We start from the raw sequence: 57671 nt of genomic DNA, 5'->3' as shown, positions 1-57671 counted from the left end.
CTGCTCCGCGGCCGCCTCCGCTGCGCCGCGCAAGGTAGCCCCGGGAGCCAGCAGTCCGTGCACCGTGGAGGCAAAGACCGCCGCGGCATGTCGGGACGCCGGGTGCCCGTGGGTCAGCGACGCTGCATCCAAGCTCAGCTTGTAGACCGTTTCCGCACCCACGTAGGGCAGCAGTCCGAACGGAGCTGAGCGGACCAGGGGTGCAGCGGAACTGTTTTCGGTGTTGACCGGACGCTGCCGGGTTGCCATTTCCCCCGTGGACAGGGCCGCGAGCACTTCAGGATCCGCGCCGGCAGCATCGGCAGCGCCGTCGGCAGAGCGAAGCAGCGGTTCGGCGTCTATGGCGCGCGGCTGAGGCACCAGGCCCGCTTCGGGCAGCGGCAGTCCCCGGCTGCGGAGCCAGCGCAGGTACGCCAGCCAGATGCAGGCTGTCTCGTCGGCTCCCAACCCCTGATTGGCCCACTCGATGGCTTCCTGCAGGCCATCCAGCGAGTAGAGGGCCAATTGCGTATCCGCTGTAATCCCCAGTCCGGCTGCATCCCGCGGCGGCACCGGATTCGCGAAGGCGTCGCCGAGGGCACCGCCTAACAGGCATCCCCGGATCTTGCCGGACAAAGATGCGAAGGAATCGGACACGGGAACGGAATGCGGTTCGGAACTCACCACTCCAGCATAGGTGCTGGGCGCTTCCTGGCCCGGAGCCGGAAGGCTGGATGCACAGGGGATATTCAGGGAGTTAACAGACTGCACTGAAACGGTGGGGTAGTTTGTTGTGAGTTCGAAAACATGTCTCTGTACCGGCGGCTGCATGCCGGCGGCACCAACCACACGTTAGGAAATCTTCTTCCATGTCATCTGAGTCCTTACCCCTGAGCGGTGCGCGGGCAGTGTCCGCCCGCGAAGCAGCGCCCGCAGACCGCGGCTACGACTACGGGTTTGTGGGACGCTCCGTGGCAGAGGCCATCGGATCGTTCCTGCTCGTTTTCGTTGGTGTGGCGGTCGCCATCTTCGCCACCGGCACGGGCATCACGTCCCCGCTGGCTTTCGGACTGGCGTTGGCCGCTGCCATGGTGGCCTTCGGCTACATCTCCGGCGGGCACTTCAACCCGGCCATCACCCTCGGCAGTGCCGTGGCCGGGCGCACGGCATGGAAGTATGTCCTTCCCTACATCCTGGCCCAGCTTGTGGGTGCCATTCTCGGCGTCGCCATCCTGTGGGTGGCCATCAACGGCCATGACCAGTTCGGTGCACAGACGAAGGAATTCTTCCTCAGCGCCTCCAATGGCTACGCGGAGAACTCGCCCACCGAATTCCCGCTGCCCAGCGCGCTGCTGCTGGAAGTTATTTCCGGCGCCCTGCTGACTGCCGTCTTCCTTGGAGCGACCGCCCGCCGTTACGGTGCGGTGGCAGCGGCCTTCGCCGTCGGCGTGACCTATGCAGTGCTGCTGACCATGCTGGCTCCGGTCACCGGCGGCGGCATCAACCCCGCCCGTTCCACCGCCACCGCCATCTTTGCCGGCGGCAGCGCGCTGGAGCAGCTCTGGCTCTTCTGGGCTGCACCCCTGCTGGGCGCAGTTATCGCAGGACTGATCTTCCTCAGCGTTGATATGACGGTCGAATCCCGCCGCGGCACCCACGACCACGACCGCGCGGAAACAGCAGAGCGTGTCGAGCCCGCCACGCCGGCCGCCGCCCATTCCACCACGGCGAACCCGGCAGCAGCCAAGCCCGTCACCGGTACGTCGCCGGTGGTGGACGAGGAAACCCGCGGTTTCTTCGACAAGCCCTCCGCCCGTTCCACGGATGAGGACCGTCCGCAGGACGGAACGCCGGGCGGCCGCGCCTAGCACCTAAAAACCGGAGAGTATCGACGGGGGCAGTGGCGAACGCCGCTGCCCCCGATCCGTTAACTGTCGGACCCGGCAGGTAGCTTTGAAGACATGCGCATACTGCACACTTCAGACTGGCACCTGGGCAGGTCCTTCCACGGCGTGGGAATGCTGCATGCCCAGGCGGACTTCATCGATGCACTGGTGGACACTGTCCGCGAACGCGGCGTGGACGCCGTGCTTATTGCCGGAGATGTTTACGACCGTGCGCTGCCTGCGGTGGACACGGTCCGCCTGCTGGATTCCGCACTGGAGCGCATCACGGGTGCAGGCGCCGCAGTGGTGCTGTCCAGCGGCAACCACGACTCCGCCGCCCGGCTGGGATTCGGCAGCGCCTTGTTCGAGCGTGCCGGGGTGCACCTGCGTACCCGCTACCAGGACATTGCCCGTCCGGTGCTGCTGCCCGCCGCCGGCGGCACGCTGGCGGTCTACGGCATTCCCTATCTGGAACCGCGGCTGGCGGCGCCGGAGCTCGGCGTCCAGGAGCCGAACCACTTCTCCGTCACCGCTGCTGCTGTAGAACGCATCCGGCAGGACATCCGCACCCGGCAAGAGGCCGGCGCCCCCGTGGCCTCCGTGGTCATGGCGCATACCTTCGCGAGCGGCGGCATCAGCAGCGACAGTGAGCGCGACCTCGCCGTGGGCGGGCTGGGAGCTGTTCCGCTGGATCTTTTCGACGGGTTTTCCTACACCGCGCTCGGGCACCTGCATGGAAGGCAGCAGCTCAGCCCCACCGTCCGTTACAGCGGTTCGCCACTGCCCTACTCCTTCTCCGAGGCGCGCCAGGCCAAGGGCGGCTGGCTCCTGGAGTTCGACGGCGACGGGTTGGTTACCGCCGAGGCCGTCACCTGGCCTGCGCCCCGCCGGCTCGCGGTGCTGCGCGGCAAGCTCGCCGATCTCCTGGCGGACCCGGCACTTGCCGATGCCGAAGACGCCTACTGCCAGGTGACGCTGACGGACAGCCAGCGGCCGGCCAAAGCCATGGAACTGCTGCGCACCAGGTTCCCGGACACGCTGGTGCTCACCTTCGACCCCGAAGGCGGGGTTCGCGGGCCGGCCCAGACTTACAGCCAGCGGCTGGCGAAAGCCACGGATGACCTGGACATCTGCTGCGGCTTCCTGGAGCACGTGCGCTCCCGCAGCGCCGCAGAGGAAGAGAAGGACCTCTTTAGGGAAATCCTGGACAAGGTCCGCGAATCGGAGGCAGCACAGTGAGGATCCACCGCCTGGAAATCCAGGCCTTCGGCCCGTTTGCCGAACGCCAGGTCATCGACTTCGACGAGCTGGGCGCACACGGCCTGTTCCTCCTCAACGGTCCCACCGGTGCCGGAAAGACCAGTGTGCTGGACGCTGTTTGCTATGCCCTGTACGGTGCCGTCCCCGGCGCCAGGCAGCAGGCCCGCCGGCTGCGCAGCGACCACGCGGACCCGGCAACCGCTCCGGAAGTGGTCTGCGAGTTCAGCTCCGGAACCCGCCGCTTCGAGGTGGTCCGCAACCCCCAGTGGGAGCGTCCGGCCAAGCGGGCCGGCGGCCGGAGCACTGTTACCGAGCAGGCAAAAACGCTGCTGCGCGAATACACCGGCGGAGCCTGGGTGGAAAAGTCTTCCCGCAATGATGAAGCCTCCACCGAGATCACCGAACTGCTCGGAATGAACCGGGAACAGTTCACCCGGGTGGTGATGCTGCCGCAGGGAGACTTTGCTGCGTTCCTGCGGGCTGACGCCGCCTCCAGGGAAGCGCTGCTGCAGCAGCTCTTCGGTACCTCACGGTTCGAGGACATCGAGCGCCAGTTGAAGGCCGAGCTGACCGAGGCGGAACAGCGCTTCGAAGCAGCCCGGGCACAGTCCGAGCACGTCCTGCGCCGGGCACGGGATGAAATCAGCCGTTACCGTGACGAGTTCGGCGCCCTGGCCGGGGAGGCGGACGACAATACGGCGGTGCCGGCCGAATCCGCGGCAGCCAGCGCGGGGATTGAACAGCCCGAACAGGAAATCGCCGCCTTCCGTGCCGAGCTGGGCACACGGACCGCTGCTGCCCGGGACGAGCTGGCGCAGCTGCGGGCAGTCCGGGAACGTGCCGAGAAGCACCTGCAGGACCTGGTTCACCTGCGGGCACGCGGCCTGGCCCTGGCGCAACTGGTCCGGGACGAAGCCGACCACGAAAAAACCGGAGCCGGGCTCCGGGAGCAGCGAAACGCCCTGGCAACCCATACCGCCGCTTCCGCGGTGGCCGGCTACGTCCGGACGGTGGACGCAGCGCAGGAACGCGCCTCGTCCCGGATTGCCGCATGGGAGGCCGCGTGGACGGAGCTCACCGCCCACCCGTTGACGGCCGCCTACCAGATGCCGTCCGCGGACCCGGTCCCCGATCCTGCTGCTGCGCTGCCCGAAGGACTTGTTGCCCGGACCGGGGCGGACCTGGCCGCAGCGAACGCCGCGCTGGAAGACGAAGAGCGCATCCATGCGCTCCTGGCCCGCGCAGCGACGGAGGCAGCCACTGCTGAAACCCGGCGCTCGCAGGCAGCCAAGGCAGGGGACACGGCGGCGTCCCTGCGCGAAGAGGAAACCCGCCTGTCATCCGAAGCAGCGGACCTGGACCGGCTGGCTGAGGGGGAGTCCCGGGCAGCCTCAGCTGTGACCCGGGCCGAAGAACTGGTCGCCACCATCCGCAGCTACGCCGACTCCCGCGAAAAGGCAGGGTCCGCTGAACAGGCCGCCGCTGATGCCCGGCAGCAGTACCAGGACCTTCGGCAGGCTTGGCAGGACCTGCTGCAGGCCCGGCTTGAGCAGGCAGCAGCGGAACTGGCACAGGAACTGGCGGACGGGGCTGCCTGCCCGGTGTGCGGTGGTCTGGAGCATCCGGACCCTGCAGCTCTGCCCCCGGGCCAGACCGCAGTCACCCGGGAAGCTGAACAGGACGCCAAGGCCCGTGCCGAGGCAGCCGAGGCAGCCTTCGACGCCGCGGCGCGCGTTGCGGGCACTGCCGCCGAAGCGGCAGCTGCCCTGCGGGCACGCGGCGGCGACGGAGATCCAGCCTCCGCGCAGGAACAGCTGGACGCTTCCCTGGCAGCCTTGGAAGAGGCCCGCGCCGCCGGCCGGAAGCAGGCAGAGGCTGCTGGCAGGCTGGAGCGGATCACTGCGGATCTGGCAGCGCTGGATACGGAGCGTTCGGGGAGTCTCCTCGAGGCGGCACAGGCACAGTCCCGGGCCGAAGCTGCCCGGGAACAGGCCGCCGAGCTGACCGCCCGGGTGGCGGCGGCATTGCACGGCTTTGAGAGCATAGCCGAGCGGGTGCAGTCGCTGACGCTCCTTGGCGGTCTCGTCCGCGCCGCGCGGGAAACCTTGGCTGCAGCCGAGGCCTCCCGTGAGGAACTTGTCCGCGTCAGCGCTGAACTCCGGGATGCTCTGGCCGGGACCGCTTTCAGCTCGGGCACGGAAGTCAGCGGAGCCCTGCTTGATGCCGCTACGGCCGATGCCTACCGTTCCGCACTGCAGGAATGGGAAGAGGAAGGCCGCCGTCTGCTGCTGCGGCGGGAAGGGCAAGAGGCTGCCGCGCCGGAAGACAACACCGGAGAGCCGCTGCCCGTACCCGATGAGGAAGACGTCGAGGAAGCCTCCGAGGCGGCGGCACTTGCCCGCAAGGAGCAGGAGGAAGCTGCCCTGCTGGTCCGGCTGCTGGAAGGATCGGCGGTCCGGCTCGCGGAGTACTCGACGGAGCTGATCCAGGCACTGGAACGGACAGCACCTCTGCGGGCGCGCAGGGACCTGCTGCAGTCTGTGGCCGACACGGCCCGCGGCGGCGGCGAAAACGAGTACAAGATGACCCTCAGCACCTACGTCCTGGCTGCCCGCCTGGAACAGGTGGCCGCAGCGGCCACCGAACGGCTTGCCGCGATGACCGGCGGGCGGTATGCACTGGTGCACAGCGACTCCAAGTCCGGCAACCGCAAGGCCGGGCTGGGCCTGCACGTGACGGATGAATGGACCGGCCAGCACCGGGACACGTCAACGCTCTCCGGGGGCGAAAGCTTTATGGCCTCCCTGTCCCTTGCCCTGGGGCTGGCAGATGTTGTGCAGCAGGAAGCCGGGGGAGTGAACATTGAGACGTTGTTTGTGGACGAGGGCTTCGGCAGCCTCGATGAACAATCACTCGAGCAGGTGATGGACGCACTCGAGGGCCTCCGCGACGGCGGCCGGGTGGTGGGCCTGGTCAGCCACGTCGCCGAGATGAAGCTGCGGATACCGGCCCAGCTGCAAATCCTCAAGGGACGCAACGGCTCTACCGTGCACTACACCGCGGGAGAGGCAGCCATAGCCTGATCCGCCCGGGCGGCATTCGTTGTGCTGGCCGCCGGTTAGGCAGCACGGCCCGGCGTGGGTAAAATCGCGCTAGTAACAAGGGTTGTGCGCACCGGGAGGGGGGACGGTGTGCGGTTCGACGTACTTGGATACCGCACCATGACCCACAACAGTTCCTCTTCCGACCCCTCACACCCCGGCGCAGCCAAGCCGGTGCCCGCCCCGGAAACGGGCCGCTACCAGGCGATTTTTGCCCTGGCCGGACGTTCCTTCTTCACCATCGGTTTCCTGGCCCGCCTGCCACTGGCCATGCTGACCGTGGGCGCGCTGACCCTGATCACCGAAGTATCCGGTTCCTATGCGCTGGGCGGGTTCGCCGCCGGCGGCGTCGGAATTGGTTCTGCAATCGGAGCCCCGCTGCTGGGGTACCTGGCCGACCGGATCGGCCAGCGTCCCGTCCTGTTGTCTACTGCGGTGCTGAACCCGGTGGCCATCGGGCTGTTCCTGCTCTCTGCCGCCCTGCTCGAACCGTCCGGTGCAGCGTTCTGGATGCTGGCTGCTGCGTTCTTTATGGGTGCCTCCTGCCCGCAGGTCGGGCCCATGGCCCGGGTCCGCTGGATGGCCATGACCGCCGGCCGCCCGCAGGGACGCGAGATGGACACTGCGCTCTCCTACGAAGGGACCGCCGATGAGCTCACCTTCGTCCTTGGACCGGCGCTGGTGGGCCTGCTCGCGGCAGCCGTCGCCCCGTGGCTGCCGCTGGCGCTGGCAGCCGTGCTCACAGCCGGGATGGTCTCGGCCTTCGCCGTCCACCGGACGGTGGAATCCGTGGTCCCGGCCTCCCGCCGCCCGGCGTCCCGCAAGGGCAACGCCCCCGCAGCCCCCGCCGGTGCCGCAGCTTCCGCAGCACCGGGGGTCACCCGCCCGAAGACGCAGTGGCTGGTCATTATGCTGCCCGTCCTGGGCATGGTCGCCATGGGGACCTTCTTCGGATCGACCCAGACCAGCCTGACGGCCTTTGCCGGAAGCTTCGGCGTAGCGTCCTCCGCCGGATTGCTGTACGCCGTGATGGGACTCAGTTCCGCCGTGGCAGCCCTGTCCGTAGCCTTCTGGCCGGAGCGTTTCGGACCGGCGGCCCGCTGGATGCTGTGCGCGGCAGCTATGACCGCCTTCTCCCTGTTGCTGTTCCTGCCCGCCGACATCGCCACCATGCTGGTGGTCCTGCTGGTCCTGGGCATCCCGGTGGGGCCCACCATGGTGAGTATTTTCGGTATCGGCGCCATTGTGGCCCCGCGCGAACTGATGGGCACTGTCATGACCATGCTGGCCAGCGGGGTGGTAACCGGAACGGCGCTGGGCTCGGCGGTTTCCGGCCGGCTGGCCGATTCCTTCGGTTACGGCCACGCGTTCATTGTTCCGACGGCCGCGGCCGCAACACTGCTGCTGCTCAGCTTGGTTGCCTCGCGGGCAGCAGCGGCCCGCCGCAAAGCCGCAGCCTGAACCACCCGCAGGTGTCGGGTGCGCCACGGTTGGCCTAGTATCGGATAAGTAGTCCCGCGAGCACCACTAAGGAGAAATACGATGGGAAATACCGAAAAGGACGCCGGCCGGGGGGATCAGCAGGAGACAGGATCACAGGGACCCGAAGGCACCATCCCGCAGAGCGAGGACGGTATTGCCGCTGGGAGCACCAACGAAGCCTCCAACTTTGAGCCCGAAGAAGACGAAGCAGCCGACGACGGCAAATAAGCGAGTCTCTTGGACAAACGGACCGGCCCCGAAGGGCCGGTCCGTTTTGCTGTGGTGTGGTGTGCTTTCCTACCCGAGGCTGGGAGCGTGGGCCGGAGGGGCGGGAATGTAGATGTTGCCGGTGGTGATCCCGCCTGTGCTTCCGGATTCACCGGTGACCGGTTCACGCAAAGCTGTCTCGCCTGCGGCAGGCGAGGGAAGATCTGGTCCGTCCAACAGGAAGGCTTCGGATGCCAGGTTCCGCAGCGTCAGGGCCACCTCGTGGGCTTCGGGACGGGCATCGACCAGCCGGGAGGTCATGGCCCGCAGGATTTCCGTCCACTCGGGCCCTACCGACTCGGGAATCGCGGGGTCACGAAGGAGGCGGGCCACGGCGGCCTCCACGATGGGGCCCGGGAAGGCCTTTTCTCCGGTCAGGCATTCCAGCAGCACCAGGCCAAGGGAGTAGATGTCCGTGCGGGGGTCCACAGCGGCGCCCTGTGCCTGTTCCGGGCTGAGGTAGTTGGCCGTGCCGATGGTCGCGCCGTGCGCGGTGGCCACGGTGGCCTCGACCATCCTTGCAATCCCGAAGTCGGTCAGCCGGGGGTATAGCCGGGTGTCCTGGTCCTCCTGCGGGAAAAGCAGGATGTTGGCGGGCTTCACGTCGCGGTGGATAACGCCGTTGCTGTGCACATAGTTCAGGGCATCGGCCAGGTCGGCGCCGAGGGCAGCCGTAGCCGAAGAGGAGAGCGGGCCCTCCTTGAGCTTTCCGCGCAGGTCGGGGCCGTCCACCAGTTCCATCACCAGATAGCTTGCTGCCCGGCCCTCGCCGTCCACGCTGATACCGGCGTCGAGGAGCGTCACCAGTCCGGGATGGTTCAGGGTGGCAAGCAGCTGCATCTCGGTTTGCTGGCGGCGGGTTTCATCATCCGCGTTGACCGAGGCTGCAAAGAGTTTGACGGCCACTTCGCGGCCCAGGTTCTCATCCACGGCACGGTACACCGAGGCGGCACCGCCGGAGCCGATGAGTTCGGTGGTGCGGTATCGGTGCCCTAGGAGTACATCCATGGGTGTCCTCCCTTGAGCGTGAAATTGAAAGCGGGAACAAGCCTCAAACCATCAGTAGGCTGATTAATCTCAGGCTAGCCCACTAGCCGTTCCATCGTAGACCGCGACAGGCCGGAATCCCGGCATATTCGAATGGACGTGACCAACTCGTAATATGGCCGCGCCGTGACAGCGGCAGGCTGCCGCGGGCTACCCTTTGAGGAAGTCCAGCGCTGCGCTCTTGAAAGCGCGCGAGGTGACCGCATTCGCATGGGTGCGCGCCGGCAGTGCCAGCAGTTCGGCCCGGCCGCTCAGCGCCGCCAGTTCCGGTGCCGTGGCAGCAAGGTCGTCACGGTCTCCGGCGACCAGCAGCAGCGGCATGCCCGGCACAGCCGCCTCGGGGGTGAACGGTTCCTCCTTGATGGCCTCGACCATCCGGAACAGTGCGGCGAGGTTGTTTCCGGGCACCAGCTGCGCCATCCGGAGCAGTTCCGCGGTACGGGGATCCGCTACCGGCGCGCCCCCTGCTGCCGCTTCCCGCGCAGCGTCCAGGTCGAATTCCGCCAGCGGGTCTGCACTGCCCGGACCGCCCAGCACCATCCGGTGCACCAGTTCGGGTTGGGTTGCCCCGAATTCCCAGGCCAGCCGGGATCCGAGCGAATAGCCCACCACGTCCAGCCCGCTGGCCGGGTCGCCGCCGGCGAGGGGGCGGACGCCGGCGTCCTGGGCCACCTGGAGCAGGTCAGCACGGATGCGGCTGGGCCGGTAGGAATCCAGGTCGGCCGGGGCGGCGCTGGCTCCGTGGCCGGGCAAGTCAACGGTGATGACCCGCCGTCCGGCCGCAACCAGGGCGCTGACCCACCCCGCGTCGTGCCAATTCAGCTGGGAGCTGGAGGCGAAGCCGTGCAGCAGCAGCACCGGGCGCAGGCCGGCGCCGGCAGCGCTGCCGCCGCCGTCGGTGCCCGGGAACTCCCGGACGTCCAGCCGGGGGTCGGTGCCTTCCACCAGGGAACCGTAGCCGGACACGGGCCTAGTCCTCGTCCAGGGCGGCGGTGAGCCGTACCCGGCGGCGCGCGGGCGCTTCCTGCGGCACGGTGCCGACAATGCCGGCGGTGTTGTCGGGCACCTCGAACACAATGAGCGGCTCGCCAACGTTGATCTTCTCGCCGGGCCCACCGTAGATCCGGGCAACCCTGCCGGCCTGGGGGGAGGGCAGTTCCACCGCGGACTTGGTGGTTTCCACCTCCACCAGCGGCTGGTTGCGCTCCACCTGGTCGCCTTCAGCCACCAGCCATTCCAGCACGGTGGCCTCAATCAGCCCCTCGCCGAGGTCGGGAAGGGGAAAGGAAATTTCAGCCACGCCGGTACTCCAATACTCGCTGGATCCCGAACAGGATGCGGTCAATGTTCGGGATGTATTCGTCTTCAAGGTCTCCTGACGGATACGGTACGTCGAATCCGGTGACCCGCCCAACCGGGGCGCGCAGGGTGTCGAAGCAATGTTCGGTGATCAGTGCGGCCACCTCGGCGCCCAGCCCGGAGGTCAGGGGTGCCTCATGCACGACGACGGCGCGCCGGGTCCGGCCCACGGATTCGGCCAGGGCGGCGGCGTCGATCGGCTTGAGCCAGCGCAGGTCCAGGACCTCCACCTCGATGCCGTCCTCCGCTGCCAGTTCCGCGACCTGCAGGCACCGGGCCACCATGGCTCCCCATGCCACCAGGGTGACGTGCTTGCCCGGGCGGACCACCTTCGCACCTTCGACGGCGCCGGCGTCATCCAGGTACACGTCGCCCTTCTGCCAGTATCGGGACTTGGGTTCCATGAAGATCACCGGATCCGGCACTGCTACCGAGTGCTTGAGCAGGTGATAGGCCTCGTGCGGGCTGGAGGGGGAGACCACCTTGAGCCCGGGAACGTGCGCGAACAGCGCTTCCAGGGATTCGCCGTGGTGTTCGGGCGCACGGATGCCGCCGAAGCTGGGCACCCGGAGTGTCACCGGCATGGGCATGGTGCCGCGGCTGCGGTAATTCATTCGGGCCAGCTGGGTGATGATCTGGTTCACCGCCGGGTACGCGAAGCCGTCGAACTGCACCTCGGGGATCGGGTGGAAGCCGGCCATGGCCAGGCCCACGGACATGCCCAGGATGCCGGATTCGGCCAGCGGGGTGTCGAAGACCCGCTCGGCGCCGAAGCGCTGCTGCAGGCCGTCGGTGATGCGGAAAACTCCGCCCAGCCGGCCCACGTCCTCACCGAGGACCAGTGCCTTGGGGTCGCCGGCGAGGATTTCGGCCAGCGCCCGGTTCAGCGCCTGCTGCATGGACAGGTGCTGGACCGGACCGTCGGCGGCGGGCACGGGTACTGCCCGCGCGGACTGCTTCGTGGCGGCGGCGGTTTCGGCGTTGGCTGCCGCAGCGTCCAGATCGGAGGAAGCGGTCGCCTCGGTGAGCTGCTCAGACATGTTCGGATTCCTCCCGCCAGGCACGGGCCTGGGCCTTCAGTGCTTCAGTGGGCTCGGCGTAAACGAAGTCGAACATTTCCCGGCCCGGCCGGACGCCGAGTGCTTCAACGCCCTCCCGGACGCGTTCGGCATTGGCCTTCGCGTCGGCAAGCGCGGTGTCCAGAAAGTCGGAGTCCGCGATGCCCTCTGCCAGGAGGCGGTCCGCCAGCAACTGGACGGGGTCCGTGCCGGCGTCGCGCCGTTCTTCCTCCAGGCTCCGGTAGCGGCCGGGGTCATCGCTGGTGGAGTGCGGGCCGCGGCGGTAGGTCATTGCTTCGATGAGGACGGGGCCGTGTCCGGCGCGGGCATGGGCGGCGGCCTCACGGGTGGCCAGGACGACGGCGGCGGCATCGTTGCCGTCCACCGTGATGGCGCGCATGCCGTACCCGGCGGCGCGGGCGGCGACGGTTCCGCCGGCCACCTGTGCTTCGGTAGGCAGCGAAATGGCCCAGCCGTTGTTCTGGACGAAGAAGATCACCGGCGCCTTCAGGACACCGGCAAAGTTCATGGCCTCGTGGACATCGCCCTGGGAGCTGGCACCGTCGCCGAAGTAGGTCAGGGCGACGCCGCGGGTATCCCCGCCCGAGAGGGTCTGGCCGTGGGCCCAGCCGACGGCGTGCAGCACGGATCCGCCCACCACTGCCTGGATGGGCGCAAGCCTGGTCTTCACCGGGTCATACAGTCCGCCGTGCCAGCTTGCTTTGTGGGTGGACATATAGGCGGTCATATCTACGCCCAGGGTCAGGGCCACGCCCATTTCCCGGTAGGTGGGGAAGATGAAGTCCCGCTGCGGGTCCATGGCGAAGGCGCTGCCCACCTGTGCCGCTTCCTGTCCCAGTTCGGGTGCGTAACCGGGAATGATGCCCTGGCGCTGCCAGGCGATGGCAGCGAGGTCCAGCTGCCGGACGGCGGTGACGAGCCGGTAGAGCTCGCGCAGTTCGTCCGAGGGCAGCGCTGCCGGTTGCTGAGTAGTGTCCATAACCGCAACCTAGTGTGTCCCGACACCTTGAGCAAACTTACCGCCAAACGTTGCACACTCTGTACAAATGTGTGACGTGCGCCGCGTTTACCCTAGGCAGTTTGCGCAGGAAGCGTCCCGCCGTGCTCCCGCCGTGCCCGTACAGCACATTCATTGGGAAGGGGGTGGAATCGGGCGGCATTGGGCGTAACGTTCGACGGACCTATCCCATGGTGAGTTAGGAGCCGGACATGTCAGGAAAGTCCCCGCAGGGATCCACTTCCAAGAAGCACGGCAAGGCACTCAAGGAGAAGCGGGCCGAAAAACGCGCGAAGAGCGCCGTCGAGTCCGAATTCCTGCCCAAGCGCCGCAAGGGCCGCTAGGCAGTTCCGACCGAACGCAGCCGGCCCGGCATCCTAGGCTGCCGGGCCGGCTGCCGGCCGGCGCCGGGCACTGCGCCGTTCGAACCGCCACGCCAGCAGGACCAGCACGGCGCTCAGTCCCGCCGTTGCGAGCAGCTGGACGCGCACGGCGTCGTCGAAGAAACCAAGGACCACAATGCCTGCCAGCAGAGCCAGGGCAAAGTAGGACAGCCACGGGAACGCCCACATTTTGAAGGTCAGTTCGGTGCCGGCCGCGTCGGCCCGGCGCCTCAGGATGATCTGGGAAACAATTGAGATGCCCCAAACCACCAGGCAGCTGGAGCCCACCAGGTTGAGCAGGATCATCAGCACGGTGTCCGGGTAGAGATAGTTCAGCACCACGCCAATAAACCCGAACGCCACGGAGGCCAGGACGGCCCGGCGCGGAACGCCGCCGGAGCTCAGGCGGCCAAGGGCTGCCGGAGCCCGTCCGCGCTCGCCCAGCGAGTAGGCCATCCGCGAGGCACCGTAGAGGTTGGCGTTCATCGCCGAGAGCAGGGCGATCACGATCACCACCGCCATCACGGTATCGGCGCCGGGAACCTTGGCAGCGTGGAGCACGGCCACGAACGGCCCGGTGCTCAGTGCTTCACTGTCCCAGGGCAGGACGGTGACCATCACCAGCACGGAGCCGATGTAGAAGACCAGGATCCGCCAGATCACGGAGCTGATGGCGGCGGCGATGTTTTTGGACGGTTCTTCCGTGTCTGCGGCGGCGATGGTGATGATTTCGGTGCCGCCGAAAGCGAACACCACCAGCAGCAGCCCGGAGGCGACGCCGGTCATCCCGTTGGGCATGAACCCGCCGTTGTTGAAGAGGTTGTCCACTCCCGGGGACGCCACGCCGGGCAGCCAGCCCGCAATGAACGCTACTCCGACGCCCAGGAAAATGATGATGGCGGCTACCTTGAGGATCGCGAACCAATACTCGAATTCACCCAGGCTTGCCGCCCCGGCCAGATTGACCGCGGTAAAGGCAATGATGAAGGCCAGTGCCAGGACCCACTGTTCGACGCCGGGGACCAGTGACGCCGTAATGGCCGCCGCCGCCGTCGCTTCCGCGGCAATCACGATCACGATCTGGAACCACCACAGCCAGCCGACGGTGGTGCCCGCGGTCCGCCCGAGCGCCTTTTCGGCGTAGACCGAGAAGGCCCCGCTGCTGGGGTCTGCGGCGGCCATTTCCCCCATCATCCGCATGATGAGGATGACCATGGTGCCGGCGATCAGGAAGGAAATCAGCACGGCCGGTCCGGCAGCGGCAATACCGGCGCCGGAACCCACAAATAATCCGGTGCCGATGGCGCTGCCCAGGCTCATCAGCACCAGGTGGCGCGGCTGCATCTTCCGCGGCGCAGAGGAATCCGCAGCCCCGGCGGGCGCTTGGGTGCTGGACGGGAGGGCGGATTGTGGCATGGAAAACAGGGCCTTAGAACGTTGGACTGGCTGCCGGTGCCGCCCGCCGGCCCCGTTCCGGCGGACGTGGCAGGTCTGTACACCGCATTCCATCTTAGAGCCGGTCTGTGTACCAGCTGGTCCGGGCCCGTGCCCGAGTGGCTCTACAATTTGTACACTGCCGCCTTTCTGTTAGCCCTCTAACTGCCTCGTAACTGCCCCGAAAGGACCCCATGCCAACCGACGCGCTGGACGCCCGCATCGTGACCCTTTTCACCGACAACCCCCGGATGTCGGTGCTGGAGGCCTCCCGCCGGTTGTCCGTTGCCCGTGCCACTGTGCAGGCCCGCTTGGACCGGATGCAGCAGACCGGGGTGATCGCCGGCTGGGGTCCGCGGATCGACGCCGAGGCCCTGGGCTATGACGTGGTGGCGTACTGTTCGCTGACCATCCGCCAGGACACCGGCCATGATGCGGTGGTAGCCGCCCTGTCCCGCATCCCCGAGATCCAGGAAGTGCACACCGTATCGGGGGAGAGCGACCTGCTGGCGCGGGTGGCAGCACGCTCCAACTCGGACCTGCAGCGGGTGATCGACGCCATTGTGGCTACCAATACCGTGCTGCGGACCTCTTCGGTGATTGTGCTCAACACGCACTTTGAGGGCCGGATGCTGCCGCTGCTGAATGCGGCCGCCGTTCCCGAGAGCTGATCCGCCGTGCCGCAACGGTAGGGGACCGGGTCCGCCTGCTGAAGTGGCCTGCGCCACAGTGCGGTTACACTCGGCCCATGCTTAGCGACACCACCCCACGCACAGCCCCTGCCACAGCACTGCGCACCGGCCTCGAGGCTGCTCCCAAACTGGCCCGTCTCCTGACCTTCCGAACGGTCTCTTCGCGCGTTCCCGAAGAGATGGAACCGGACCAGTTTGTTGGTTTCATCGCCGCCCTGCCCGAGCTGTTTCCCCGCGTCCACAAGGAGCTGGAAGTGGAGCGGATCAACGGCCTGGGCCTGCTGTACCGCTGGCCGGGCAGCGACACGTCGGGGAACGACACGGCAGGCCCCGCAACTGCAGACCCGGCGACCGGCGGCTCCCGAGGCCCGGTGGTCCTGATGGCGCACTACGACGTCGTCCCGGTTGAAGATCCGCAGCGGTGGGACCATCCGCCGTTCGCGGGCACCGTCACGGAGACGTCCATCTGCGGCCGCGGCGCCCTGGACGACAAGGGCGCCCTTGCCGCCGTCCTGGAAGCGGCCGAACAGCTTCTCGCCGAGGGCTTTGCCCCGCAGCAGGACCTCTACTTCTCCTTCGGCAACAACGAGGAAACCGCAGGCGACACCGCTGCCGCCGCCGCGGATCTGCTGGCCCGGCGCGGCATCCGTCCCTGGTTGGTGCTGGATGAGGGCGGCGCAGTGGCATCCGGAGCGTTTCCGTTCGTGTCCGCACCCCTGGCCGTGGTGGGCGTGGCCGAAAAGGGGATCCTCGACGTCGAACTGGCCACCGAGGACCAGGGCGGGCACGCCTCCACACCCAACCGGATGGGCGCGACGGCGAGGCTGGCCCGGGCGGTTGTCCGGCTGGACCGCCGTCCGTTCCCGGCGGCCCTGCCGGACGTCACCGTGGAAATGATCGAGCGGCTCTCCGGGTCCGCACCGTTGCTTCCCCGGCTGGTGCTGGGCAAGGTGCGGCGCCTGCGACCGGTGCTGACCCGGGTGTTCGGGCTGCTCGGCGGCGAACCCAATGCCATGACCCGCACCACCGTGGCCGTCACCCAGCTGCGCGGCAGCAAGGGCTCCAACGTCCTGGCCACCCGGGCCACGGCCAACGCGAACATCCGGGTAGCCGTGGGCTCCAGCGTGGAGTCCACACTGGTACACCTGCGCAAAATCATCAGCGACCCGAAGGTGTCCCTGCGGGTGGTGGAAGGCAATGAGCCCTCCCCGGTATCCGCTACGGACAATGCCCAGTTCGCGCTGCTGGAGGCCAGCATCCGCAGCAGCTTTCCCGACGCCGTTCCGGTGCCCTACATCATGCTCGGCGGCACCGATGCCCGCCGGTTCACGAACATCTGCGACGCGGTGTACCGGTTCGCGCCGTTCCGGATGAGCGCCGCGGACCGGGCAAGCATCCACGCCGACAACGAAAAAATAGGCATCGAAACCTTCGGTGAGGGCATCCTGTTCTACCGCACCCTGATGGGCGCGCTCTGATGCCGGCGGTGCCAGCCGCGCCGCCCGCCGGGCTGCGGATGATAGGCAGCGTCGTCGGTTTCCTGGTGCTGGTGGAACTGACCAGCGGCATCCTGCAGGGCTATTACACCCCCATGCTCACCGACATTGCCCGGCACCTGGGGATCGACGACGGCGATGTCAACTGGTTTGAATCCGCCCAGTTGATGCTCAGTGCCCTGGCTGTTCCCATCCTTGCGAAGCTGGGGGACATCTACGGCCACAAACGCATCCTGCTGGCCTCCACGGTGCTGACGGCCATCGCTTCCTGGGGCGTCGCATTTGCCCCGGATTTCTGGACCTTCCTGGCTGCCTGGTCGCTGCAGGGTTTCTACGTGGTCTGGCTGCCGATGGAAATCGCCCTGATCTTCAGCCGGCTGCGGCAGCAACCCAACCGCGCCGTGCTGACCCGCAAGGCGGCGGGGATCCTGGTGGGCGCGCTGGAACTGGGGGTCATCGGCGGCGCACTCGTGGGCGGGATGCTGGTGGAACAGTTCGCCGGCATGCTCTGGCTGACGCTTTCCATCCCGGCACTCGCTGTCACACTGTGCATTTTCGCCGTGCAGTTCGGGGTCCCTGAGTCCACCGCCCTGGACGGCGGCACCGTGGACCGGACGGGTTTTGCACTGCTCGCCTTCGGACTGCTGACGCTGACCTCGGGACTGACCTTCCTGCGGATCAACGGTCCGGAAACCTGGTGGGCCTGGGCTGTGCTGGCAGCCGGCGCGGCGGTTTTCATCCCGTTCGTCCGCTACGAGTCGGGGCGGAAGGATCCGCTGGTGGACTTCGCGATGCTGCGCAGTCCTGCCATGTGGCCGGTGCAGCTGACCGCCGGCCTGTTCGGCATCTCGGTGCTGGGAGCGCAGGCGCCCATGTCCACCTTCGCCCGCACCGACCCCGGCCAGCACGGCTACGGGCTAGGCCTGGAGGCCTCCCAGGTGTCCATCATTATCGGAAGCTATGTTCTGGCCCTGCTGGCCGGGGCGCTGCTCTTCCCGGCGGCGGCACGGCGGACCACCCCGCGCAATACCCTGGTGGGCGCGGCTGTGCTGGTCGGCGTCGGCTACGCCCTGTTCCTGCCCTTCCACGACACCCTGCCGCAGACGCTGGCGAACATGGTGGTGGCCGGGCTGGGATCCGGTGCCCTGGTGGCGGCGCTTCCGTCAGCTGCCGCGGCGGCAGCTCCGCTGAACCGGACCGGCATGGCCACCGGCCTGACCAACACCACCAAGGCCATCGGCGGGTCCTTCGCCTCAGCAGCATTCGGCATTGCCCTGGCCAGCGCGGCCGTGGATGCTCTGTCTCCGGCCGGTGCAACCGCCACTGCGGCACCGCTGGAGGGGTACCTGACGGTCTGGACGGTGTGCTCCGTGACGGCGTTCGTGGCGGCCGCGGTCCTGCTGATGGTGCCGCGGCTAGCATTTGCCGACCCGCCGTTGACGGCGGAGGAAGCGGCCGCCTGATCCCGCTAGTCCTCCAGGCTCGCCAGCACCTTATCCGTGAGTTCCTTGAGCCGGACCAGCTCCTCACCGTCCAATGCGGGGGTGAGGAGCTCGTGGATGCCGCGCACATGGATCCGTCCCAGGCGGCGCTGCACCGCCCGGCCTTCATCCGTTAGCGACAGTTCGACGCCGCGCTGGTCCTGTTCCGCCGGCCGTCGCTGCACCAGGCCCCGGGCCTCGAGCCGGTCCACCATCCGGCTGAGGCTGGGCTGGCTGATCAGCAGGTGCTCGTTGAGCTCATTTAGCCGGCTCCAGCCTCCGGGGCACCGGGTGAGGTTGAACAGGACGTCGTACTCGCGCATGGTGAGGTCCCGAAACTCAGGATCGCGCTGGAGGCGACGCATCACCCCCACCTGGACGCGGAAGAGGGATTCCCAGGTTTCGGCTGCCTGCTTCACGCTGGCGTCGTTGGAGGAGTGCATGCTCCCAGCCTACTGAACGCCGGCAGCGGCCGCCGACGGTGACGGTGCGGATGCCGGGACTGCACCGGCTGCATCGTTGCGGGCGGCCACGCGTGCGGCGTGCGTGGGGCCGTCCGGAACGCCCGCGGGGCGCCGGCTGTCGAGTTCCTTCCGCAGCTCCGGCAGGACGTATTCGCCGAAGAGGTCCAGCTGTTCCAGGACCGTCTTGAGCGGCAGTCCGGCGTGGTCAATCAGGAAAAGCTGGCGCTGGTAGTCGCCGAAGTACTCCTGGAACGTCAGCGTCTTCTCCAGCACCTCCTGCGGGCTGCCGACGGTCAGCGGGGTCTGGGCGGTGAAATCCTCCATGGTCGGGCCGTGCCCGTACACCGGGGCGTTGTCGAAGTAGGGCCGGAACTCGTTGATTGCGTCCTGGGAGTTCTTCCGCATGAAGAACTGCCCGCCCAGTCCCACAATGGCCTGGTCTGCGCGGCCGTGGCCGTAGTGCTCGTACCGTTCGCGGTACAGTCCGATGAGCTGCATGTAGTGCTCCTTCGGCCAGAAAATGTTGTTGGCGAAGAAGCCGTCACCGAAGTAGGCGGCAATTTCGGCTATCTGCGGCGTGCGGATGGAGCCGTGCCACACAAAGGGCGCGACGCCGTCGAGCGGAGGCGGCGTGGCGGTGAAGTTGCGCAGCGGGGTGCGGAACTTGCCTTCCCAGTTCACGGTGTCCTTGTCCCAGAGCTGGCGCAGCAGGTTGTAGTTCTCCACGGTCAGTTCCACTGAATCCTGCGGATCCTTGCCGAACCACGGGTACACCGGGGCAGTGTTGCCCCGGCCCAGGACCAGGTCCACGCGGCCGTCGGCCACGTGCTGGAGCATGGCAAAATCCTCGGCGATCTTCACCGGATCGTTGGTGGTGATCAGCGTGGTGGTGGTGGAGAGGATGATCCGCTCGGTCTGGGCGGCAATGTAGCCCAGGAGGGTGGTGGGGGAGCTGGCATAGAAGGGCGGGTTGTGGTGCTCGCCGGTGGCGTACACGTCCATGCCGATCTCTTCGACCTTGCGGGCGATGGCCACGGCTGCCTTGATCCGCTCACCCTCGGTGGGGATGCGGCCGGTGACGGGGTCGCGGGTGATGTCGCTGACGCTAAAGACGCCGATCTGCATGTTGGCCTCCGGAAGTTGGAATGGTCCTCAAAGTATATGCATACGCATACATTTTCCTTCCAACGGTTACCTGCCCCGGTTCATTCCCGGCTCCGGGCTGCGGCTAGGCATGCATCTCTGCCGTGCGCTCCCTGCGCAGTTGGCGCTTCTCGCGGGAACCCTCAACCAGCCGGTAGAGCACCGGCACCAGGATCAGCGTCAGGGCGGTGGAGGAGATCAGGCCGCCAATCACCACAATGGCGAGCGGGCGGGAAATGAACCCGCCCTCGCCGGTGACGCCCAGTGCCATCGGGGTCAGGGCGAACACCGTGGCCAGCGCGGTCATCAGGATCGGCCGCAGGCGCTGCCGGGCACCGCGGAAAATAGCGTCCTCCACGTTCATGCCCGGCCTGCCGTCCCGCGGCTGCCGGTACTGGTTGATCAGGTCCATCAGCACAATGGCGTTGGTCACCACAATGCCCACCAGCATCAGCATGCCTACCAGGGAAGGCAGGCCCAGCGGGACGCCGCTGACCAGCAGCAGCAGGATGGCGCCGGTGGCCGCGAAGGGAATGGAGACCAGCAGGATCAGCGGCTGCAGCAGGGACTTGAAGGTGGCCACCATGATCACGTACACAATGGCGATGGCAGCCAGCAGCGCCAGGCCGAGCTGGGTGAAGGACTCGTTCTGCTGGGTGGCGGCGCCGCTGAGTTCGGCGGTCACGCTGGCCGGCAGGTCCACCTCCGCCAGCCGGGCCTGGACTTCGGTGATGGCCGCACCCAGGTTGTCGCCCTCGGGGGAGACGGAGACGACGGCGGTGCGTTCGCCGCCGGAAGAGGAGACCGACGTCGGCACGGAGACCTCCTGGACGGTGGCCAGGTCGCGCAGCGGCACCGGACCGGAACCGGTCGGCACCGCGACACTGTTGAGCTGTTCCAGGGAAGTGATGGGCGTGCCCTCACCGATGAGCACCGGCAGGTCATCGGTGCCCAGCCGGACCGTGCCGGCCGGCAGCGGGCTGACGGTCGAGGCCACCAGCCCGGCGATCTGCTGCTCATTGAGGCCGGCGGCCACTGCCTTCGCCCGGTCGATGGTCACCTGGACCACCGGCTGGGAGGAGGAAAGGTTGCTGCTGGCCTCGGCGACGCCGGGCAGGTCGGACATGGCCGCCACAAGCGCGTCGCTGGCCGGCTGCAGATCAGCCGGGTCGCCGGCGGAGAGCTCAATGTCCACAGTGTTCGACGTGCCGAAACCGCCGCCCGTGCTGCCCAAGGTGACGTTGCCGGCGTCGTCCGCGTCCTCGATGGCCGTCCGGACGGTGTCGCGCAGTGCCACCTGGTCCACGCCCTCCTCGGTGATGACCGTGAAGTTCGCTACCGACGAGCCGCCCGCCGTGAACGCGGCCAGCCCGGAGGTTGAGGTGCCCATGGTGACCTGCACGTCCTTGACGCCGTCGATGCCGGAGAGGATGTCCTCCACCTTGCCGGCGGCCTCGGATGTGCGCTCCAGCGATGTGCCGGCGGGCAGTTCCTGCCGCACGCTGAAGTTGTTCTGGCCGGTGTCACCCAACAGGTTGGTCGGAAGCAGCGGCGTCATTGCCGCCGTGGCCAGGAGGATGATCAGCCCGGCAACCACGGTGTACACCGGGTGGCGCTGGGTGGTGCGCAGGACCGGCAGGTAACCGCGCTGCAGCATGGTCCGGGATTCGCGTTCCTCGGCTTCGGCACGGTACGCCTCGGGGTCGGCCACCGGCGGGGAGGACTTCAGGAACCAGTAGGCCAGCACCGGCACAATGGTCAGGGAGACCAGCAGCGAGGCCAGGAGGGCCAGCGTGGTGGTGACAGCGAAGGGCCGGAACAGCTCGCCGGCGAGGCCGCCCACAAACGCAATGGGAGCGAACACCGCCACGGTGGTGAGCGTGGACGCCGTCACGGCGCCGGCCACTTCCCGCACGGCGGTGAGGATGGCCGTGCGTTTGTCCTCGCCGTAGCCCAGGTGCCGCTTGATGTTTTCGATGACGACGATCGAGTCGTCCACCACCCGGCCAATCGCGATGGTCAGGGCGCCGAGGGTGAGGATGTTCAGGGAGTAGCCGAATGCCAGCAAGCCGATGAAGGTCACCAGCAGGGACAGCGGAATGGAGACAGCGGTGACCAGCGTGGAGCGGATGGAGAGCAGGAAAACCAGGATGACCAGCACAGCGAAGCCCAGCCCGAGCAGGCCTTCGGTGGTGAGGTCGGAAATGGACTGCTCAATGAAGGGCGCCTGGTCAAAGACCACGGTGAATTCCGCGCCGTTGCCCAGTTCCTCCTGCAGCGACGGCAGCAGGTCCATGACCTCGTGCGAGATGCCGACCGTGTCTCCGGCCGGGGTCTTGGTGACGGACACGGCCAGCGTCGCTTCGCCGTTGGTCCGGGTGATGGAGGTGGCTTCATCTTCGGTGATGTTTACGGTTGCCACGTCTCCGATGGTGACCGGTGCGCCGTCGCCGTTGCCGCCGGCGGACTCGACCGGGAGGGCGGAAATCTTCTCCAGGCTGTCCAGCGGTGCGCCCACCTGGATGGAGAGGGTCCGGCCGTCCTCATTAACGGTTCCGGCGGGCAGCAGTGCGCCGCTGTTTTCCAGCGCATCCACTATGGCGGCGGGCGTGACGCCCAGCCGGGCGAAGGCGGCGTCGTCGGGAAGGATGGCGACGTGCCGGGTGGATCCGCCGGTGACTTCTGCTGTCCGGACGCCTTCGATTTTCTGCAGGCGGGGAACGGTCAGGCGCTGCAGGTCCGCATTGAGCTCGGCCAGCGGTTCATCGGAGGACACCGCCAGATAGACGATGGGGAAATCACTGATGCTGCCGGCCAGCGACTGCGGATTGGCATCCTCGGGCAGCAGCTGCCGGGAATTGGAGATTGCACGGTCCACCTGCCCGCGGGCCCGGTCCAGGTCCGTGCCGTAGGCAAAGGTGAGGCTGATGGTGGAGATCCCGGAACGGGACGTGGCCGAGGAATCTTCCAGGCCTTCGACGGCGGTCAGCGCCCCTTCCAGCGGTTCGCTGACCTGGGCATCCACCACCTCGGGGGAGGCGCCGGGCAGGGCAGTTATGACGCTGATCTGCGGGAACTCCAGCGACGGGATCAGCTCCTGCTTCAGGGAGCTCATGGAAATGACGCCGAAAACCGCCACGAACACCGTGATCAGGGCAATGAGCGCCCGGTTGGAGAGGGACAGCTTGGCCAAACGGTCCATGATCCTGCCTTAGGAAGGGCGAACTGGAGAAGGGGAGGTGGTGCAGCGCCGAATGCCCGGCGCCTGAAACAGAGTGCGGCGCAGGCCCGCCGTGAAGGCAGGCCTGCGCCGCGGTGCCGTTCCTAGGACAGGCCCAGGACCTTGCTCGTGTCGGCGTTGATCTCTTCCATCAAACGCTCGTTTTCGTTGAGCTTGACGCCGTAGCCCGGGATCATTTCCTTGATCTTCGGTTCCCAGCCGTCGAATTGGCGGGGGAACGCACGCTTGAGCAGGTTGATCATGATGGGCGGTGCCGTGGAGGCTCCGGGGGATGCGCCCAGCAGGGCGCCGATGGAACCGTCTGCGGCGGTGATGAGTTCGGTGCCGAACTGCAGCACACCGCCCTTCTTCGGGTCCTTCTTGATGACCTGGACGCGCTGGCCCGCTGTGATGAGGTCCCAGCCCTCGGTCTTGGCGGAGGGCATGAATTCCTGCAGTGCGGCCGTTTTGCCTTCGCGGGTCTTCAGGACTTCGGTGACGAGGTACTTGACCAGGCTCATGTTGTCCTTGGCCACGCCCAGCATCGGCACGAGGTTGGACGGCCGGACCGAGAGCGGCAGGTCCAGGTAGGAACCGGTCTTCAGGAATTTGGGTGAGAAGCCGCCGTACGGGCCGAACAGCAGGGAACGCTGTCCGTTGACGAACCGGGTGTCCAGGTGCGGCACGGACATGGGCGGGGCACCCACGGAAGCCTGGCCGTACACCTTGGCGTTGTGGCGGGCAATGATGGACTCATCCGTGGAGCGCAGGAACTGGCCGGAGACGGGGAAGCCGCCGAAGCCCTTGCCCTCGGGGATGCCGGAGGCCTGGAGCAGGTGCAGTGCGCCGCCGCCGCCGCCGATGAAGACGAACTTGGCGCTGACGGTGCGGGCGGTGCCGGTGGCCAGGTCCTTGACCTTGACGTCCCAGCCGCCGGTGGAGGAACGGGATACGTTGCCCACTTCGTGGCGGAAGTGCATGTTCACCCCGTTGGCGCCGAGGTAATTGGTCAGTTCGCGGGTCAGCGCACCGAAATCGACGTCGGTGCCGCCGACCACGCGGGAGGCTGCAACCCGCTGGGAGGGGTCGCGGCCTTCCATGATCAGGGGGGCCCACTCCGCCAGCTCGGCCGGATCCTCGGAGAATTCCATGGTCTTGAAGAGGGGCTGCGCGCTCAGCGATTCCCAGCGGCGGCGCAGGTACTCCGAATGCGCGTCGCCCCAAACAAAGCTCATGTGCGGCAGCGGATTAATGAAGTTGTTGGAGATGTGGCCTGCAGAGACCAGATGCGACCAGAACTGCCGGGAAACCTGGAACTGCTCGTTGATGCCCACCGCCTTCGCCGGGTCAACGGAGCCGTCGGCTGCGGCCGGGCTGTAGTTCAGTTCACAGAGCGCGGCGTGGCCGGTTCCCGCGTTGTTCCACGGGTCGGAGCTTTCCAGCCCTGCGCGGTCGAGGCGCTCATAGAGGGAGATGTCCCAATCCGGCGCCAGCTGCTTCAGGAACGCCCCGAGGGTCGCGCTCATGATGCCGCCGCCGATCAGCAGTACATCTGTTTTCGTTGCGGAATTATCCGCCGGGCTATTTGCAGTCAACTTCGTCTCCAGTCGCGTGGGCGCTAGCCATAGAAGCGTATCCCTGAGCAGGTGGCTTCCTAAAATTATCGCCTACTTGCACTGCTTTGCCGGGGCAAACCGCAACCGGTCCGGTAAAGGCCCCGGCGCCTCAGCGGTCCGCGAGGGAGATTCGGTTGAAGACTTCGTGGAGGACGGGGCTGGTGGGGTAGGACGCGACGCGGGGGGACAGCGCCAGGGCAGAGATGGGGAAGGCGAGCGGGATAGCCGGTACGCGCTCGGAAATCCGGTTGGTAATCGCGTGGTAGGCGTCAGTTTGATCCTGGCCCTCGCCCAGCGTGCGCGCCTTCTCGACGCCGGTGAATACTTCCGGGTCGTTGAACGCGAATTCCTCGGTGTAGCGCCCAAAGAGCGTGCCGACAAAGTTGTCGCCGGCTTCGTAACTGCCGGCCAGCCCCAGCAGGTGGAAGGCCCGGTCTTCCTTGCCATGCACCTTTTCCAAGTAGCCCTCGGACCAGTCCACCGGGACCGGGCGGATGTTGAAGCCGGCAGCGGTCAGCTGGCTGCTGAGCCGGGCATAGACCTTTTCGGGCGTGGGCAGGTAACTGCGGGTAACGTGCCGGGGATAGTAGAACGGCAGCTCCCGGCCGTCATACCCGGCTTCGATGAGCAGTTCCTTGGCCTTCTCCGGTTCGTAGCCGTAACCGGTGGCCGAGTCGGACGTCAGTCCCAGCTTTTCCGGCAGGAACTGGTTGGCAGGCTTGGTGCCGTTGAGGAACAGGCCGTCCAGGACGGCAGGCTTGTCGATGGCGTGCGCCACCGCACGGCGCATCAGGACGTTGTCCAGTCCGGGGAAGCTCTGGTTGATGCCCAGGTACAGGATGGAATACGGATCGCGCTGCTGGATCTGCTGGCCGTTGCGCGCCAGTTCGCCGACGTCGTTCACCGTAACCAGGTCGTAGCCGTCCACCTCGCGCTTCTTCAGGGCACGCAGGCGGCCCTCGGGGCTGTTGATCGTCCTGAAGACCACGGTCCCGATCTGGCCGGGTTCGCCCCAGTATTCCGGGTAGGCCGTCAGTTCAATGGTGTCTTCGTCCCATGTGCCGAAGCGGTAAGGGCCGGTGCCTACGGGATGGACGCCGTAGGCGGAGATCTTGCGCCCGTTGAGTTCCCGGGTCAGCTCGTCCGCGCTTGCCTCGGCCAGTGCCTTCGGTGATGACATGGCGAACGCCGGTGCTGCGAGGGCGGGAATGAAGCTGTCCAGGGGCTCGGTCAGGATGACCCGGACGGTGTATTCGCCTACCGGAACGCAGTCCTTGTAGACGGTGAGGGCGGGCGTATCCGAGTAGCCCCGGAATACCGACTTGTACATCAGCGAATCGGTGCGCACGGACTCGGGCATGTTGTACCAGCGTTCAAAGTTCCGCCGTACGGCTTCGGCGTTGAAGGGCTCACCGTCGTGGAAGGTCACGTCCTGCCGCAGTTCGAACGTATAGGTCCTGCGGTCCTCGGACTGCGTCCAGCTTTTGGCCAGCAGGGGTGTGGGGGCCGAGGTCAGGGCGTCCACGCCCACCAGCCCCTCAAGGACCTGCCGGGTGACCCGGTAGGACTCAGTGTCGGAGGCGAGGGCCGGATCCAGGGTGACCGGACGCGCCGCCGTCGCGAAGGTGAAGCGGGCGGAAGGGCCGGTAGGTGCGGTCGTGCCGGCTGCAGCCGTGGGCTTGTCTTCGGCGGCTTCGGCCGTGCAGCCGGCAAGCATGAAGGCTGCCGCTGCTGCCCCGGCCCTGATGATGGAACGGCGGGAGAGGGAAGGACCGCTGGGGCCGGAACTGGCCCGGGCTGGTTCCCGTCCGGGTTCTGCTGTGCCGGGTTTTACTGGGTCGGATCGGGTCACGGTGATACTCCTCCGGGACGCTCCATCCCTCCGTTTTGATGATTTCCCATTCTAAATGATTAAAAACCGGTAAACACCGGTGAGACACGCGTCACAAGAGGTGCCGGTGGGGCAGGATGGGGAAATGACTGATTTGAGCGCTGATACGCCCCTGCTCGAGGTGAGCAACCTCGCGGTTAATTTCCGCACCATGGACGGCGAAGTGTCCGCCGTCCGCAACGCCGGGTTCTCCTTGCCCGCAGGCAAGACACTGGCCATTGTGGGGGAGTCCGGCTCCGGGAAGTCCACCACGGCTATGGCCGTCATCGGCCTGCTGCCGGGCAACGGCACAGTGGCGTCGGGCAGCATTCGCTTCGACGGTCAGGAACTGGTGGGACTGCCCGAGGCGAAAATGCGGGCCATTCGGGGCCGGTCCATCGGCCTGGTGCCGCAGGACCCGATGTCCAACCTGAACCCGGTGACCAAAATCGGAACCCAGGTTGCCGAGACCCTGCTGGTGCACGGCATGGCCACCGCGAAGGACGTGGACCGCAAGGTTGTGGAGGTCCTGACCGCCGCCGGACTGCCCAACGCCGCTGAACGAGCCAAGCAGTACCCGCATGAATTTTCCGGCGGCATGCGCCAGCGGGCCCTGATCGCCATTGGCCTGGCCTGCCGTCCCCGGCTCTTGATTGCCGATGAACCCACGAGTGCGCTGGACGTAACGGTCCAGCGGACCATCCTTGACCAGATCGACCGCATGACGGAAGAACTGGGCACATCGGTCCTGCTGATTACCCACGACCTCGGGCTCGCGGCCGAGCGTGCCTCCGAACTGGTGGTGATGCACCGCGGTGAAGTCGTGGAGACTGGACCGGCCCGCCAGCTGCTGGAGGACCCGCAGCACCCGTACACCCAGTCATTGGTCCGGGCCGCCCCCAGCGTGGCGGCGGTCCGGCTCCGCCCGGGCGCCTTCAGCGCGGCGGGGGATGCGGAGGAGAGTGGAGCTGCCGCCGGAACGGACACAGCGGACGACGCCGCCCCGGACAACATTGTCGAATTCCGGGACCTCACCAAGGTCTTCAAGATCCGCGGCCGGGCGGATGATTTTTATGCGGCCCGGAACGTTACCCTGGACATTCCGCGCGGCCGCACCGTGGCTATTGTGGGGGAGTCCGGTTCGGGGAAGACCACCACGGCGCGGATGCTGCTCAAGCTTATTGAGCCCACATCGGGGACCATGACCTTCGACGGGATGGACGTTGCGTCGCTGAACAAGGTCCAGCTGCGCGACTTCCGGCAGCGGGTGCAGCCTATCTTCCAGGACCCGTACTCCTCCCTGGACCCCATGTACACCATTGAGCGGATCCTTGAGGAGCCGCTGAAGACCTACCGCCGCGGCAACAAGGCCGAGCGGCAGCAGCGCGTCCGGGAACTCATGGACCAGGTGGCACTGCCGCAGGAGATGCTGCACCGCTATCCGGCCGAGCTTTCCGGCGGGCAGCGCCAGCGCGTGGCTATTGCCCGTGCCCTGGCGCTCAAGCCTGAGCTGATCGTCTGCGACGAGCCGGTCTCCGCGCTGGATGTGCTGGTCCAGGCCCAGATCCTGCAGTTGCTAGGGGACCTGCAGCGCGAGTTCGGGCTCAGTTACCTCTTTATCTCCCATGACCTGGCCGTGGTCCGGCTGATCTCCGACTACGTCTGCGTGATGAAGGACGGGGAACTGGTGGAGGCAGCGACGTCGGAAGAGGTCTTCTCCAACCCGCGCCACCCGTACACGCGCAGGCTCCTGGCCTCCATTCCGGGCAATGAACTGAACATTGAGGACAAACTGGACGTGGAAGGCGAGCTGGCTTCCTAGCCATGGGAGCAGGACGGGGTGCGGAAGAAGCAGCATTGGAAGCGGAACTGGAGCAGATCCTTGCCGCCCGGAACCGGGAGGCGATGGAGCCGACCATCAGGGCCCTGCTCGACGTCGACCGGCGCTTTCCGGAGAACCCGCGCGTTCTCTACGAAGTGGGGGGTGCCTATGACACAGCGGGGGAGGAGGACACTGCAGCAGGCTTCTACGAGCGTGCGCTCGCCGGCGGCCTGGACGGCGATGTCCTGCGGCGGTGCTATCTGCAGTACGGGAGCACCCTGCCGGATCCTGGGCCGGGTGGAGGAATCCCTGGCGGTGTTCGCCCGGGCCCGCCGGGAATATCCGGACTCGGTGGCGCTGGGGGTCTTCGAGGCGCTGACGCTGCATGCCGGCGGCCGGGCGGACAGCGCGCTCGCAGGCATGCTGGAACTGCTGGCGGACAACGTTTCCGCCGCGGAGCTGGACCGGTACAAACCGGCGATCCGGGGCAACGCCGGGTATCTGCGGTCCCTGGACAGTGAGTAGCAGTGCAAGACAGTGAGTAGCAAAGCAAGACAGTGAGTAGCAAAGCAAAAGGTCCCACCCGATGCGGGTGGGACCTTTTGCTTTACTGCCGGGCTACTTCCGGCGCGTCTTGGGATCCAGCGCTTCCCGCAGGGACTCGCCCAGCAGGGTGAAGCCCAGCGCGGTGATGGCAATGCAGATGCCCGGCAGGAATGCCAGCTGGGGCGCCACGCCGAGTTCGGCCTGCGCGTAGGTGAGCATCCGCCCCCACTCCGCGGTCTGCGGCAGTCCGCCGCCGAGGCCGAGGAAGGACAGGGCTGCAGCGTCGATCACCGCAGTCGCGAGTGTCAGCGTCGCCTGGACAATCAGCGGTCCGGTGCTGTTGGGCAGCAGGTGGCTCATGGTGATGGTCCGCCGGCTCAGTCCGAGGGTCTGCGCCGAGAGAATGTAGTCGGCGCTGCGCTGGGAGATCATCGAGGAGCGCAGCAGCCGCGCGAAGATCGGCACCTGGGACACGCCGATGGCGATCATGATCGCAGCGGAGCTCTGTCCCATCATGGCGGCGATACTGACCGCGAGCAGCAGGTTCGGAACCGACAGAAGGATGTCCACAAAGCGCATGATGACGCTGTCCACCCAGCCGCCCAGGCCGCCGGCAAGGACGCCGAGCAGCATTCCGCCCAGCAGGCCGAGGGCGGTGGAAACCACACCGATGATCAGCGACGCGCGGGCGCCCCAGAGCAGCTTGGACAGCACGTCTCCGCCGAAGCGGTCCAGTCCAAGCGGATAGCCGTCGATGGCGCCGGGGCCCGGAATGCTGGTGGGGGTGATGTTCGTGCGGCCGGGCAGATCATTGCCGCCGTACGGAGCCAGCAGCGGGGCGAGAAGTGCCACCAGGATAAAGAGACCGACAATTACGGCACCGGCAACGGCGGCCGGATTGCGGCGAAGCCGGCGGAAGGCATCTTTCCACATGCCGCTTTCGGCGGCCGGCTTGGCGGTGGGTGCACCTTCGGGAAGAACGGACCCGCCTGCTGCGGGGGGCAGAGTAGTACTCACTGGACACGCACCCTTGGATCGATGAAGCCGTAGGACACGTCAACCAGCAGGTTGATCAATGAGTACGCCACGGCAATGAAGACGATGAATCCCTGCAGCACGGGGTAGTCGAGGGCAAAAATTGCGTCCCTCAGGAATTTTCCTATCCCGCTGAAGGCAAAGACGGTTTCGGTCAGCACCGCGCCGGAGATCAGCAGCCCGGTCTGCAGGCCGATGGTGGTGGTGACCGGCAGCATGGCATTGCGCAGGATGAACCGTCCGCGGATGGTTTTTTCCATCAGCCCCTTCGCCCGGGCCGTTCGGACGTAGTCCGCACCCTGGACTTCCAGGACAGACGCGCGGGTAATGCGCACAATAATCGCCAGCGGGATGGTGCCCAGGGCAATCGCCGGCAGCACAAGGTGCAGGATGGCATCCCAGGAGGCGTCCCATTCCCGTGTCAGCAGCCCGTCCAGTACAAAGAAGTCCGTGACGTGCGTGGCATTGATCCGCGGGTCCTGACGTCCGTCGGTGGGGAACCACCCCAGCTGGATGGCCAGTACCCATTTGAGAATGAAGGCCAGGAAAAAGACCGGCACGGTGATGCCGATGAGCGAGAGGACAACGGAGGAGTGGTCCCAGAAACGTCCGTAATGCCGGGCGGCCAGGTAGCCGAGCGGAATGCCGATGCCGATGGCGAAGATCAGCGCAACGACGGCCAGTTCCACTGTGGCCGGGAAACGGGTGCCGAATTCCTCCAGGACGGAACGCCCGGTGACGATGGAGGTGCCGAAGTCGCCCTTGAGGAGCTTCCCGACGTAGGTGAAGTACTGCTCGATCAGGGGACGGTCAAATCCGTAGGCCTTATTGATATTCGCAATGGCTTCCGGTGAGGCCTTGTCTCCGAGCAGGGCCGTGGCCGGACCTCCGGGCAAGTTGCGCACCCAAAGGAACAGCAGGATGGACAGGCCTATGAGGGTGGGAATCAGCATAAGCAGGCGTTTGCCGATGACTCGTAGCACGAGCGTCCTTTCCCAGCCGTGGAAGCTGGAGGATCTGGTGGGGAAAAAGACTGGAACACGCGTAAAGGCCGGGGACCACTGGGGTCCCCGGCCTCCGGTGCGTTACTTGGTGAGCTTGATCTGGTTGAACACTTCGTCGTTCACCGGGCTGGCGGGGTAGGACTCAACCCGCTCGGAGAAGGCGAGCGACGGCGCCGGGTGTGCCAGCGGTACGGCCGGCACAAACTGCGCGATGTCCTCGTTGATCTGCTCGTAGAGCGGGGTCTGCTCGTCGAGCTTGGAGACCTGGCGGGCTTCTTCCAGGGCGTTGAAGATGTCCGGGTTGTTGAAGCCGAACTCCGGCTTCTCCTGGCCGAAGAAGACGCCAACAAAGTTGTCGGTGTCGTTGTAGTCGCCGGTCCAGCCCAGCAGGTGCAGGCCGTGATCGGACCCGGCCTGGACGCGGTCAAGGTAGTCCGGGGACCACTTGTTCGGCTGCGGGTTGACCTTGATGCCTACCTCGGCCAGCTGGGCCTGCAGGTTGGTGAAGACCTGTTCAGGGGTCGGCATGTAGGGGCGCGAGACGCCGGTGGGGTAGTTGAAGTCCACGGTGAAGCCGTCCGGGTAGCCGGCCTCGGCCAGCAGGGACTTTGCCTTCTCCGGATCGTAGGCGTACTCGGTGACCTCGTCGTTGTAGCCGTTGACAACCTCGGGGATGAACTGTGTTGCCACCTTCGTGCCCTCGGGCAGCGTCTGGGACACCAGCGCTTCCTTGTCGATGGCGTAGGAGATGGCCTGGCGAACCTTCACATCGGCCAGTTCCGGAACCTGCTGGTTCATGCCCAGGTACAGGATGGTGAACGGATCCCGGGGGATCACCTTGAAGCCGGCCGCGGCCAGCTGCTCGGTGTCGGCCGGAGCCACCAGGTCATAGCCGTCAATGTCGCCGGCTTCCAGCGACTGGCGGCGTGCCTGCGGATCATCGATGACGCGGAAGATGATGTCGGTGACCTGTGCTTCCTCATCTCCCCAGTAGTCCTCGTTCAGGTCAAGGGTGATCTGGTTTCCTACGTCCCAGGCATTGAACTTGTAGGGCCCGGTGCCGGTGGGGTGGGCCTTGGCGTATTCGGTCAGCTCGGGTGCCTCGGCCGTGCCGGAGGACTCGTTGGCACCGAACTCCTCCATGGCCGAGGGGCTCTGCATGGCGAACGCCGGCAGGGACAGGGCGGCAACGAACCCGGCGAACGGCTTGTTCAGCGAGATCACGGCTTCGGTGTCCGAAGACGCCTCGCAGGACTTGTACGTCGCGGTGTCCGGGCTGTCGGAGAAGCCCTTGAACAGCATGCCGTAGTAGTAGGCCTGGCTTTCTGCCTGCTGGATACCGGAGAAGTTGTACCAGCGGTCGAAGTTTGCGCAGACGGCTTCAGCGTTGAAATCCGTTCCGTCGTGGAACGTGACGCCTTCCTCCAGGGCGAACGTGTAGGTCATGCCGTCTTCGGAGACTTCCCAGGACTTGGCCAGCAGCGGAGCCGGGTCGGCGGTTCCGGGTTCGACCCCTACCAGGCCTTCGAAGATCTGGCGGCTGACCCGGAAGGACTCACCGTCGGAGGCGAAGGCGGGGTCAAGGGACTTGGGATCGGATGAGGCGGCGAAGACAAACGTGCCGTCGACGTCGCCGGAGCCACCGCCGTCGCCTTCTTCACGGTTGCTCTGGGCGCAGCCCGAGAGCACAAGAGCGCTCAGGGCAAGGCCTGCGGTAAGGGCGGACGCGCGCTTCTTCGCGGTGCGGCCTTTCCGGACTCTGTCTGCTGGGAACATGTTTCGGTACTCCTCTGGGGCGGATGAACGCTAAGCGAGTGTTGCCTGCTGCCGGCTAACCGGCGCGAATGTGTCCTGGAACACAAACGTATGGACAGAGCCTAATGGTGAAGTGTTTCTGTTACGTGAAATTGGACACCCCCGGCGCGGTCACGATTTGGTCACGCCGGAGCGGGCCCTGGGCCGGCAAGGGATGTCCGGGGATGCCCGGGGATGCCCGGGGAACACAAAAAGCCCCGGTCCGAAGACCGGGGCTTTTGCCGTGGACGCCCTAAGCGGGGCCGTTTGTGCGCGAGGAGGGACTTGAACCCACACGTCCGAAGACACTGGAACCTAAATCCAGCGCGTCTGCCAATTCCGCCACTCGCGCGTGGTTTCTGCCGCCGGCCGGAGGCCAGTGGGGAAACCAGCCTCCAGTGTACCCGAGCTCAGTCGAGCCCTAGATCACGCCGGAGCTTGGCAACATGGCCGGTGGCCTTGACGTTGTACTGGGCGAGGGCAACCGTGCCCTCGGGGTCAACCACCACAGTGGACCTGATTAGCCCTTCGTAGGTGCGGCCGTAGTTCTTTTTCTCGCCCCATGCGCCGTAGGCTTCGGCCACCGCGTGGTCTGGATCGGAGAGCAGCGGGAAGTTGAGGTTCTCCGCTGCGGCGAACTTTTCCAGCTTCGCAACCGGGTCGGGGGAGATGCCCAGGACCGTGTAGCCGGCGCTCTTGAGGCTGTTCAGGTTGTCGCGGAAGTCGCAGGCTTCCTTGGTGCAGCCGGGCGTAGCTGCCGCGGGGTAGAAGTACACAATGGTGTTGCTGCCGCGCGTGTCGGCCAGGGAAACACTGCTCCCGTCGGAGGCGGGCAGGGTGAAGTCCGGGGCGGTTTCGGCCGGGCTGAGGCGTGGCATGGGAATCTCTCCTGGAAATGGGTTCTGGCACGCGGTACGACTCAAACGCGACATTCCCGCGCGGGATGGCTATCCTAGTCTGTGGACAGATGCATCATCAGCCAACTGACTGTTTGCTTAGCCGTCCAGAGCCTAGAGGAAGAGTCTTATTTTATGCCGGATATGGAGCGCTGGCCCACCGGTCGTCTGCTGTCAACCGCTGCGCGCCTGGTAGAACACGCCTGGAACGAACGCCTGGTCAGCATCGGCCTGACGCATGCAGGCGTGATCGCATTGGGTGTCCTTGACTCGCAGGGACCCATGACACAGGCCCGCCTGGCGCAGTTGGTGCGCGTCCAGGCACAGACTATGGGCAAGACTCTGGCCCGCCTGGAGACCCACGGCCATGTCACGCGGGTCCGTAATGATCTGGATAAGCGCAGCCACATGGTCACCATTACCGAGCGCGGCGCTGAAGCCCTGCACGAGGCGCAGAACATTGAGCGCACCCTGCTTGACGGCGGCGAGCTGATGTCCGAAGCGCTGCGCAGCCAGCTGCGCAAGGTCATCACCGAACTGGGCAGCCCCCGGTGGCAGACTGCCGTGGACGTTCCCGGACTGCCCATCCCGCCCGAAGCCGGGCTGGAAATTCTGCCGGAGCCCGCGGCAGACGGCCGCTGACAGCAGCGTCACATACATCGACAAAGCGTCACATCCACCGACAAGAGGCACATCCACCGGATGTGCCTCTTGTCCTTTAACTCCGCGGGCGGCAGGTCCGCCGGCCACATGGGCAAGGGCAGGCACATGGAACAAAGAGTGAGCGAAAAGTACCTTAACTTTGCAGGCGTCATTGATGACGCCACATTGGAGCAGAACAGGCGAACGGCGCAGATGCCGTTCATCTACCCGCACCTGGCTTCCATGCCGGATGCCCATCTGGGCAAGGGTGCCGCCGTGGGCTCGGTGATCCCGACCCTTGGCGCGGTGGTCCCGGCCGCCGTCGGCGTCGATATCGGCTGCGGGATGATCGCGGTGCGCACCGGGCACCGGGCTGCGGACTTAGCCGGACTGGACCGGCGGAAGCTGCGGACATCGATCGAGGGCGCGGTTCCCCTCTCCGCCGGGCACAGCAACAAGTCCCTGACGGACACTGCACGCCGCCGCGTCCAGGTCCTGTCCGACGACGCCGCTGCCGCCGGCTTTGATCCTGGCGCCTACCTCAAAGGCTGGCAGCTGCAGCTGGGCACACTGGGTTCAGGCAACCACTTCATTGAGGTTTCCCTCGATGAAGAGGATACGGTCTGGCTGTTCCTGCACTCCGGATCGCGGGGAGTGGGGAACAAGATCGCCCAGCAGCACATCTGGGCTGCGCAGAATTACTGCGGCAAACGCTCCATCGAGCTGCCGGACCGGGACCTGGCCTACCTGGAGGAAGGCACTGAGGAGTTTGACCGTTACATTGCGGAGCTGATGTGGGCGCAGAAATTCGCCCTGCTGAACCGGGAGGAAATGATGGACAGGGTGATGGCCTGCTTCCGGGAGTGGACCGGCGGTCCGGTGCAGGAAGCAGAGCGGATCAACTGCCACCACAACTACACCGAGGTGGAAGAGCACTACGGAAAAAGGGTCTGGCTGTCCCGCAAGGGAGCCATTGATGCTTCCCCCGGCCGCCCTGGACTCATTCCCGGATCCATGGGTACCGCGTCCTACGTGGTGGAGGGCAAGGGCTACCCTCCGTCCCTGAACTCCGCGCCGCACGGGGCAGGCCGGCAGTACTCCCGCACCCGGGCACGCAAAACCTTCAGCCAGGAACAGCTGCGGAAGGCAATGCGGGGAATCGAGTACCGGGACACTCCCGCGTTCATCGATGAAATCCCGGCGTTTATAAGGACATAGACGCAGTGATGGAGGATGCCGGGGACCTGGTTTCGGTGCGGCACGTGCTGCACCAGATTGTGAACGTCAAGGGAAACTGAGTCTGGGGCGGACCACGGTAGGGTGGCCAGTCATGACCACTTCAGCAGAGCTTCTTGCCGCCTATGACCGGCAGCTGCGCACGGACGCGGAGACTCCGTCCGCCCTAGACGTCGAACAGCTTGGACCGCTGCGCCTGGTGACGTTCGCCGGCGGACGGGGATTCATCACCTATGCCGGCCTGGACGGCGCCGACGCCGGCACCATAGCCGGCTGGGTGGCCGGCGCCCTCGGGTATTACCGGAACAATCCGGCGATCCGGCACATCGAGTGGAAGTCCCGCGGGCATGACTGGGCTCCCGGACTGCATGTTGCACTGGTTGGTAACGGGTTTGAGCCGGAGGAATCCGAGTCCATCATGATCGGCCGTGCAGCGGACCTCGCCGTTGACGTCCCGCTGCCTGTTGGCGTTGCCCTCCGGCAGGTCACCGAAGAGGAAGATGTCCGTGCCATGAGTGCAATGGCGGACGGGGTCTTCGGGGATCCGGTTTCCACCGCAACTGCAGACTCCCTCCTGCGCCGGCTGTCCCATGCCGACGGAATGGAACTCTGGGTGGCCGAATGCGGGGCAGAGATTGTCAGCGCCGGACGCCTTGAACCTGTTCCCGTCACGGACTTTGCCGGCATCTGGGGTGGCGCCACCCTGCCGGCGTGGCGGGGCCGGGGTATCTACCGTGCCCTCACCGCAGCCCGCGCGCGGTCCGCCCTGGCAATGGGTAAGACACTGATCCACAGCGACTCGACACCGTACTCCCGGCCCATCCTTGAGCGCTCCGGTTTCGTGAAGGTCTCCACCACCACGCCATATATTTGGCGTGCCCCGGCCTAGATACAAAAAACCGCCCGGCAGGAGAATCTCCTGCCGGGCGGTTTCCGGTTGGTGCACCCCCCGGGACTTGAACCCGGAACCCATTGATTAAGAGTCAATTGCTCTGCCAATTGAGCTAGAGGTGCGTGCTGATGCGGTCTGGCATCCGGCGCCGTGGGGCGCGGTTTGTTCTCCGCAACGACATGAAACACTACCACGTCTGCGGCCGCTGCGCGAAACGGTGCCCCGTGCGGCTGCGCCCCCCCTGCACAACAAAAAACCGTCCGGCCAGGCGAAGCGCCTGACCGGACGGTTTTGTTGGTGCACCCCCCGGGACTTGAACCCGGAACCCATTGATTAAGAGTCAATTGCTCTGCCAATTGAGCTAGAGGTGCGTATTCACTGCTGTTTTTGAGGCGAATTTTCTCCGCCGTTGGCATCAGCAACGACATGAAACACTACCAGCACTTTTGCCGCAGAATGAAATCCGGGCCGGTTTTGTGGTGCGTTTCACTTTGTGCCGCCGTCCTTGGGGGACCGGGATCGGGGGAGGACCACCAGTTCCCCCGGATTTCCGTCCCAATCCGCGCTGTTGTCCACTACCCAGGTGCGCGCTGGAAGGTTGGCGGCCGGGTCGGCAGTGGTCACCGTCGTGGGCGTAGCCGGGCCCGCCGCCGAAACGGTCCGCGGTACGCGAGTTCCCGCTGCGGCGCCGCCGGACGCCAGCCGGACGGCGTCGTTATCCGTCAGCCGGTGCAGTTTCCGGGCCGCCCACACTGCTGCAGCGGAACCGATGCCAAGGGTGGTGAGGTAAACCGATGTTCGAGCCACAAGGGGATCCTTCGGTCGGCGGAAGGCACAATTCGACGGTACGGCCGCCGCTTTCCCCTGTCCATAGCCGGTGCACTGCCGGGCGTCCGCCGCTACGCTGGCTGGCATGGACCGTTCCGAAGCCCGCCCTGTCCGCACCGTCACCGTTCCGACCGCCGCACTCCTGGACGCGCTGCAACCGCTTCCCGAGGGAATGCGGGCCGCGGTATGGGATCTCGAGGGGGAGCCCGACGGCGTTGACTACGCGGACATAGATGCCGTGGTCCTGCCCTACGCATCCGGCACCGAGTACCGCTCCGCGCTGGAGCGGGTCCCGCAGCTGGCCCTGCTGCAGGCCCAGTCCACCGGCTATGACGGCCTGCCCGAACTCGTTGGACCGGGCACGGCCATTGCCAGCGCCGCCGGCGTGCATGCGGCGGCAACAGCGGAAATGGCACTGACCCTGATCCTGGCCGCGCAGCGGGGGGTCGACTCCGCGCTCCGCGGGCAGCATGAGGGCACATGGGAGCAGGTCCGCTGCCCCGGACTGGCCGACCGCCGCGTGCTCCTGGTGGGGGTGGGAGGCATCGGCCGGGAGATTGCCGCACGGCTGCGTCCGTTCGACGTCGAACTCACCCGCGTGGGCAGCACGGCCAGGACGGACGACGACGGCGCCGTGCACGGAAGCGGGGAACTTGCGGAACTCGCGGCGGCAGCAGAAATCCTGGTGGTGATCACGCCCCTGAATGAGCAGACCCGGCACTTGATCGACGCGCGGATCCTGTCGGCCCTGCCCGACGGCGGGTTGGTGGTCAACGTGGCCCGCGGCGCCGTCGTGGACAGCGAGGCGCTCACCAAAGAGGTGGTGTCAGGGCGGCTGCGCGCCGCCGTAGATGTTTTCGATCCCGAACCCATACCGGAAGACCACCCCCTGCGGCAGGCGCCCGGTGCCATCATCACCCCGCACTGGGGCGGGAATACCGACGCCTTCGAACCTCGGATCCGGGAGTTCCTGCGCCGCCAGGTCCGCCGGCTGGCCCGGGGTGAGGAACCGTTGAATATGGTCCGGCCGGGCCCGTGGGCCGGCAGGTCCGGTGAAAGCTAGGCCAGCTCCAGGTAGGAGTCCACGAAGGAGCGGAAGTCCTCCCAGTCCGCGGCCTGCTCCAGCATCCGCGTCCCGGCCCCGGGCAGTGCTGCCTGCGGCTCCACGCTGAACCGGAAGATGCGTCCGGTGTTGGTACCCACCTCATACGCGTCCGCAGCCAGTTCGTCAGTGTGGCTGAGGTTGGTGGTGTTCACCGCGGTGGGGGCCTCGAGGCCGGCCAGGGAATCGACGTCGAACGGGGCGAAGACCAGTTCGGCTGGACGCCAGCGGTAGCCCAGGACGTAGAAACCCGGCTCCTCGTCCCCGGCGGGAGTGGCACACACCAGGTTGTAGTCCCCGTAGTTCGGGATCTGGGATTCGAAGACGCGGCGCAGCACCAGCTTCATCTCGTCGCTGTCCGTTGCCGTGCTTGACTCTTTATATGGGTCTAAGCCTGGGTCTAAGTCTGGGTTCGTGTCGGGGGAGCCTCTGTCCGATGTCATACCCCCAGTCTATGAACAGGGTCCCCCCATCCGGGAAGCACGGCCCGTCCGCGCCATAGATCTTCATCTGGTGTTCACGGGCCGTAACAACGGAAGCCGGTGTCCGTCACATGGGCGGAACGCGCAGGCTTAAGTCCTAGGATTTAGCCATGAGCGGAGAAAACACACCCGATATCAAGCCCCGCAGCCGAGTGGTCACGGACGGCATCCACGCAGCGCCCGCCCGCGGCATGTTCCGCGCCGTGGGAATGGGTGACGACGATTTCGCCAAGCCGCAGATCGGCGTCGCCAGTTCGTGGAACGAGATCACCCCCTGCAACCTTTCCCTAAACCGCCTGGCCCAGGGTGCCAAAGAAGGCATCCACGCCGGCGGCGGCTTCCCCATGCAGTTCGGCACCATTTCCGTCTCCGACGGGATCTCCATGGGCCACGAGGGCATGCACTTCTCCCTGGTGTCCCGCGAAGTCATTGCCGACTCGGTGGAGACCGTCATGATGGCTGAACGCCTGGACGGCTCTGTCCTCCTGGCCGGCTGCGACAAGTCCCTGCCGGGCATGCTGATGGCCGCCGCGCGCCTGGACCTCTCCAGCGTCTTCCTCTACGCCGGCTCCATCATGCCCGGCTTCGCGAAGATGGAGGACGGCAGCGAGCGGGAAGTGACCCTTATCGACGCCTTCGAAGCCGTGGGTGCCTGCGCCGCCGGCAAGATGAGCCTGAAGGACCTGGACTCCATCGAGCGGGCCATCTGTCCCGGCGAAGGCGCCTGCGGCGGCATGTACACCGCCAACACCATGGCCTGCATCGGCGAGGCCCTGGGAATGTCCCTGCCCGGCTCGGCGGCGCCGCCCTCGGCCGACCGCCGCCGCGACGAATTTGCCCGCAAATCCGGCGAAGCCGTGGTCAACCTGCTGCGCAAGGGCATCACCGCCCGCGACATCATGACCAAGAAGGCCTTCGAAAACGCCATCGCCGTCACCATGGCCTTCGGCGGCTCCACCAACGCCGTGCTGCACCTGCTCGCCATCGCCCGCGAAGCCGAAGTGGACCTCACGCTGGAGGACTTCAACCGCATCGGCGACACCATCCCGCACCTGGGTGATCTGAAGCCCTTCGGCCGGTACGTAATGTTCGACGTCGACAAGATCGGCGGCGTCCCGGTGATCATGAAGGCACTGCTCGACGCCGGCCTGATCCACGGCGACTGCCTCACCGTCACGGGCAAGACGGTCGCGGAGAACCTGGCCGCCATCAATCCGCCGGACCCGGACGGCAAGGTGCTGCGCGCCATCGACAACCCCATCCACAAGACCGGCGGCATCACCATCCTGAAGGGCTCCATGGCCCCCGAAGGCGCAGTGGTCAAGAGTGCCGGGTTCGACGCCGACGTGTTCGAGGGCACCGCACGTGTCTTCGAACGCGAACAGGGTGCCCTGGATGCCCTCGATGCCGGGCAGATCCACGCCGGCGACGTCGTCGTGATCCGCTACGAAGGTCCCAAGGGTGGCCCGGGCATGCGCGAAATGCTGGCCATCACCGGCGCCATCAAGGGCGCCGGCCTGGGCAAGGACGTCCTGCTGCTCACCGACGGCCGGTTCTCCGGCGGCACCACCGGCCTGTGCATCGGCCACGTTGCACCCGAAGCCGTCGACGGCGGCCCCATCGCCTTCGTACGGGACGGGGACCGGATCCGCGTGGACATTGCCGCCCGCAGCTTCGACCTGCTGGTGGACCCGGAAGAGCTGGAAGCCCGGAAGGCCGGCTGGCAGCCGCTGCCGGGGAAGTTCACCACCGGTGTGCTGGGCAAGTACACCAAGCTGGTGAACTCCGCCTCCACCGGCGCTTATTGCGGGTGAAAACTCGTGGACTCGGTTTTCTTACGAGCCGCCGAGGCGGCAGGGCTTAATAAGGCTGCAAAGGCCTGAGGGGCCCCGACGACGTCCGCTCTCGGCGGGCGTCGTCGGGGAGGCCTATCAGCCGCGAGACACATGTCCAGATATTGAGACGCGCGTCTCATACAATTGACACCCCCGCAGGGGAACGCGAGACTGAACGGTATGCAGATCGTACCCGTCGTCCTTATCAAGCGCGTGGCGTAACAGCCCCGACTTGTAAGACGTCACGCGCGAACCCCTACGGAGCCAACCGGCACGAGGGGTTTTTTTATTGGCTTCGCAGCTTCACCGCTTCGCTGGGCACAGAAGAAGCCGGAACGGGCACCACCCGCACCGGCCGCCGCAATGACCATGGATCAGTATCCGCACAAAGGAAGTTCCAATGAGTAAGGGATCGCCAATCAGCCCTTCGCTGATGGCCTCAAAAGCCAATGCCGCCGCACGTGCGGCAGCGGCCAAGACCAAAGATGTAGCCACTTCTGTGTCCGCCCATCCCGACGCCGTGGATGAGCGCATCCAAGGCCCGGGCAACGTTGTTCCGCCCACCCAGATGACCGGTTCCCAGGCCATCGTCCGCTCCCTTGAGGAGCTCGGCGTCGACGAGGTCTTCGGCCTTCCCGGCGGGGCCATCCTGCCCACCTACGATCCGCTCATGGATTCTCCAAGGATCCGCCACATTTTGGTCCGGCACGAGCAGGGTGCCGGCCACGCAGCCGAAGGCTATGCCATGGTCACCGGGCGCGCCGGTGTGTGCATTGTGACCTCGGGTCCCGGGGCCACCAACCTGGTCACCGCCATTGCGGATGCGCACATGGACTCCGTTCCGATGGTGGCCATCACCGGCCAGGTGTCCAGCGCCTTCATCGGCACCGATGCCTTCCAGGAAGCGGACATCGTGGGCATCACCATGCCCATCACCAAGCATTCCTACCTGGTCACCGATGCCGCGGATATCCCGCGGGTGCTCGCCGAGGCGTTCCACATTGCGACGTCGGGCCGGCCCGGTCCGGTGCTGGTGGACATTGCCAAGGACGCCCAGCAGGCAAAAACCACCTTCTCCTGGCCGCCGAAAATCGACCTGCAGGGTTACCGGACCGTGGTCCGCGGCCACTCCAAGCAGGTCCGTGAAGCGGCCCGGCTGATTGCCGAATCCCAGCGTCCGGTGTTCTACGTGGGCGGCGGTGTGCTGAAGGCCAATGCTTCGGAAGAACTGCTGGAACTGGCCGAACTGGTGGGCGCCCCGGTGGTCACCACCTTGATGGCCCGTGGTGTTTTCCCCGACTCGCACTCCCAGCACGTGGGTATGCCCGGTATGCACGGATCGGTTTCGGCCGTGACCGCACTGCAGCAGTCTGACCTGCTCATCACGCTCGGTGCCCGCTTCGATGACCGCGTCACAGGCGTGCTGAGCTCCTTTGCGCCCGGTGCCAAGGTCATCCACGCCGATATCGATCCGGCCGAAATCTCGAAGAACCGCCCTGCCGATGTCCCGATTGTGGGTTCGGTTCGGGAAATCATTCCGGAGCTTGCCGACGCCGTGCGCGGCCAGTTCGAAGCCGGCCGTCCGGACATTTCGGCCTGGTGGGCCGTGCTGGACCGGCTGCGCGAGACCTATCCGATCGGCTACGCCCAACCCGAAGACGGCCTGATTGCCCCGCAGAAGGTCATTGAACGCATCGGCGCCATGACCGGCCCCGAGGGCGTGTACGTGGCCGGGGTGGGACAGCACCAGATGTGGTCCGCGCAGTTCATCAAGTACGAACGCCCGCGCGCCTGGCTGAACTCCGGCGGACTGGGCACCATGGGCTACTCCGTCCCGGCGGCCATGGGTGCCAAGGTCGGCAACCCGGACCGCGTGGTCTGGGCCATCGACGGCGACGGCTGCTTCCAGATGACCAACCAGGAACTGGCTACCTGCCTGATCAACAACATCCCGATCAAGGTCGCCATCATTAACAACTCCTCCCTGGGCATGGTCCGGCAGTGGCAGACCCTCTTCTACGAGTCCCGCTACTCCAACACGGACCTGAACACCGGGCACGACACTGTGCGCGTGCCGGACTTCGTGAAGCTGGCGGAAGCCTACGGCTGCGTGGGCCTGCGCTGCGAACGCGACGAGGACATTGACGCCACCATTGCCAAGGCGCTGGAAATCAATGACCGCCCCGTCGTCATCGACTTCGTGGTCAGCCGCGACTCCATGGTGTGGCCGATGGTCCCCACCGGAGTGTCCAACGACCTGATCCAGATTGCCCGCAACATGACTCCCACCTGGGAAGAGGAGGACTAGGACATGGCCCGCCACACCCTTTCCGTGCTGGTAGAAGACGTGCCCGGCGTCCTGACCCGGGTCGCGTCGCTGTTCGCCCGCCGGGCGTTCAACATCAATTCTTTGGCCGTGGGCCCCTCCGAGGTGCCGGGCATGTCCCGCATCACCGTGGTGGTCGACGCCGAAGGTGACCTGCTGGAGCAGGTCACCAAACAGCTGAACAAGCTCATCAACGTCATCAAGATTGTCGAGCTGGTTCCCGATTCCTCCGTGCAACGAGACCACATCCTGGTCAAGGTTCGTGCGGATGCCGCAACCCGGCTGCAGGTAACCCAGGCAGCCGAGTTGTTCCGTGCCTCAGTGGTGGATGTGTCCATCGACTCGCTCATTGTTGAGGCAACAGGCACCGCCGAGAAGCTCAACGCACTGCTCTCAGTGCTTGAGCCCTTCGGCATCCGCGAAATAGTCCAATCCGGAACACTGGCCATCGGCCGCGGCTCGAAGTCCATGAGTGACCGCGCGCTGCGCAGCGCCTGAGTTCCACCCCCAGACCCTTATCCAGGAAACCAGTAGGAGATACCCACAGTGACTGACATGTATTACGACGACGACGCAGACCTGTCGATCATCCAGGGCCGCACGGTCGCGGTCATCGGCTACGGCAGCCAGGGCCACGCCCACGCCCTGAGCCTGCGCGACTCCGGCGTCGACGTCCGCGTCGGACTGAAGGAAGGCTCGGCATCCCGTGCCAAGGCCGAAGCCGAGGGCCTGCGGGTCCTGTCCGTGGCTGACGCCGTGGCCGAGGCGGACCTGATCATGGTCCTCACCCCGGACCAGGTCCAGCGCTTCGTCTACGCGGAGGAAATCGCCCCGAACCTGCAGTCCGGCGACGCCCTGTTCTTCGGGCACGGTTTCAACATCCGCTACGGCTACATCCAGCCCCCGGCCGACGTCGACGTCGCCCTCGTTGCCCCCAAGGGACCGGGCCACATTGTGCGCCGCGAATTCGAAGCCGGCCGCGGTGTCCCGGACCTGATCGCCGTGGAGCAGGACGCGTCCGGCAAGGCCAAGGAGCTGGCACTGTCCTACGCCAAGGCCATTGGCGGCACCCGCGCCGGCGTCATCGAAACCACCTTCACCGAAGAGACCGAAACAGACCTCTTCGGTGAGCAGGCCGTGCTCTGCGGCGGCGCTTCCCAGCTGATCCAGTACGGTTTCGAGACGCTGACCGAGGCCGGCTACCAGCCGCAGGTGGCGTACTTCGAGGTGCTGCACGAACTCAAGCTGATCGTGGACCTGATGGTGGAAGGCGGCATCGCCAAGCAGCGCTGGAGCGTTTCCGACACTGCCGAATACGGCGACTACGTCTCCGGCCCGCGCGTCATTGACGAGAGCGTCAAGGAAAACATGAAGGCCGTCCTCGCGGACATCCAGAACGGCGCCTTCGCCAAGCGCTTCATCGATGACCAGGATGCCGACGCCCCGGAGTTCAAGGCGCTGCGCAAGAAGGGCGAGGACCACCCGATCGAGGCCACCGGCCGCGAACTGCGCAAGCTCTTCTCCTGGATCAAGAACGAAGACGATTACACCGAAGGCTCCGTAGCCCGCTAGAAGGTGACGCCCGTAACAGAAGCACCGAATCGCGCCGCCTCCGCAGGCAGGCGTTAGGCTCGAAAGGCAAGCCGAATCGGCAAGGAGGCCGGACCCGTCTGGGTCCGGCCTCCGGCACGAAAAACCCCACCTGAATCTTCCACAGCTAAAGAGGTAACCGGTGTCTGCCACCAAACCAGTCGTACTCCTCGCGGAGGAACTCTCGCCCGCCACCGTCGAGGCCTTGGGTCCGGACTTTGACATCCGTTCCACTGACGGCGCCGACCGCTCCCAGCTCCTTGCCGCGATCGCCGACGTCGACGCCATCCTGGTGCGCTCGGCCACCCAGGTGGACGCCGAGGCCATCGCGGCTGCGAAGAACCTGAAGGTCATCGCCCGCGCCGGCGTGGGGCTGGACAACGTGGACATCAAGGCTGCGACCCAGGCCGGCGTGATGGTGGTCAACGCCCCGACGTCGAACATCATCTCCGCCGCGGAACTGACGGTGGGGCACATCCTGTCCCTGGCCCGGAATATCCCGCAGGCCAGTGCGGCGCTGAAGAACGGGGAGTGGAAGCGCTCCAAGTACAGCGGCACCGAGCTGTTCGAAAAGAAGATCGGCATCATCGGGCTGGGCCGCATCGGCGCCCTCGTGGCCGCCCGCCTGCAGGGGTTCGGCACCGAGATCCTCGCCTATGACCCGTACATCACCTCGGCCCGGGCAGCGCAGTTGAACGTGCGCCTCGTGACGCTGGACGAATTGCTGGAAGAATCCGACTTCGTCACCATCCACATGCCCAAGACTCCGGAAACGCTGGGCATGCTCGGCGCCGAAGCCTTCGACAAGATGAAGGACACCGCCTACGTGGTGAACGTGGCCCGCGGAGGGCTCGTGGACGAAACGGCCCTGTTCGACGCGCTGCAGTCCGGGAAGATCGCCGGTGCCGGCGTGGACGTGTTCGTCAAGGAACCCAGCACCAACCTGCCGTTCTTCGCGCTGGACAACGTGGTGGTCACCCCGCACCTGGGCGCCTCCACCGATGAGGCACAGGAAAAGGCGGGCATCTCCGTAGCGAAATCGGTGCGCCTGGCCCTGGCCGGGGAACTGGTCCCCGACGCCGTGAACGTTGCCGGCGGCGTCATTGCCGAAGACGTTCGCCCGGGCATCCCCCTGATTGAGAAGCTGGGCCGCATCTTCACCGCGCTGTCCTCGGACTCAGTGACCGCCGTCGACATCGAAGTGGCCGGAGAAATTGCCGCCTTGGACGTGAAGTCCCTGGAACTGGCAGCACTGAAGGGCATCTTCACCGACATCGTCTCCGAGCAGGTCTCCTATGTGAACGCTCCGGTGCTCGCCGAGCAGCGCGGCATCGAGGTGCGGCTGCTGACCACCCCGGACGTGGATGATTACCGTAACCTGCTGACCATCCGCGGCGCCTTGTCCGACGGCACCCGCCTGGAGGTCTCCGGCACCCTGACCGGGCCCAAGCAGATCCAGAAGCTCGTAGGCGTCAACGGTTACGATCTGGAAATCCCCATCAGCGAGCACCTGATTGTGCTGATCTACCAGGACCGCCCCGGCGTCATCGGCGCCCTGGGACGGATCCTGGGGGAGAAGGACATCAACATCGCCGGTATGCAGGTGGCCCGGAACACCGAAGGCGGCCAGGCGCTGTCCCTGCTGACGGTGGACTCCTCCGTCCCGCAGGATGTCCTGGAAGCACTGAAACTCGAAATCGGGGCCACGGTTGCCCGCGAGGTGGACCTGCAGGACTAGCGCGGGGGGCCGTTGCGGGTTACCACCGCCTGGCCCCGAAACGCTGCAGGGCGGAACGTCCCACGCTTCGGGGCAGGTGTTGCTGGTGGGGCAACACCAGCACCAGCCGTACCGGACCCTGGGAAGTTCCGCTCCCGGGCAGCTCGGGAACTCCTATGCACCCGGCCGCCGGCAAAGTATTCGGCTTTCCGTACAGCTGATGTTGCCCAGACAGTGCGCAAGGGACATCAGCTGTACATAAGGCGGCGGAAATGAACTCCGGGGCGCCAGAGCGCCGCAGTGCGACACCGGCGGGTAAAACAGGGTAATTTTCTTATGTGACTTCAACCGACTCCAAGACCCCGTTCTACATCACCACCGCTATCTCCTACCCGAACGGCGAACCCCACATTGGGCACGCCTACGAGCACATCGCCACCGATGCCATGGCCCGCTTCAAGCGCCTCGACGGCTACGACGTGTTCTTTATGACGGGTACGGATGAGCATGGCCTGAAGATGCAGCAGTCCGCGGATAAGGAAGGCATCACCGCCAAAGAACTCGCGGACCGCAACTCCGCCGCCTTCCAGCAAATGGAAGCGGACATGGGGACCTCCTATGACCGGTTCATCCGTACCACCGACGCGGATCACTACGCTGCCGCGCAGGCCATCTGGAAGCGGATGGAGGAGAACGGTGACATCTACCTCTCCAAGTACTCCGGCTGGTACTCCGTCCGGGATGAGGCGTACTACACCGAGGACGAGACCGAAGTCCGCGAGGACGGGGTGCGCTACTCAAAGGAGACGGACACCGAGGTGACCTGGACGGAAGAGGAGAGCTATTTCTTCCGCCTTTCCGCCTACCAGGACCGGCTGCTGGCCCTCTACGAGTCCCAGCCGGATTTCGCTGCGCCGCGCTCGCGGTTCAACGAGGTCATCAGCTTCGTCAAGGGCGGGCTGGAGGATCTGTCCATCTCCCGCACCACCTTCAACTGGGGCGTGCCGGTGCCGGGCAACCCGGACCACGTGATGTACGTGTGGGTGGACGCGCTGACCAACTACCTCACCGGCGTCGGCTTCCCCAACACCGAGAGTGAGGCGTTTCGGAAGTACTGGCCCGCCGACGTCCACGTCATCGGCAAGGACATCTCCCGCTTCCACGCCATCTTCTGGCCGGCGTTCCTGATGTCCGCGAAGCTGGAACTGCCTCGGCGGATTATGATCCACGGCTTCCTGCACAACAAGGGCGTCAAGATGTCCAAGTCGCTGGGCAACGTGGTGGCGCCCAAGGCTTGGGCGGACCAGTACGGCCTGGATTCGGTGCGGTTCTTCCTGCTGCGCGAGGTCCCGTTCGGTGCGGACGGTTCCTACAACCACGACGCCGTTGTGGGCCGGATGAACTCCGACCTCGCCAACAACCTGGGCAACCTGGCCCAGCGCTCCCTGTCCATGGTGGCCAAGAACTGCGGGGCCGCCGTGCCGCAGCCGGGGGCGTTCACGCCTGAGGACACCGCACTGCTCGAGGCCGCCGGCAACCTGCTGCAGATCTCACGGGAAGCCTATGACGTGCAGGACTTCCACGGCGCGCTCGAAGCCACCTGGAAAGTCCTGGGCGACACCAACGCCTACTTTGCCGAGCAGGCCCCCTGGGTGCTGCGGAAGACCGACGTCGACCGCATGAATACCGTGCTCTACGTGACCCTGGAAGTGCTGCGGATCGTGGCCATCCTGATCCAGCCGGTCATGCCGGGCAGTGCCGCCAAACTGCTGACCGTGCTGGGCCAGGACGACGACGCCGCGCGTCAGTTCAGCGCTATTGGTACGCCGCTGGTGCCGGGCACTGAACTGCCGGCACCCACGCCCATCTTCCCGAAGTACGAAGAGCCGGCCGAATAGCGGGCCATAACAAAAACACCCCCCGGCTATCCGCCGGGGGGTGTTTTTGCTGCTGGGTACGTTACGCCTCAGGGTCCGTGGCCAGGAACCGTTCCACGGCCGTTTTTTCCATCACTTCCGCCACCGCTTCCTGCTGCCCGCGGGCCATCTCGACCAGTTCCTGCAACCGGGCCGTATTAAACCGGTGATCGGTGCCCGAAAGCACCAGCAGGGTTCGCCACAGGGATTCCTTCATCCTTACCAGCGACTGCAGGAATTCAAGTTCCAGCTGGCCGGTGGTGCCGCCGCCGGTGCTCAGCGGATTGAGCGGACCCAACTTGCCGGCTGCTGCTCCCACGGCTGCTGCGGCGGCCTTCACCTTGCTCCGGGAGTACCCCAGCGCGTGGATCAGGGACTCCAGCTCGTCGCGTTCGTCGGAGATTTCCTCCACCAGCCGGGCGAAGGTCTCCTCGAACGGGGATCCTTCCCAGGTCCGCTGTGCCGCGGTGAACAGGCGGACGCCGGTCTCCGCGCCCACCAGATGGTCATCGAGATAGGCGGCCAGTGATTCACGGCCTGGGGTAAAGGTCCCGGGTGTAGCTTCCGTCATGCTGATCTCCTTACGGCTGCAGCCTGCCGGATCTTTCCACCCGGCATAAGCCTGCTTAGTAATTTGTCCTTCCCTGTATCCTCGCAGATCTGCGGCCCGACCGCGAGGCAGGTGCCCCGCAGCCGGACCGCGGACGGGCCGGGCCGGTGCTGCCGGTCAGTCGGCGGCCAGCCCCGCCACCGGAGAGAGGCGTGCCGCGCGCCGGGCCGGAAGGACCGAGGCCGCAAGGCCGGCCAGGACGGCCACGGCGAGGACCGCGGCCAGCTGCAGCCAGGGCAGGGACGGGGTAACGGACGTAAAGGCGCCCAGCGCGGATTCGGCTCCGAGCCAGCCATACAGCGAGCCCAGCACGGTGCCCATCAGGGCAGCTACTCCGGCGATCAGCACGGCTTCCAAGGCAAGCATGCCGCGCAGCTGGTTACGGGTCAGGCCCAGTGCCCGCAGCAGGGAGGATTCCCTGGTGCGTTCCAGCACGGACAGCGACAGCGTGTTCGCCACACCCACCAGGGCAATAACCACCGCGACTCCCAGCAAGCCCGTGACCACCATCAGCAGGACGTTGATGACCTGCTCGAAGGCACCGCGCTCGATGGCCGAGCCGGATACTTCGTAGTCCTCCACACCGGCGGCTTCAGCCACGTCGGTGCGCAGGTCCATCAGCGCGCTTGTGTTGAGCCCGTCCTCCACGGACAGCCACAGCTGGGGCATGGGCGGATACTGCTCGTCACCGGCAGGTGCGGGCCCGCCGATGGACTCCGCAGTCTGTGCAGTGATCAGCGGCAGCATCTGGCTGCTCTCGGAGACCACTGTCTCAAGCTCGACGCTGGAGGTTGCACCCTTCACCGTGAGGGTCTTTTCCGGGGTGTTCTGCGGTACCAGAATGGTGTTGTCTTTCAGGGCCAGGGACGAATCCTGCAGCACCTTGGCGGCGTCGGCCGGATCCAGTGCGTACACCCCGAACTGATCTCCGTTTTCAGTCTCGGCCGTGGCAGAGACCGGAACGAGAACGGCTTCCCGTACCCCTTCCACTTCACGGACCGCGCCGGCATCAGCGGCGGTGACGGATTCGTCCTGACCGGAAACCGCCACATCCACGGGGTACTCCGCGGCCAGGACATCGTCCAGGGACGTTCGGACGGTTGCTGCGCCGGTCATCATCATCGTCACCAGGGTGACGCCGATCAGCAGGGCGGAAGAGGTTGCCGAGGTGCGTTGGGGATTGCGGACCGCGTTCACCGCAGCCAGTTTGCCCGGGACACCCAGCGGTGCGGCAATCCGCCCGACCGTGCGTACCAGTGAGGGGACAAACAGGGTTGCGCACATCAACACGCCCACAAAACTGAGCATGCCGCCGGGAAGGGCGATAAGGAGATTTCCCCGGACCGCGCCCACTGCAAGCAAGGCAGCCCCCACGACCAGCAGGACCAGGCCGATACCCAGCCGGGCCCGTCCGCGACGGGTGCCGGCGCGGACGTCGTCGGCCGGACGCAGTGCAGCCAGCGGAGCCACTGCGGTTGCTGCCCGGGCCGGAACCAGGGCTGCGAGGACCGTCAGCAGGATGCCGGCGGCCAGACCGGCCACCACTGAGAGCGGGGAGACGGCCATGGTGGCAAAACCGCTGTCCGGCAGGGTCTGCAGGTAGGCGATGAGACCGCCTACGAGGGCGATTGCGGCCGCTACACCGGCCACTGAAGCCACACCGCCGACGATGAGTGCTTCCACAATCACCGAGCGGCGGATCTGTGACCGGGCTGCACCGATGCAGCGCAGCAGGGCGAGTTCACGGGTGCGCTGGGCCACCAGCACCGAGAAGGTGTTGGAAACCACCAGGGCGCAGACCAGCAATGCCACAGCGGCGAAGGCCAGCAGGATGGTGGTGAGGATGTCTTCGCCGCCGGTGAACGCGGACACCATGGCGTCGGTTTCTTCCTGCGCGGTGCGGACCGTGATGCCCTCGTGCCCTTCGAGCTTTTGCTCCAGGGCGGTACGGACCTGCTCCACATCGGCTCCGTCGGCCAGCGCAACCTGGATGTTGCTCAAGCCAGCCTCGGCCTCAGCGAAAAGGGCTGCCGTTGCGGTGGTGGAGTACAGCTGCGGTGTGCCCATCACCTGCGGGTTCTCGGAAGGCGCCACCACTGCCGTGACGGTCAGCTGGACTGTCGGCTGTTCAACCTCCGGATCGGCGAAGGCGTTGGTGACGGTCAGCACCGATCCCCGGGCCAGATCCTGCCTCTCGGCGGTGTCCCGGTCCACGGCCACCTCGTTGTCGGAGACCGGGAGGGTGCCTTCGAGCACATCAACCGGGAACAACTGCGCGTAGTCCGAGGTGTTGCCCAACTCGGCAAACACCCTCTGCTTGCCTGCGCCGAAGTTAACGTAGCCCGTCTGCGCGGCGTACGTTCCAGCCACTCCCGCTGTGTCACTTACCAGGGCTGCGTCGTCGGACATCAGCGGTTCGGAGTCCGGATCGGACATGTCCCGGGCGAGGACCAAGTCGGCGTTCCGGTATGACTCGCCCACGCTCTGCGCCAGGGACGCCTTGGAAGAGGAATTGATGATCAGGGTGGCGGTCAGGAACCCCACCGCAATCAGAACCGCCAGGGAAACCGCTATAAAGCGGCGGGCGTTCAGGCGCACCTGCGCCAGCGCTACCTGCAGCACGGCCTACGCCCCCAGCTTGGTCAGGGCAGACAGCACGGTGTCCGGAGTGGGGTTGGCCAGTTCGCCTACCAGTGCGCCGTCGTTCATCAGCACCACCCGGTCCGCATAGGAAGCGGCAACGGGGTCGTGGGTGACCATGATGATGCTCTGGCCCATTTCCGCGGTGGAGCGGCGCAGCAGCGAAAGCACCTCTGCGCCGGACTTCGAGTCCAGATTGCCGGTGGGTTCGTCGCCGAACAGGACATCCGGGCGGGTCAGCAGGGCGCGGGCGACGGCGACGCGTTGCTGCTGGCCGCCCGAAAGTTCGTGCGGGCGGTGCTTCAAGCGGCCGGTGAGGCCCAGGGTTTCGGTGAGGCTGTCCAGCCATGCCCGGTCAACGGTCCCGTTGGCCAGGGCGACGGGCAGCGTGATGTTCTGTTCAGCCGTCAGCGTGGGAACCAGGTTGAAGGACTGGAAAACGAAGCCCACGGAGTCCCGCCGCAGCCGGGTGAGGGCGGCGTCGTTCAGCCCCGTCAGTTCGGTGCCGCCAATCCAGATCCGACCCGAGTCGGCGGTGTCCAGTCCGGCCAGGCAATGCATCAGGGTGGACTTGCCGGAGCCGGACGGACCCATGATGGCGGTGAATGTCCCGGTTTCGAAGCTGACGTCCACGTCCCGAAGGGCGTGGACGGAGGTTTCGCCCTTTCCGTAGGTCTTGTTCAGCTGCTGGGCGGCAGCGGCCAGGCGGGTCCCCGTGTTGGGAACAGGATTATGCTCTGCGAGTGTTTTCATACCCCCCACACTATTTTCGACCGTACCCCTGCCGCATCGGGCGGGGGGACGGTCCCTGGCCGGCGGGTCTCATACCGTGGGTGGAAGCTGGCTGCCCCTAGGGGGCGACAATTCCGGTCGCGTAGGCAATCACTACGGCTTGCACGCGGTCCCGGGCCTCCAGCTTGGCAAGGATGTGTCCCACATGGGTTTTGACCGTTGCCTCGGAGAGGAACAACCGGGCGGCGATCTCCGGATTGGAGAGGCCCTGCGCAATCAGCGTGAACACTTCGAGTTCCCTCGGGGTCAGGGAGGCGACGGCGGCGGCGTGCGGACTGCCCGGGGTGCCGGCGGTGCGCAGCAGGGGAGCTACATGGTCCAGCAGGCGCCGGGTGGTGGAAGGGGCAATGACTGCGTCGCCGCGATGCACCGTGCGGATGGCCTCCAGCAGCTCCTCCGGCGGGGCGTCCTTGAGCAGGAAGCCGCTGGCCCCGGCCTGGATGGCGGAGAGCGCGTACTCGTCCAGATCGAAGGTAGTCAGCACCACCACCTTCACATCCTCGTTGCGTACTCCGCCGGCTCCCAGCAGCTTTTCCGTCGCCTCGATCCCGTCCATGCCGGGCATGCGGACATCCATCAGGACGACGTTGGCGCCTACCGCAGCCAGCGCGGCGAGGGCCTCGCTGCCGTTGCCCGCCTCTGCGACCACTTCAAGGTCCGGCTGGGAGTTGATCAGCATGCGGAACCCGCCGCGGACCAGCTGCTGGTCGTCCACCAGCACTACGCGGATGGGATCGCCGGTTGTCCCGGCAGCATCGGATTCGGGTGTCCAGGGGGATGGGGGCACGTGCCTACGCTTCCGTATAGGGAATGAATGCTTCAACGCGGAATCCTCCGCCGGCCGCGGGGGCCGCTTTCAGGGTTCCATCGTAGAGGGCAAGGCGTTCACTCATTCCGGTGATGCCCTGGCCCAAGCCGTCCGTGGAGAGCCCGGCCGCGGCGCCGTGCCCGTTGTCGCGGACGGTGATGTCCAGGCCCTTGGCCGACCACTGCAACGACACTTCTGCGCTGGCACGCGGTCCGGCGTGCTTGAGGACATTGGTCAGGGATTCCTGGATGACCCGGTAGGCGCTGAGCTCCGCACCCTGCGGCAGCGGGCGGCGCGGCGTTCCCTGGGCCAGGACCTCAACATCCACGCCGCCCCGCCGGACCGAGTCCACCAGCGCGTCAACATCTGCGAGGGTGGGCAGGGGGCGGGTGGAGGCCGCTTCGTCGCCGCGGAGGACGCCCAGCAGCCGGCGCATCTCCCGCAGGGAGCCCCGGCCGGTCTCTGCAATCACGCCGAGCGTCTTCGGTGCTACTTCCGGGTCCTCGGCGCTCGCATACCGTGCGCCGTCGGCCTGGGTGATGATTACGGAGAGCGAGTGCGCCACAATGTCATGCATTTCCCGGGCAATGTGGCTCCGCTCGTCGGCGGCGGCCAGATCCCGTTCCTGCTGCCGTTCCACTTCGAGCCGGTGTGCACGGTCTTCGAGCGCCTGTACGGCGAGGCGCCGGGTGCGGGTCAGGTCGCCGAACGTCCAGGCCACCAGGATCACCGCTTCGAAGGCGACGAGGTCGATGGCGGCGATGACGGAAGTGCTGATCTGGACGATGTCGGGAAAGATATACCGGATCAAAAAGAGTGCCCCGCCTGCCATGGCCAGGGCCAGCCCGGCAAGGCTCGCCCAGCGCGGTGCGAAGGCTGCCAGGGAATAGACGGTGACCAGCACGAAGATGTCCGCCGGCAGGGCAGTGACCGGGACCAGGAACAGCTGGAGGATGCAGGCGGCGGCTTGGACGGCGGCGCTGGCGACGGGACGGCTGCGCCGCCAGGCCAGCGTCATGCAGATGACGGCGGACAGGGCGAATTCCATGAGGCCGCGGCCGCCCCCGGACCCGAGCAGCAGGAAAGGCACGGCGAAGATGAGCGTGGCAGCGATTGCCTGCCAGAGGTTCACTTTCCCGGGGTTCGCCTGGATCCAGGCATAGATACGTCGGTGCACGAGCATGATTACCAACTCTAGGGCTCCCCGGCCGGTCCGCGCGTCATACCGGGGGTGGACTCCTTGTCCGCGGTGACCAGCATGTGAGATGCCTTCTTCGCCATGCGGACCCTCTTCCTAAGATGGGGTCATGAGCGAGACACAGCCCACAAGCATTTCCCTGGCCGTCATCCCGGGAGACGGTATCGGCCCGGAAGTTACCGCTGAAGCGGTCAAGGTCCTCGAGAAGGCGACGGCGGCCAGTCCCGTCACATTCGAACTGACGGAATACGAACTCGGGGCAGAGCACTGGCTCGCGACCGGCGAGACCCTCCCCGATGCCACGCTCGAGGCGATCAAGACGCACGACGCCATCCTGTTCGGCGCCGTCGGGGCCGCGCCGGGGGACACCACCATGCCCTCCGGGCTGATCGAGCGCGAACTGCTCCTGAAACTCCGGTTCAGCCTGGACCACTACGTCAACCTCCGCCCCTCCCGCCTGTATCCCGGCGTCGAAAGCCCCCTGGCCAATGCTGGAGAGGTGGACTTCATTGTGGTCCGCGAAGGAACCGAAGGTCCCTACGCCGGTAACGGGGGAGTGCTCCGGGAAGGAACCCCGCAGGAAATCGCCACCGAGGTGTCACTGAACACGGCGCACGGCGTCGAACGCGTGGTTCGGGACGCGTTCCGCCGCGCCTCCCAGCGGCCCCGGCGCAAGCTCACCCTGGTCCACAAGCACAATGTGCTGGTGAACGCCGGCCGGCTGTGGAAGCGCACCGTCGAGAAGGTGGCCGCAGAGTTCCCGGAGGTCACCCATGACTACCTGCACGTGGACGCGGCAACCATCTTTATGGTGAGTGATCCCTCACGCTTCGATGTGATTGTCACCGACAATCTCTTCGGCGACATCATCACGGACTTGGCGGCGGCAATCACGGGCGGCATTGGCCTGGCCGCTTCCGGAAACCTCAACATGGACCGCACCTATCCCTCCATGTTCGAGCCCGTCCACGGTTCTGCCCCCGACATTGCGGGGCAGCAGAAGGCGGACCCCACTGCTGCCATCCTTTCGGCGGCCCTGATGCTGCGGCATCTGGGCTTCGAAGCCGAGGCCGGCCGGGTGGAGGACGCTGTGGCGGCGGACATTGCGGCACGTACCGGTGCGCACCGCTCGACGTCGGAAGTCGGCGATGCCATCGCCGCCGCGGTGTCATAAGCTCTGTACCTAACAACCAAGTAGTCGTAGAACGGGTTTTTGCCGTTCACCGTGGAGGAATCATGACCGTCAGCGCACTGGAATTCACCCAGGAGCTTTCCACCAACCCGAAGTCCGCCTCCGAGCGGGCCACCATCCTGGCCAACCCCGGATTCGGCGACTACTTCACAGACCACACCGCCGTTATTGACTGGAAGGCGGCCGAAGGCGGAGACGCCCAGTGGCAGAATGCCCGCATTGAGCCCTACGGACCCATCTCGATCGATCCGGCAGCCGGCGTCCTGCACTACGGCCAGGAGATCTTCGAAGGCCTGAAGGTATACCGGCACGCCGACGGTTCCGTTGTGAGCTTCCGCCCGGAGGCCAACGCGGCCCGGCTGAACCTGTCCGCCCGCCGGCTGGCGCTGCCGGAACTGCCCGAGGAACTCTTCCTGGAGTCCATCCGCCAGCTGGTGGCCCTGGACAAGGACTGGATCCCGGACGGCGACGGCGCAGCGCTGTACCTGCGCCCGTTTATGATCGCCACCGAGGCGTTCCTGGGTGTCCGTCCGGCACGCGAAGTCTCATACCGCGTCATCGCTTCCCCGGCCGGAAACTACTTTGGCGGAGAATTGAAGCCCGTCTCCATCTGGCTCTCCACCAAGTACGCCCGCGCCGGCCGCGGCGGCACGGGTGAGGCCAAATGCGGCGGCAACTACGCGGCATCGCTGATCGCCCAGATGGAAGGCGAAGCCAACGGCTGCAAGCAGGTCCTCTTCCTCGACGAGTTCAATGACAATGCCGTGGAGGAACTGGGCGGCATGAACGTGTTCTTCGTCTTCAAGGACGGGCGCCTGGTGACCCCGTCGCTCTCCGGCACCATCCTGCACGGCATCACCCGCTCATCGGTTCTGCAGCTGGGCCGGGACCGGGGCATGGATGTCCAGGAACGCAAGATCACCCTGGACGAATGGCGCGACGGCGTTGCTTCCGGCGAAATCACCGAGGTCTTCGCCTGCGGCACCGCCGCCGTCATCACTCCGGTGGGCCAGCTCAAGTCCGAGACTGAGGTAATCGGCTCCGCCGATGCAAAGCCCGGCGAAGTCACCATGTCCATCCGCGAGCAGCTGCTCGGCATCCAGAACGGCACCGTGGAGGACACCCACGGCTGGCTGACCCGTCTGGCCTAGGACCGGCATGCCCGCCTCCGCGCTTCCGGAATCCGGACTGGTCCGCAGCAGTGACTTGACCCGTGTGCGCCTTGCGCCGAACCCGGGACCCATGTCGTTGGATGGAACCAACAGCTATGTGCTGGCTGCCCCGGAGTCCGGAAGCACGGTGGTGGTAGATCCGGGACCGCTGGATGAGGAGCACCTGCAGGCACTGGCCTCGGCGGGAACGGTGGAGCTGGTGCTCATAACCCACCGGCATGCCGACCACACCGAGGCAAGCCGCAGGTTCGCGGAACTGACCGGGGCACCGGTGCGGGCTTTCGACCCTGCGTACTGTGTTGCGGGGGAGCCCCTGCGCCCCGACGAAGTGATCCGGGCCGCCGGAGTGGAGATCCGGGTGCTGGCAGCGCCCGGGCATACCTCGGATTCGCTTTGCTTTTTCCTTCCCGACGACGGCCCCAACGGGTCCGTCCTGACGGGGGACACGATTCTGGGCCGGGGCACCACCGTGCTGGACTTCCCGGATGGAACACTGGGCGACTATCTGTTGACGCTTTCCATGCTCTCGGACCTGGGCCCGGCCACCGCGCTTCCGGGCCACGGGCCGGTCCTGCCGGATCTGAGTTCAACGGTCCTGACCTACCGGGACCACCGGGAGGAGCGGCTGGAACAAATCCGCGCCGCACTGGAGTCGGCCGGCCCGGACGCCGGAACAGCTGAAGTAGCCGACCTGGTCTACTCCGATGTGCCGGCCAATGTCCGGGCTGCCGCGGAATTGTCCGTGGCCGCGCAGCTGGCCTACCTCCACGGTGAGTAGGCGGCTGGACAGGGGTGCGGCAGGTCACTTCGAAACGGTTTGCGGGGACCGGGCAGGGTGTGCAAAGATAGACGAGTCGCCGCGGCCGGGACGCTGAAATAAGCGCCCGAAGCATGGCGGCCAAACCCACCAAAAAACAGAGTTTCTCTGGTGCGCCCCTTCACGGGGCCGGCAGGAAAGACTCCGGCTTTTTGCTGGGCCGGAACGGCGGTTGACACGCTTTCCCGAGGCTTCCGATAAGGATAACCGGGAATTGCGGAAAACGCCGGAATGGAATAAGATGGAAAACCTTGCAGCGAAGAAGAAAAGGAAAACATTGTTTTCCTGAGTATTTTCGGATTGCGTCTGTTGTTTGAGAACTCAATAGTGTGCCAAGTTTATTGATACCAATTTATTTTAATTGGTTGAATCGACTGTTCCGCCCACCCCGTGGGTTGGAATGGTTTTTTTAGCTGGTTTCGAATTTAGTGCAGTGCCTGGCGGCCAATTTTCCTTGGCCCCGGCATTGTGTCTGTATGAACATTTACGGAGAGTTTGATCCTGGCTCAGGATGAACGCTGGC

46 protein-coding genes, 3 tRNA genes and 2 pseudogenes (1 of these 51 running past the window's edge) are annotated in these 57671 nt (G+C 66.0%); 25 read left to right on the top strand and 26 right to left on the bottom strand.

The window, feature by feature from the left end; all coding sequences use genetic code 11:
• A protein-coding gene (locus LJ754_RS00245; RefSeq protein ID WP_227924884.1) for an ADP-ribosylglycohydrolase family protein crosses the window boundary here: on the bottom strand, positions 1 to 663 show its 5' portion. It extends 381 nt beyond the left edge of the window; only the first 663 of its 1044 coding nucleotides appear in the window; its start codon is at positions 661 to 663; its stop codon lies beyond the left edge, outside the window.
• A gap of 185 nt (positions 664 to 848) precedes the next feature.
• On the opposite strand from LJ754_RS00245, the gene LJ754_RS00240 reads away from it, so the two are divergent.
• The 5 genes from LJ754_RS00240 to LJ754_RS00220 all read left to right on the top strand — a co-directional run bounded on the left by LJ754_RS00240 (position 849) and on the right by LJ754_RS00220 (position 7936).
• A complete protein-coding gene (locus tag LJ754_RS00240) occupies positions 849 to 1847 on the top strand; it encodes an aquaporin (RefSeq protein WP_227924883.1) in 999 nt (332 codons plus the stop codon).
• Between the two features lie 93 nt (positions 1848 to 1940).
• Positions 1941 to 3104: an exonuclease SbcCD subunit D gene (locus tag LJ754_RS00235; protein ID WP_227924882.1), complete on the top strand. Its 1164-nt coding sequence runs from the start codon at positions 1941 to 1943 to the stop codon at positions 3102 to 3104.
• On the top strand, positions 3101 to 6208 hold the full coding sequence (locus LJ754_RS00230) for an AAA family ATPase (protein WP_227924881.1): 3108 nt from the start codon (positions 3101 to 3103) through the stop codon (positions 6206 to 6208). Before LJ754_RS00235 ends, LJ754_RS00230 begins: the two co-directional genes overlap by 4 nt.
• Before the next feature lie 138 nt (positions 6209 to 6346).
• On the top strand, positions 6347 to 7687 hold the full coding sequence (locus LJ754_RS00225; protein WP_231705929.1) for an MFS transporter: 1341 nt from the start codon (positions 6347 to 6349) through the stop codon (positions 7685 to 7687).
• An 81-nt stretch (positions 7688 to 7768) separates the two neighbouring features.
• Positions 7769 to 7936, top strand: coding sequence for a hypothetical protein (locus tag LJ754_RS00220; protein WP_227914455.1), 168 nt, complete (start codon positions 7769 to 7771; stop codon positions 7934 to 7936).
• 69 nt (positions 7937 to 8005) lie between these two features.
• Here the strand turns inward: LJ754_RS00220 and LJ754_RS00215 are convergent, their stop codons facing one another.
• The 5 genes from LJ754_RS00215 to LJ754_RS00195 all read right to left on the bottom strand — a co-directional run bounded on the left by LJ754_RS00215 (position 8006) and on the right by LJ754_RS00195 (position 12439).
• A complete protein-coding gene (locus tag LJ754_RS00215; protein WP_227924879.1) occupies positions 8006 to 8983 on the bottom strand; it encodes a serine/threonine-protein kinase in 978 nt (325 codons plus the stop codon).
• A 189-nt stretch (positions 8984 to 9172) separates the two neighbouring features.
• Complete coding sequence (locus tag LJ754_RS00210) at positions 9173 to 9988, bottom strand: alpha/beta fold hydrolase (protein WP_442860292.1); 816 nt, start codon at positions 9986 to 9988, stop codon at positions 9173 to 9175.
• A 4-nt stretch (positions 9989 to 9992) separates the two neighbouring features.
• Positions 9993 to 10322: a biotin/lipoyl-containing protein gene (locus LJ754_RS00205; RefSeq protein ID WP_227924878.1), complete on the bottom strand. Its 330-nt coding sequence runs from the start codon at positions 10320 to 10322 to the stop codon at positions 9993 to 9995.
• Positions 10315 to 11280: an alpha-ketoacid dehydrogenase subunit beta gene (locus LJ754_RS00200; protein WP_227925397.1), complete on the bottom strand. Its 966-nt coding sequence runs from the start codon at positions 11278 to 11280 to the stop codon at positions 10315 to 10317. Before LJ754_RS00200 ends, LJ754_RS00205 begins: the two co-directional genes overlap by 8 nt.
• 133 nt (positions 11281 to 11413) lie before the next feature.
• Positions 11414 to 12439: a thiamine pyrophosphate-dependent enzyme gene (locus tag LJ754_RS00195; RefSeq protein WP_227924877.1), complete on the bottom strand. Its 1026-nt coding sequence runs from the start codon at positions 12437 to 12439 to the stop codon at positions 11414 to 11416.
• A 230-nt stretch (positions 12440 to 12669) separates the two neighbouring features.
• Between LJ754_RS00195 and LJ754_RS16800 the strand changes: the two genes are divergently transcribed.
• The gene (locus LJ754_RS16800; RefSeq protein ID WP_269437464.1) at positions 12670 to 12801 is read left to right on the top strand and encodes a hypothetical protein; all 132 of its coding nucleotides are present in this window, start codon (positions 12670 to 12672) and stop codon (positions 12799 to 12801) included.
• A 33-nt stretch (positions 12802 to 12834) separates the two neighbouring features.
• Here LJ754_RS16800 and LJ754_RS00190 read toward each other — a convergent pair whose 3' ends face one another.
• Complete coding sequence (locus tag LJ754_RS00190) at positions 12835 to 14256, bottom strand: amino acid permease (RefSeq protein ID WP_227924876.1); 1422 nt, start codon at positions 14254 to 14256, stop codon at positions 12835 to 12837.
• 212 nt (positions 14257 to 14468) lie between these two features.
• Between LJ754_RS00190 and LJ754_RS00185 the strand changes: the two genes are divergently transcribed.
• From LJ754_RS00185 to LJ754_RS00175, 3 genes are all read left to right on the top strand, one after another.
• The gene (locus LJ754_RS00185; RefSeq protein WP_227914443.1) at positions 14469 to 14945 is read left to right on the top strand and encodes an Lrp/AsnC family transcriptional regulator; all 477 of its coding nucleotides are present in this window, start codon (positions 14469 to 14471) and stop codon (positions 14943 to 14945) included.
• Between the two features lie 77 nt (positions 14946 to 15022).
• Positions 15023 to 16444 carry a M20/M25/M40 family metallo-hydrolase gene (locus LJ754_RS00180; protein ID WP_227924875.1) on the top strand — a complete coding sequence of 474 codons (1422 nt, stop codon included), beginning with the start codon at positions 15023 to 15025 and terminating at the stop codon, positions 16442 to 16444.
• On the top strand, positions 16444 to 17925 hold the full coding sequence (locus tag LJ754_RS00175) for an MFS transporter (RefSeq protein ID WP_227924874.1): 1482 nt from the start codon (positions 16444 to 16446) through the stop codon (positions 17923 to 17925). The genes LJ754_RS00180 and LJ754_RS00175 overlap by 1 nt, the downstream gene beginning before the upstream one ends.
• 5 nt (positions 17926 to 17930) lie before the next feature.
• On the opposite strand, the gene LJ754_RS00170 is transcribed toward LJ754_RS00175, so the two are convergent.
• The 5 genes from LJ754_RS00170 to LJ754_RS00150 all read right to left on the bottom strand — a co-directional run bounded on the left by LJ754_RS00170 (position 17931) and on the right by LJ754_RS00150 (position 26238).
• Positions 17931 to 18386 (bottom strand): MarR family winged helix-turn-helix transcriptional regulator, encoded by a 456-nt coding sequence (locus LJ754_RS00170; protein WP_227914437.1) that lies wholly within the window; start codon positions 18384 to 18386, stop codon positions 17931 to 17933.
• 9 nt (positions 18387 to 18395) lie between these two features.
• The gene (locus LJ754_RS00165; protein WP_227924873.1) at positions 18396 to 19532 is read right to left on the bottom strand and encodes an LLM class flavin-dependent oxidoreductase; all 1137 of its coding nucleotides are present in this window, start codon (positions 19530 to 19532) and stop codon (positions 18396 to 18398) included.
• A 103-nt stretch (positions 19533 to 19635) separates the two neighbouring features.
• The gene (locus LJ754_RS00160) at positions 19636 to 22752 is read right to left on the bottom strand and encodes an efflux RND transporter permease subunit (protein ID WP_227924872.1); all 3117 of its coding nucleotides are present in this window, start codon (positions 22750 to 22752) and stop codon (positions 19636 to 19638) included.
• Between the two features lie 122 nt (positions 22753 to 22874).
• The gene (locus LJ754_RS00155; RefSeq protein ID WP_227924871.1) at positions 22875 to 24365 is read right to left on the bottom strand and encodes a malate:quinone oxidoreductase; all 1491 of its coding nucleotides are present in this window, start codon (positions 24363 to 24365) and stop codon (positions 22875 to 22877) included.
• A gap of 130 nt (positions 24366 to 24495) precedes the next feature.
• Positions 24496 to 26238, bottom strand: coding sequence for an ABC transporter substrate-binding protein (locus LJ754_RS00150; RefSeq protein ID WP_227924870.1), 1743 nt, complete (start codon positions 26236 to 26238; stop codon positions 24496 to 24498).
• 124 nt (positions 26239 to 26362) lie between these two features.
• Between LJ754_RS00150 and LJ754_RS16795 the strand changes: the two genes are divergently transcribed.
• The 3 genes and pseudogenes from LJ754_RS16795 (at position 26363) to LJ754_RS16665 (ending at position 28603) form a co-directional block, all read left to right on the top strand.
• Positions 26363 to 28078, top strand: coding sequence for an ABC transporter ATP-binding protein (locus LJ754_RS16795; RefSeq protein WP_227914430.1), 1716 nt, complete (start codon positions 26363 to 26365; stop codon positions 28076 to 28078).
• 2 nt (positions 28079 to 28080) lie between these two features.
• Positions 28081 to 28299 (top strand): annotated as a pseudogene (locus LJ754_RS16890) (hypothetical protein); the annotation flags it as partial.
• 76 nt (positions 28300 to 28375) lie between these two features.
• Complete coding sequence (locus LJ754_RS16665; protein ID WP_331461504.1) at positions 28376 to 28603, top strand: hypothetical protein; 228 nt, start codon at positions 28376 to 28378, stop codon at positions 28601 to 28603.
• Between the two features lie 93 nt (positions 28604 to 28696).
• Here the strand turns inward: LJ754_RS16665 and LJ754_RS00135 are convergent, their stop codons facing one another.
• From LJ754_RS00135 to bcp, 5 genes are all read right to left on the bottom strand, one after another.
• A complete protein-coding gene (locus LJ754_RS00135; protein WP_227914426.1) occupies positions 28697 to 29641 on the bottom strand; it encodes an ABC transporter permease in 945 nt (314 codons plus the stop codon).
• Positions 29638 to 30642, bottom strand: coding sequence for an ABC transporter permease (locus tag LJ754_RS00130; RefSeq protein WP_227914424.1), 1005 nt, complete (start codon positions 30640 to 30642; stop codon positions 29638 to 29640). Before LJ754_RS00130 ends, LJ754_RS00135 begins: the two co-directional genes overlap by 4 nt.
• A gap of 102 nt (positions 30643 to 30744) precedes the next feature.
• Positions 30745 to 32439: an ABC transporter substrate-binding protein gene (locus LJ754_RS00125; protein WP_227914422.1), complete on the bottom strand. Its 1695-nt coding sequence runs from the start codon at positions 32437 to 32439 to the stop codon at positions 30745 to 30747.
• A gap of 288 nt (positions 32440 to 32727) precedes the next feature.
• Positions 32728 to 32809: transfer RNA gene (locus LJ754_RS00120), tRNA-Leu, on the bottom strand.
• A gap of 58 nt (positions 32810 to 32867) precedes the next feature.
• Complete coding sequence (bcp, locus tag LJ754_RS00115) at positions 32868 to 33335, bottom strand: thioredoxin-dependent thiol peroxidase (RefSeq protein ID WP_227924869.1); 468 nt, start codon at positions 33333 to 33335, stop codon at positions 32868 to 32870.
• Between the two features lie 153 nt (positions 33336 to 33488).
• Between bcp and LJ754_RS00110 the strand changes: the two genes are divergently transcribed.
• The 3 genes and pseudogenes from LJ754_RS00110 (at position 33489) to LJ754_RS00100 (ending at position 36120) form a co-directional block, all read left to right on the top strand.
• Entirely contained in the window at positions 33489 to 33995 is a 507-nt protein-coding gene (locus tag LJ754_RS00110) for a MarR family winged helix-turn-helix transcriptional regulator (RefSeq protein WP_227914419.1), read from the top strand.
• Positions 33996 to 34121: 126 nt separating this feature from the next.
• Positions 34122 to 35293, top strand: a pseudogene (locus LJ754_RS00105) (RtcB family protein).
• 32 nt (positions 35294 to 35325) lie between these two features.
• The gene (locus tag LJ754_RS00100; RefSeq protein ID WP_227924868.1) at positions 35326 to 36120 is read left to right on the top strand and encodes a GNAT family N-acetyltransferase; all 795 of its coding nucleotides are present in this window, start codon (positions 35326 to 35328) and stop codon (positions 36118 to 36120) included.
• 49 nt (positions 36121 to 36169) lie between these two features.
• Here the strand turns inward: LJ754_RS00100 and LJ754_RS00095 are convergent.
• From LJ754_RS00095 to LJ754_RS00085, 3 genes are all read right to left on the bottom strand, one after another.
• Positions 36170 to 36245: transfer RNA gene (locus LJ754_RS00095), tRNA-Lys, on the bottom strand.
• A 173-nt stretch (positions 36246 to 36418) separates the two neighbouring features.
• Positions 36419 to 36494, bottom strand: a tRNA-Lys gene (locus LJ754_RS00090).
• A 115-nt stretch (positions 36495 to 36609) separates the two neighbouring features.
• Entirely contained in the window at positions 36610 to 36930 is a 321-nt protein-coding gene (locus LJ754_RS00085) for a hypothetical protein (RefSeq protein ID WP_227924867.1), read from the bottom strand.
• Between the two features lie 106 nt (positions 36931 to 37036).
• On the opposite strand from LJ754_RS00085, the gene LJ754_RS00080 reads away from it, so the two are divergent.
• Positions 37037 to 38014, top strand: coding sequence for a 2-hydroxyacid dehydrogenase (locus LJ754_RS00080; RefSeq protein ID WP_227924866.1), 978 nt, complete (start codon positions 37037 to 37039; stop codon positions 38012 to 38014).
• Here LJ754_RS00080 and LJ754_RS00075 read toward each other — a convergent pair.
• A complete protein-coding gene (locus tag LJ754_RS00075) occupies positions 38011 to 38400 on the bottom strand; it encodes a hypothetical protein (RefSeq protein ID WP_227914414.1) in 390 nt (129 codons plus the stop codon). The two genes, LJ754_RS00080 and LJ754_RS00075, sit on opposite strands and share 4 nt — an antisense overlap.
• A gap of 245 nt (positions 38401 to 38645) precedes the next feature.
• Here LJ754_RS00075 and ilvD point away from each other — a divergent pair, with 245 nt between their 5' ends.
• The 6 genes from ilvD (at position 38646) to metG (ending at position 47901) form a co-directional block, all read left to right on the top strand.
• Positions 38646 to 40349, top strand: coding sequence for a dihydroxy-acid dehydratase (ilvD, locus tag LJ754_RS00070; protein WP_227914413.1), 1704 nt, complete (start codon positions 38646 to 38648; stop codon positions 40347 to 40349).
• Between the two features lie 421 nt (positions 40350 to 40770).
• Positions 40771 to 42678 (top strand): acetolactate synthase large subunit, encoded by a 1908-nt coding sequence (locus LJ754_RS00065; RefSeq protein ID WP_227924865.1) that lies wholly within the window; start codon positions 40771 to 40773, stop codon positions 42676 to 42678.
• A gap of 3 nt (positions 42679 to 42681) precedes the next feature.
• Positions 42682 to 43194: an acetolactate synthase small subunit gene (gene ilvN / locus LJ754_RS00060; protein ID WP_227914411.1), complete on the top strand. Its 513-nt coding sequence runs from the start codon at positions 42682 to 42684 to the stop codon at positions 43192 to 43194.
• 48 nt (positions 43195 to 43242) lie between these two features.
• On the top strand, positions 43243 to 44268 hold the full coding sequence (gene ilvC, locus LJ754_RS00055; protein WP_227914410.1) for a ketol-acid reductoisomerase: 1026 nt from the start codon (positions 43243 to 43245) through the stop codon (positions 44266 to 44268).
• A gap of 160 nt (positions 44269 to 44428) precedes the next feature.
• Entirely contained in the window at positions 44429 to 46024 is a 1596-nt protein-coding gene (gene serA, locus LJ754_RS00050; protein ID WP_227914409.1) for a phosphoglycerate dehydrogenase, read from the top strand.
• A 317-nt stretch (positions 46025 to 46341) separates the two neighbouring features.
• Complete coding sequence (gene metG / locus LJ754_RS00045; protein ID WP_227924864.1) at positions 46342 to 47901, top strand: methionine--tRNA ligase; 1560 nt, start codon at positions 46342 to 46344, stop codon at positions 47899 to 47901.
• Positions 47902 to 47962: 61 nt separating this feature from the next.
• On the opposite strand, the gene LJ754_RS00040 is transcribed toward metG, so the two are convergent.
• From LJ754_RS00040 to LJ754_RS00020, 5 genes are all read right to left on the bottom strand, one after another.
• Complete coding sequence (locus LJ754_RS00040) at positions 47963 to 48490, bottom strand: hypothetical protein (RefSeq protein WP_227914405.1); 528 nt, start codon at positions 48488 to 48490, stop codon at positions 47963 to 47965.
• 156 nt (positions 48491 to 48646) lie between these two features.
• The gene (locus tag LJ754_RS00035) at positions 48647 to 51151 is read right to left on the bottom strand and encodes an FtsX-like permease family protein (RefSeq protein ID WP_227924863.1); all 2505 of its coding nucleotides are present in this window, start codon (positions 51149 to 51151) and stop codon (positions 48647 to 48649) included.
• A 3-nt stretch (positions 51152 to 51154) separates the two neighbouring features.
• Positions 51155 to 51922, bottom strand: a complete 768-nt coding sequence (locus tag LJ754_RS00030) for an ABC transporter ATP-binding protein (RefSeq protein ID WP_227924862.1) — start codon at positions 51920 to 51922, stop codon at positions 51155 to 51157.
• 97 nt (positions 51923 to 52019) lie between these two features.
• Positions 52020 to 52748: a response regulator transcription factor gene (locus LJ754_RS00025; protein ID WP_227924861.1), complete on the bottom strand. Its 729-nt coding sequence runs from the start codon at positions 52746 to 52748 to the stop codon at positions 52020 to 52022.
• A gap of 4 nt (positions 52749 to 52752) precedes the next feature.
• Positions 52753 to 53952: a DUF7134 domain-containing protein gene (locus LJ754_RS00020; protein ID WP_227924860.1), complete on the bottom strand. Its 1200-nt coding sequence runs from the start codon at positions 53950 to 53952 to the stop codon at positions 52753 to 52755.
• A 124-nt stretch (positions 53953 to 54076) separates the two neighbouring features.
• On the opposite strand from LJ754_RS00020, the gene LJ754_RS00015 reads away from it, so the two are divergent.
• From LJ754_RS00015 to LJ754_RS00005, 3 genes are all read left to right on the top strand, one after another.
• Complete coding sequence (locus tag LJ754_RS00015; protein ID WP_227924859.1) at positions 54077 to 55141, top strand: 3-isopropylmalate dehydrogenase; 1065 nt, start codon at positions 54077 to 54079, stop codon at positions 55139 to 55141.
• A gap of 62 nt (positions 55142 to 55203) precedes the next feature.
• Positions 55204 to 56310, top strand: coding sequence for a branched-chain amino acid aminotransferase (locus tag LJ754_RS00010; protein WP_227914396.1), 1107 nt, complete (start codon positions 55204 to 55206; stop codon positions 56308 to 56310).
• 7 nt (positions 56311 to 56317) lie between these two features.
• Entirely contained in the window at positions 56318 to 57109 is a 792-nt protein-coding gene (locus LJ754_RS00005) for an MBL fold metallo-hydrolase (RefSeq protein ID WP_227924858.1), read from the top strand.
• The last annotated feature ends 562 nt before the right edge of the window (positions 57110 to 57671 follow it).

This window comes from Arthrobacter sp. zg-Y40, from assembly GCF_020731535.1.
Classification (GTDB): Bacteria; Actinomycetota; Actinomycetes; order Actinomycetales; family Micrococcaceae; genus Arthrobacter_B.
Note: the sequence above shows the minus strand (reverse complement) of the source record. Positions and strands in the feature narration are given on the sequence as shown.

Excerpts from the sequence above, each read along its gene's own strand:
- bcp (WP_227924869.1), bottom strand. The coding sequence starts at position 33,335 with ATGCCACGCCTCAGCCCGGCCGAAACCGCCCCGGACTTCACCCTGCCC.
- LJ754_RS00235 (WP_227924882.1), top strand. The coding sequence starts at position 1,941 with ATGCGCATACTGCACACTTCAGACTGGCACCTGGGCAGGTCCTTCCAC.
- LJ754_RS00010 (WP_227914396.1), top strand. The coding sequence starts at position 55,204 with ATGACCGTCAGCGCACTGGAATTCACCCAGGAGCTTTCCACCAACCCG.
- LJ754_RS00175 (WP_227924874.1), top strand. The coding sequence starts at position 16,444 with ATGCCGGCGGTGCCAGCCGCGCCGCCCGCCGGGCTGCGGATGATAGGC.
- ilvD (WP_227914413.1), top strand. The coding sequence starts at position 38,646 with ATGAGCGGAGAAAACACACCCGATATCAAGCCCCGCAGCCGAGTGGTC.
- ilvN (WP_227914411.1), top strand. The coding sequence starts at position 42,682 with ATGGCCCGCCACACCCTTTCCGTGCTGGTAGAAGACGTGCCCGGCGTC.
- LJ754_RS00220 (WP_227914455.1), top strand. The coding sequence starts at position 7,769 with ATGGGAAATACCGAAAAGGACGCCGGCCGGGGGGATCAGCAGGAGACA.
- LJ754_RS00030 (WP_227924862.1), bottom strand. The coding sequence starts at position 51,922 with ATGAAAACACTCGCAGAGCATAATCCTGTTCCCAACACGGGGACCCGC.
- LJ754_RS00005 (WP_227924858.1), top strand. The coding sequence starts at position 56,318 with ATGCCCGCCTCCGCGCTTCCGGAATCCGGACTGGTCCGCAGCAGTGAC.
- LJ754_RS00100 (WP_227924868.1), top strand. The coding sequence starts at position 35,326 with ATGACCACTTCAGCAGAGCTTCTTGCCGCCTATGACCGGCAGCTGCGC.
- LJ754_RS00065 (WP_227924865.1), top strand. The coding sequence starts at position 40,771 with ATGAGTAAGGGATCGCCAATCAGCCCTTCGCTGATGGCCTCAAAAGCC.
- LJ754_RS00110 (WP_227914419.1), top strand. The coding sequence starts at position 33,489 with ATGCCGGATATGGAGCGCTGGCCCACCGGTCGTCTGCTGTCAACCGCT.
- LJ754_RS00040 (WP_227914405.1), bottom strand. The coding sequence starts at position 48,490 with ATGACGGAAGCTACACCCGGGACCTTTACCCCAGGCCGTGAATCACTG.
- LJ754_RS00180 (WP_227924875.1), top strand. The coding sequence starts at position 15,023 with ATGCTTAGCGACACCACCCCACGCACAGCCCCTGCCACAGCACTGCGC.
- LJ754_RS00075 (WP_227914414.1), bottom strand. The coding sequence starts at position 38,400 with ATGAAGCTGGTGCTGCGCCGCGTCTTCGAATCCCAGATCCCGAACTAC.
- LJ754_RS00225 (WP_231705929.1), top strand. The coding sequence starts at position 6,347 with ATGACCCACAACAGTTCCTCTTCCGACCCCTCACACCCCGGCGCAGCC.
- LJ754_RS00015 (WP_227924859.1), top strand. The coding sequence starts at position 54,077 with ATGAGCGAGACACAGCCCACAAGCATTTCCCTGGCCGTCATCCCGGGA.
- LJ754_RS00240 (WP_227924883.1), top strand. The coding sequence starts at position 849 with ATGTCATCTGAGTCCTTACCCCTGAGCGGTGCGCGGGCAGTGTCCGCC.
- LJ754_RS16795 (WP_227914430.1), top strand. The coding sequence starts at position 26,363 with ATGACTGATTTGAGCGCTGATACGCCCCTGCTCGAGGTGAGCAACCTC.
- LJ754_RS00200 (WP_227925397.1), bottom strand. The coding sequence starts at position 11,280 with ATGCAGCAGGCGCTGAACCGGGCGCTGGCCGAAATCCTCGCCGGCGAC.
- LJ754_RS00190 (WP_227924876.1), bottom strand. The coding sequence starts at position 14,256 with ATGCCACAATCCGCCCTCCCGTCCAGCACCCAAGCGCCCGCCGGGGCT.
- LJ754_RS00170 (WP_227914437.1), bottom strand. The coding sequence starts at position 18,386 with ATGCACTCCTCCAACGACGCCAGCGTGAAGCAGGCAGCCGAAACCTGG.
- LJ754_RS00080 (WP_227924866.1), top strand. The coding sequence starts at position 37,037 with ATGGACCGTTCCGAAGCCCGCCCTGTCCGCACCGTCACCGTTCCGACC.
- LJ754_RS16800 (WP_269437464.1), top strand. The coding sequence starts at position 12,670 with ATGTCAGGAAAGTCCCCGCAGGGATCCACTTCCAAGAAGCACGGCAAG.
- LJ754_RS00160 (WP_227924872.1), bottom strand. The coding sequence starts at position 22,752 with ATGGACCGTTTGGCCAAGCTGTCCCTCTCCAACCGGGCGCTCATTGCC.
- LJ754_RS00215 (WP_227924879.1), bottom strand. The coding sequence starts at position 8,983 with ATGGATGTACTCCTAGGGCACCGATACCGCACCACCGAACTCATCGGC.
- LJ754_RS00185 (WP_227914443.1), top strand. The coding sequence starts at position 14,469 with ATGCCAACCGACGCGCTGGACGCCCGCATCGTGACCCTTTTCACCGAC.
- LJ754_RS00195 (WP_227924877.1), bottom strand. The coding sequence starts at position 12,439 with ATGGACACTACTCAGCAACCGGCAGCGCTGCCCTCGGACGAACTGCGC.
- LJ754_RS00020 (WP_227924860.1), bottom strand. The coding sequence starts at position 53,952 with ATGCTCGTGCACCGACGTATCTATGCCTGGATCCAGGCGAACCCCGGG.
- LJ754_RS00165 (WP_227924873.1), bottom strand. The coding sequence starts at position 19,532 with ATGCAGATCGGCGTCTTTAGCGTCAGCGACATCACCCGCGACCCCGTC.
- LJ754_RS00125 (WP_227914422.1), bottom strand. The coding sequence starts at position 32,439 with ATGTTCCCAGCAGACAGAGTCCGGAAAGGCCGCACCGCGAAGAAGCGC.